Raw genomic sequence first — 57,230 nt, 5'->3', positions numbered from 1 at the left:
GCCGCCGATCCCGTGGCTCTCGTGCCCGCTGCTGCTGCTCGAGCGGCAGGACGAGGGCGGGACGGCGAAGGCGAGCCTCGCGCCGGGGCGGGCGCGGGACGAGGCGCCCGAGGCGCCGCCGCGTGTGCTCTTCCCGGCGCCGATCGCGGGGCCGGTGGGCGATGTCGTCGGCGCGCTCGGGGCGCTCTACGCGGGCACGCTGGCCTTACGCGCGGCCGTGCGCCGGACGAGCGAGGGCGGGCAGGAGGCGACCGAGCTCGTCGACGCGTTCCGGGGCGAGGACGGCGAGCCGGTGGTGCGGGTGTTCGCGGACGATCCGGCGGAGGAGGTCCTGATCGCGAACGGGAGCGAGGCCTCGCTGGTGCGGCGGGGGTACGTGATCACGCGGTCGACGATCGAGGAGACGCCGTACGTGGCGCTGACGGCGCTGCTCGGGGAGGGGCTCGGGCGGGCGTTCGACGTGGTGGTGTCGGGGGAGGAGGCGCGGCCGTGGATGGCGGTGATCGCGGCGGTGCCGCGCAAGCAACGGGCGGGGTGCGCGCGGGCGCGGATCGAGGTCGACCGGGTGCTGGTCGCGCGGGGGGATCTCGGGGCGATCCGGCGCGTGATGGTCTGGGACGCGCGCGGGGTCGAGCACCGGTTCACGGTGGAGGGAATCGCGCGGGTCGAGCTCGGGCCGCGGGATTGCCGTCCGCCGGCGCGCTCGCTCGACGAAGCGTTCGGCGGGCCAGCGACGAAGCGGTGACTAGGACGACGGCCACCGGTACGCTTTGAGTCGCCATTTCGTCTTGGCGAAGCTCGACTCCTTCACGGAGTTCGACTGGTTCCCGCCGAGCAGCACGTAATGGCTGCTCGTCTCGCGGACGAGGAAGCCGACGTGATTGCCGGAGGTGGAGAGGGACGAGTTCGCCGCTTTCGCGTTGTAGATGACGCAGATCGCGCCCTGCCGCGCGGTCGTGGGGGCGCCCCACTTGACCCAGCTCGCGGCGGCGGCGGAGTTCGTGCCCTTGTAACCAGCCTTCTTGAGGACCCAGTTCACGAAGGAGGCGCACCACGCGACCTCGTCCGACTTGGCGCGCAGCGTGGTCGTCGCGTGGTACTCGACGATGCGCGGATTGGCCGCCCGCCCCGAGGTCTCGCGGACGCCCTCTTCCTTGCGCGCGATGGTCATCCACGAGGCCCCGCCCGCGCCAGGGTTCGACGGGGCAGGATCAGGCGTGGTGCCCCCGGTCGGCGGCTTCGCGGGGGAGGGGGGCGTGGGATCGGAGGCGCCGGCCGGCTGGTACTGGAAGCCCGCCCCAATGGGCCGGGCGTCGGGGTCGAGGACGGCGTCCCAGGTCCGCGGACCAACGATGCCGTCGTCCTTCAGGCCACGCTTGCGCTGGAAATGGCGCACGGCGGCATCGGTGCGCGGGCCGAACTGGCCGTCGGGGCTCATGGAATACGCCCAACGCTTGAGCTCACGCTGCAGGAGGCGGACCTCGTCGCGCAGATGCGGCGCCGCGTCGGGATATCCGCACGGCATTCGCAAGGTGGGGCGGAGCATGCGCGCGAGTGTAAGCGAGCGGCTCGGAGGAGGGAAGACGTGCCGTCAAGGCACCCGAGCGAACCAGCCGACGATCGCCTCGAGCCGGCGCGTATCCTCGTCGTCGAAGGCCGCCGGGCGGTCGGCGTCGATGTCGAGCACGGCGAGGAGCGCGCCGGAGGCATCGAGGACAGGGACGACGATTTCGGAGCGAGAGCGCGCGTCGCAGGTGATGTGCCCAGGGAAGGCGTGGACGTCGGGGACGAGGACCGTACGTCGCTCCCGGGCCGCCGTACCGCAGACGCCCTTGCCGAAGGGGATTTCGAGGCAGCCGAGGGTGCCCTGATAAGGCCCGACGCGGAGGAGGTCGGGCGCGACTTTGCGGTAGAAGCCAGTCCAGAGGTGGCCGAAGCCGTGGTGCAGGAGCGCGCTCATCGTGGCCATGGCCGCGATGGGATCCGCGAGGCCCGCGAGGACGGCCTCGAGCGCGTGGTCCAATTCATCGTAGGCGCGCGCCTTGGGCAGGCCGCGAAGGTCGAGGGTGGATTCGGCCATGAGGCGGCGACGATACTACGAAGCGGAAGGCACGCCACGGCAGAGCGTGAAAGTGTGGATCTTCCGTGCGACGTCGTTTATACGCGAAATGGTAGCCGCCGACCGTTCCTCTGGCCGGATCATCACACCCGCACGGAGCGGAGGGGGCCGGCGGGCTCGCCAGGAGGCGCTCGTCATCATGTCGAAGAAGGTCCCCGCCATTCTCTCCGCAGCCACGCGTTTCGTCGCGCTCGGCCTCGTGGCCGCCGCGTCCACAGGCTGCATCGTCGTGAAGGTCCCGCCGCCGAAGAAGGGTGATCCCTTCCAGCCCCCGACCTCCGCAGCGCTGCCCATCAAGCGCGGAGAAACACATCGCTTCCGCATGAGCTGCGGCGCCAAGGCGACCTTCCGCTCGGACATCGTCAACGCCGAGCGGCTGATCATCGAGTTCAAGGGCGAGAACCTGAGCCCCAAAGACCGGCAGGAGACCGCAGGCCTGCGCCTGACCTGGCGCGGCGGCGGCGCCACCATGGACCTGCCGATCAACGTGGGCAGCAAAGCCGAGCGCACCACGAGCGGCACCCTCACCGTCACAGGCGACCCCGGCCGGCACGAGGCGACGCTCTCGATGGACAACGCGCCGAACTGCGGACCCACCAACTTCCGTATCAGCTTCAAGTGAAGGGAGCGCGGGGCGTCGCCCCGCACCCCTCGAGGCGGCAGAGCCAAGGGACAAAAACCGAAAAGGTCCGGAGGACGTTCATCCTCCGGACCTTGTCGGGGCGAGTGGATTTGAACCACCGACCCCTTGACCCCCAGTCAAGTGCGCTAACCAGGCTGCGCTACGCCCCGAATCACTCCGCGTGGTGTTTACCGCGCGAGGCGAGGCGGCAACCTAGTAGAACTGTCGAGGATTGCAAGACCCACGTTCGTCAGTTTTGTAAGTCTTGTCCAGGTCATGGGGGGCAAACTACGAACACACGGCCGCGGCAGCCAAAAGAGCCGCGGAAAGAGCCCGGACGTCAGGCGCAACGACGACGATGCCAGGGTCACGCCGAGCCCAAGCAGCGACGTCCCCCGCCGCACAAGCCACGACAGGCACGCCCAGGGCGCGCGCCTCACGCACGACCGTCGGCGCAGCCTCCTCCTTCGACGCATGCACGAGCACGTCGGCCGCCGCGATCCAGGCGAGCGCCTCGTCCCGCGGCAAGAGGCCGACGAACGTCGCACGAGCGCCACGCGCACGCGCGAGCGCCGCGAGCTCGCCACGCAGAGGGCCGTCGCCCACGACGACGATCGACATCGACGCCGCCGCCGCCGCCTCGATCACGAGGTCGACCCGCTTGCCCGCGACGAGCCGGCCCGCAGCGACGACGAGTTTGTCCTCGCGCGAGCGCGGCGCGAGCGAGGCGCGTAACACGCGCGCGCGCGTGGAGACATCGGGCAGATCGAGGACAACAGGCTCGACGCGAGAGGCGCGTTCGAGGCGCGACGCGAGCGGCGCAGGCAAGGCGCAGGCGAGGGCGTCGAGGGAGGCGCGCGCGGCGAAGCGGAAAGAGGCGCCACGATCGAGGAGGACACGCACGGCGAAGCAGCGCAGAGCAGCGGGCATCCCGCAGAGGAGGCGCACGTCGGCGCCATGGCCGACGACCTCGAGCGGCGCAGAGAAGCCGAGGAGGAGCGGCACGGCCGAGGGGACGATCCAGTGCGCGATGGCGCGATCGAACGGGCCGATCGTGGAGGTTTTTCCACGCGCGGCGACGGCGAAAGGCAGGGCGTTGAGCAGGCGCGTGGGATCACGGCGCGCGCGAGCGGCAGCGCCCGGCCACCCGAAGAGCGCGCCGCCGCCCGCGTGATGCACGTGGAGCGAGGGGACGAGCGGGTCGCGCGTGGCCACGTCGAACAGCGAGCCGCCGGGCGCGACGACGTGCACCTCGTGCCCTCGCCGCGCGAGCGCGCGAGCCTCGGCGCGCACGAAGTGTCCCGAAGGATCGGCGTCGCTCCGCGGATAGGAGGTGGTGAGGACGAGCAGCTTCAAGGGCAGACAAAACGACGAAACGCCGGACTCCGCAGAGCGGCCGGCGTCGTCATCGTGGGTGAGCGGTCAGGCTCGGGGGCGCGCGGACGCGCCGCCGGGCTATTGCATCACGTCCATCTTCGACCGCTTGCGGCGGCGGCGGGCGGCCTCGGAGGCCTTCTTGCGGCGCTTGACCGAGGGCTTCATGTAGTGCCGGCGCCTCTTGAGCTCACGAAGGATGCCCTCCGCGGCCATCTTCCGCTTGAGGTGCTTGATCGCGCGCTCGATTCCCTTGTCGCCCACGGCGACCTCGAGCGGTTTGCACTGAATGGCGTCGGTAGGCATCTCTGAACGCGTCCTCTCGTTTCCGTCGAGCGGGCCCTGTTCCCCCGGGCCGCGCGGGGCGTTGTGTCCTTGGTTTTCCAGTTTCCCCGCGGCGCGCAGGTACACGTGTACGTGGACCCGGTTCGCGAGGGGGCGACAGTATGTCAGTGGCTTTTTTGTCTGGCAAGGCCGTCGACGCGTGTTCGGCACGCCCGTGGATCGTGGGGAAAGAAAAACCGGTGAGGTTCTCCACGAACACGAGGGAGCCGCCCCAGGGGCGCGACCCGGATCGAGCGTAGGGATCTTCCTCAACTCAGGAGGACTTGCACCTGAGAAAGATTCTAAGTAACTAGCGGGCGTGCCAAACGGGTGTCCCGAGGTCGAAGCACGTTTCGCGGAGATGCTGACGCGTGTCCGCGCCTCCGGCCTCAAGCTGACGCCGCAACGGCTGGCGATCGCGCGCGAGCTCGCCGGGGATCCGACGCACCCGACGGCGCAGGAGCTCTTCGAACGGCTCCGCCCCGCGATGCCCACGATGAGCTTCGCGACCGTGTACAACACGCTCGACGCGCTCGCCGCGGCGGGGCTCTGCGTCTCGCTCAGCCTCGCGCCGGGCGCCGCGCGCTTCGACGCGAACATGACGCCGCACAACCACGCGGTCTGCGATCGCTGCGGCCTCGTGCGAGACGTGCCCACGGGCGCGGACGGCGAGCCAGCCCGGGATCTCGCGCCGAGCGTGAACGCGGCCGCGCCGGGGTTCTCCGTGCGCGCCGTCGAGCAGATTTACCGAGGGCTCTGCGAGGCCTGCGCGGCCGACGAGCCCACGTTCGCGTTTGCCCGCGCGCGCGCGGGCAAACCACGATAGTTTCAGCACGCAGTTCCTTCCCCCATCGCAACCAGCGCGAAGGAGACGATCATCCATGTCGAAGCTCGCAGGAACCAAGACCCATCAGAACCTGAAGGACGCGTTTGCCGGCGAGTCGCAGGCCAACCGCCGCTATCTCTACTTCGCCAAGGTCGCGGACGTGGAGGGCCGCCCCGAGATCGCGGGCCTCTTCAAGGACACCGCGGACGGCGAGACGGGCCACGCCCACGGCCACCTCGACTACCTGAAGATGGTCGGTGATCCCGCGACGGGGCTGCCGATCGGCAACACGGAGAAGAACCTCAAGGCCTCCGTCGCCGGCGAGACGCACGAGTACGAGACGATGTACCCGGGCATGGCCAAGACGGCGCGCGAAGAGGGCTTCGAGGACATCGCCGAGTGGTTCGAGACGCTCGCGAAGGCCGAGCGGTCGCACGCGGGCCGCTTCGCGAAGGCCCTCGACTCGCTCGACTTCTGATCAGCCACACGCAGCGTGGCGCGCGGGCGAGCCGCTCGATGCGGTCTTCCCGCGCGCCTCGCGCGTTTCCACGACGCGCACTCAAGACCCGGACGAACCGGAGACGAGACGAAACCGTGAGCGTGATCCCCCGCAAACCCAAGGCCCCGCCGGCGACGAGCCCGCACGATCCGCGCTACTACGACGCGCGGGATCTCGAGGCCGAGCTGCGCCGCGCGTTCCAGATCTGCCACGAGTGCCGCATGTGCGTGAACTACTGCGGCTCGTTCCCGGAGCTCTTCAACCGCGTCGACGAGGCGATCGAGTCGGGCCGCGCCGAGGGCGCGGAGACGATCGACGACGCGGACATCAAGGCCGTCAGCGACGCCTGCTGGCAGTGCAAGCTCTGTTATATCAAGTGCCCGTACACGCCCGACGAGGGCTCGTCCGAGATGCTCGACTTCCCGCGCCTCATGGCCCGCGAGCGAGCGAACCGCGCCGCCCGCGACGGCATCACGTTCGTCGACAAGATCCTCGGCGAGCCGCAGACGATCGGCGCGACGGGCGGGGGCGTGATGGCGCCGATCTCGAACTTCGTGCTGGCGTCGAGCCTCGTGCGCAAGGTGCAGGAGAAGGTGACGGGCATCTCGGCGGAGTTCCCGCTGCCGCCGATGGCGCGAGAGACGTTCAGCGACTGGCTCGCGCATCACAAGCCGGCCGAGAGCGCCGGGAAAAACGGCGAGGTCGTGCTCTTCGCGACCTGTTACGGCGAGTTCAACGTGCCGAACGTGGTTCGCGCGGCGGTGACCGTGCTCGAGCACAACGGCGTGCGCGTGCGGTACCCGGGCGTGGGCGAAGACGGGCGCGAGAGCCTGACGTGTTGCGGGATGCCGAACCTCGACGGCGGCGACGTGAAGGCCGCGACCGAGAAGATCCGCCACAACGTGGAGCTGCTTTTGCCGCATGTACGCGCGGGCCGATCGATCGTCGTGCCAGGGCCGACGTGTGGCTACACGATGAAGAAGGAGTGGGCGGAGTATCTGCCCACGCCCGAGGCGAAGGAGGTCGCGGCGGCGACGATCGACCTCATGGAGTACCTCGTGAAGCTCGGGCGCGAGAAGAAGCTCGTGCGCGAGTTCCCGGTCAAGCTCGGCACGGTCGCTTATCACGCGGCCTGCCACCTGCGCGCGCAGAAGATCGGCTTCCCGGGGGCGCGCGTGCTCGGCGTCGTGCCCGACACGGACGTGCGGGTGGTCGAGCAGTGTTCGGCCGTCGACGGGACGTGGGGCATGAAGGCAGCGAACTACGAGACCGGGCGTCGCTACGCGCAGAAGCTCGTGCGGGGCGTGTCGGAGATGGAGCCGGACATGGTCGTCAGCGACTGCACGCTGGCAGGGCTGCGCGTGGTGAAGGAGACGGGCAAGCACGTCCTGCACCCCATCGAGGCGCTCGCGCAAGCCTACGGGCTCTTGCCCGCGGAGAGCGCCGCGCCCACGACGTCGGCTGAACGAGCCTGATCCTGGAGGAAAAGAGAGACATGCGACCGATCGATCGGAGCGAGATCCTGCCCCTCGGCGACTACGAGCAGATCCGGGCGAGGTTCCGGGCGCGCGTCATCGAGGAGAAGCGGCCGCGCCGGGTGAAGCTCGGCGAGCAGATCTCGGCGGTGTTCGAGAACCGCGACTCGGTGCTCCTGCAGATCCAGGAGATGCTGCGCACGGAGCGCATCACGACCGAGAGCGGGATCAAGCACGAGATGGACACGTACAACGAGCTCGTCCCAGGCCCGAACGAGCTCAGCCTGACGCTCTTCGTGGAGATCCCGGACGCGGTGGTGCGTGACCGCATGTTGATCGAGCTGAAGGGCCTCGAAGGCTCGGTGAGCGTGGAGATCGACGGCGCGCGCGCGCCGGCGACGAGTGATCCGAAGGGCGTGATGGCCGATCGGACGACGGCCGTGCACTACTTCAAGGTGAAGCTGACGGACGAGCAGAGCGCGGCGATCCGCGGGAAGACGGCGAAGGTCGCGGTGCGCGTGGATCACCCGCGGTACTACGCGCGGGCCGAGCTCGGGCCCGCGTCGATCTCGAAGCTCGCCGAGGACCTTTCGTGAGGCCATGATCCCCCTCCTGCGGCCGATCAAGTTCGAGGAGGTCGACGCCGCGGGCATCGTCTTCTTCGGGCATTACCTCGGCTTCGCCCACCAGGCGATGGAGCACTTCTTCGCCGGGCTCGAAGGGGGATACCCGCACCTCATCATGCAGCGCCGCGTGGGTTTGCCCGCGGTGAAGGTGAACATGTCGTTCAGCGCGCCGGCGCGTTACGGCGACGTGCTCCGGATCGAGACGAGCACGGCGCACCTCGGCAACCGGAGCGCGACGCTGCGGTATCGCATGGTTCGCGAGGCGGGGGACGTGCTGGTGGCGACGGTGGAGCACACGATCGTCACGACGAACCTCGACGTGATGGCGTCGTGCCCGATGCCGGACGACGTGCGGTCGATCCTCGCCGCGCACCTCTCGATCGAGGCCACGTCGCCTTGAGCCTGGGCGGTCGGCGCGTCGAGCTCCGCCTGCTCCGGGATCGCGCGCACTACGACGTGCTCGTGCAGCGCGTGCTCGCAGGGGCGCGCGTGAGCGTGTGGATCGCGACGGCGAACGTGAAGGAGCTGCGCGTGGAGGCGCCCGTGGGATCGCGGGCGCGCGCGAAGGGCCGGTACGTGTCGCTGCTCGAGGTGCTGCAGGGTTTGTCGCAGCGCGGGGTGGAGCTGCGGCTGCTGCACGCAGGCGTGCCGTCGCGCGCGTTCCGCGAGGAGCTCGCGCGCTGCGAGGAGCTCCGCGGAGGCGGGCTCGCGATGCGCCAGTGTCCGCGCGTGCACCTGAAGATGATCGCGGTCGACGGCGCGGCGCTTTACCTCGGCTCGGCGAACCTGACGGGCGCGGGGCTCGGCGCGAAGGGCGAGGGGCGTCGCAACTTCGAGGCGGGCATCCTGACGGACGACGACGTGCTGCTCGACGAGATGCAGGAGGCGTTTGATCGGATCTGGTCCGGGAGAGAATGCAAAGGCTGCAGGGTGCGCGACGTCTGCCCGGCGCCGCTCGACGGGATCGGGAAGCCGAGCGCCAAGGCTGCGGCGAAGAAGCCCGCGGGGAACGTTCGTTCGCGGTTGCCGCGCGGGCCGCGATCGAGCAAGGGCGGGGCATGACGATGTCTCAGGGTCCGGATCCGGCCGCGCTCGATCGCGTGGCTCTCGCGGCGCTCACGCACGTGGCCGATGGCATGACGCTCGGCCTCGGCACGGGCCGCGCCGCGGAGGCGTTCATCGACAGGCTCGGCGAGAAGGTGCGCCGAGGGCTCCGCGTGCAGGGCGTGGCGACCTCGAAGCGCTCGGAGGAGCTCGCGAAGAGGCTTCAGATCGAGTGCGTCGAGCTCGACCAGATCCACAGGATCGACGTGGCCTTCGACGGCGCGGACGAGGTGACGCCGGAGCTCGCGCTCACGAAGGGGCTCGGCGGCGCGCTCCTGCGCGAGCGCGTGGTCGCGCACGAGGCCGATCGGCTCGTGATCCTGGTGACGCCGGAGAAGCTCGTGAAGAAGCTCGGGACGAGGACGGCGATCCCGATCGAGGTCGTGCCGTTCGCCGCGGCCACGGCGTCGAAGAACCTGCGCAACCTCGGCGGTGATCCCGTCGTGCGCAGGAAGGCGGACGGTTTTCCCTTCGTCACCGACAACATGAACTGGATCCTCGACACGCGCTTCGAGCCGATCGACGACCCGGAGCGGACGCACGCCGAGGTGAGGCGCATCCCGGGCGTCGTGGACACGGGGCTCTTCGTCGGGCTGGCAGACGTGGTGCTGGTGGGCGGCGACGGCAGCGTCACCGAGATGCGCTGAGGCGCGCCTCGAGCAGATCGAGGCGCAGATCACCCGGCGCGCCCGGCGAGACGCGCGAGGCGAGGCTGGCCTGCGCGTCTCCCTGAGAGAGCTCTGCGATCTCGTCGGCGACGCGCCGATACGCCTCGCGGAAGGGGACGCCGGAGGTGGCGAGCTCGACGGCCCGGTCGGTGGCGAAGCACTCGGGCGTGATCGCGGCGAGCATTCGTTGGTGGTCAAAGCGAAGCCCCTCGACGAGGCGCGGCAGGAGGCGGACCGTGGCGAGCGTCTCGTCGAGGCCGCGGAGCACGGGCGACTTCGTGAGCTGCAGATCGCGGTGATACCCGGACGGGAGCGCGACCAAGGTCTGCACCTCGACGAGGGCGCCCTGCACGATCGAGCAGGCGGCGCGCATGAGCTCGACGACGTCGGGGTTTCGCTTCTGCGGCATGATCGACGAGCCCGTGGTGAAGGCGTCGGGGAGGCGCACGAAGCCGAACTCGATCGTCGTGAAGAGGGAGAGGTCCCAGGCGAGCCGGCGGACGATCGCCATCACCTGCCACGCAGCGGCGAGCAACGTCGCCTCGACGATGCCACGCGAGGTCTGCGAGGCGAGCGGGTTCCACGCGACGCCACCGAAGCCGAGCTCCCGCGCGACGCCCTCACGATCGAGCGGGAGGTTCACGCCATACCCGGCCGCCGCGCCGAGCGGGGAGCGATCGGTGAGCGCACGCGCGGCGCGGACGATGGTCGCCGCGTCGAGCAGGCCCTCCGCGAAGGAGCCGGCCCAGAGGCCGACCGAGCTCGGCACCGCGCGCTGCAGGTGCGTGTAGCCCGGCAGCGGCGTCTTCTCTTCACGACGCGCGAGCGCGACGAGCGCGGAGGCCGCAGAGGCGACGAGCGCTTCGAGCTCGTCCATCGCGTCCCGCTCGTAGAGGCGCATGGCCACGAGGACCTGATCGTTGCGGCTGCGGCCCGTGTGCACCTTCTTGCCGGTGTCGCCGAGCATGGAGACGAGCGCGGACTCGAGCGCGGAGTGGCCGTCCTCGTCGGCCTCGGTGAGCACGAGCTCGCCGGCCTCGTTCCTGCGGACGAGCTCCGCGAGCGCGCGCTCCATCGCGTCGAGCTCGTCCGCGGAGAGCACGCCGATACGGCCGAGCCCTCGCACGTGCGCGCGCGTGGCCACGAGGTCGTAGGCGAGCAGGCGTTGATCGAGCTTCCAGTCGTCGCGTGAGGTGTAACGGAGCATGGCGGCGTCGGTGGCGCCGCCCTTGTCCCAGAGGCGTCCGCTCATCGTTCTTCCAGGGTCTCGTCCACGAGCGCGCGGAGCTCGGCGAGTTTTTTCGCGCGCTCGGGGTCGACGGTCTTCTTCGGCGTCGTGGCGCGCATCGATCGTTCGAGCTCGGAGAGCGTCTCCTCCGCGGTGGGCGCGCGCTTGCTGCGGCCGAAGCTGAAGAGGCGCGACATCCAGCCCTCGGCTTGATCGAGGACGAACGCGTCGCTGCGGATGCCGTCGGGATCCTCGCGCAGCCTGCGCACGACGGCCGCGTTCGCGCGCGCCCAGGTCTCGGACTCGGCGAAGCGCTCGCGCGGGACGGGATCGAGCTGGCGCGCGGCGACCCGGCCGTCCGTGCCGAAGAGCTTGCAGAACATGGCGAGCGCGAGCGTGATCTCGTTCGTCGCGAGGCGCGTGGCGGAGTGGATCTTCGCGCCGCCGCAGCCCTTCACCACGACGTGTGATCCGTTCGCGAGCAGGACGCCGAAGCCGAGGAGCGCGCCCGCGAGGTCCGTGACGGGCTCGCGCTCGGCCGCGGGGATGCCGTCGTACGCGTCGGCCTCGGTCATGAACATGCAAGCCACGGAGCGGACGAGGGCCGTCGTGAGGACGACAGGATCACGCACCTCGCCCGTGCCCACGGCGACGACATAGGTGCCGTCGGGCCTCCGCCCGACGCGATCGAGGCGCGCCTCGATCTTGCCGCCGGGCCCGCATGCGCCGCTGCCGCAGCCCGCGCTCATCGTCTCGCCTTCGGGCGTGACGAACGTGAGCTCGACCGAGAGATCCGAGAGGCCCGCGAGGGCTTGCACGCGCTCGAGCAGCTTCACCACCGCGTTCGGCGATCCGTCGAAGGGATCGGGGAAGTAGTCGGCGGTGGGGAGCACGAGGCCGCGCACGGGCTCGGCGCCTTGCTCGAGCAGGGCCGCGGCGCGATGGAGGATCCAGCGGACTCTCGGTTCTGCGGGGAGATCCATGCGAACAGTCTAGTGCGGGAGGGGCGCGGCGTCGAAAGTGTCAGGGATTCTTTCCCTTGATTCGTGAACCCGTAAGCCTCATGGAGGGGGCGGACGGATCGAATGACCGAACCCCAGACACTCCCGCCTCGAGGCTCGCCGATCGCCGCGCGCAAGGCCGACCACATCGACCTCTGCGCCACGGGCGACGTGGGCTTCAAGGCGAAGACGACGCTGTTCGAGGGCGTCGAGCTCGTTCATGACGCGCTGCCCGAGCTCGTGCTCGACGACGTCGACACGTCGGTCGAGCTGCTCGGCAAGAAGCTCCGCGCGCCGCTCGTGATCGCGGCGATGACGGGGGGCACCGAGCGCGCGCGTGGCATCAACCGCGAGCTCGCGCGGATCGCGGAGGAGCGCGGGTACGGCTTCGGTCTCGGCAGCCAGCGCGCGATCCTGAAGGGCGAGCCCCGCGAGACGTACGTGGTGCGTGACGTCGCGCCGACGACGCTCGTGCTCGGCAACATCGGCGGCGTGCAGGCCAAGAGCCTCGAGACGGCGGCGCTCGCGGAGCTCGTGGAGGCCGTGGGCGCCGACGCGCTCTGCGTGCACCTGAACCCGGCGCAGGAGATCGTGCAGCCGGGCGGGGATCGTGATTTCTCGGGCGTGCTCGGGGCGTTCGAGCGGCTCGTCGCGGAGCTGCCTGTGCCGGTCGTGGCGAAGGAGACGGGCTGCGGGATCGGGCCGCGCGCGGCGAAGAAGCTGGCGAAGGCGGGCGTGCGGCACGTCGACGTTTCGGGCGCGGGAGGCACGAGCTGGGTCGCGGTGGAGACGGCGCGCGCCGTGGGGCAGGAGCGATCGCTCGGCGTGCTGCTCCGGGACTGGGGCGTGCCGACGGCGGCCTCGGTGCTGATCACCCGCGAGGCGCGGCCGCGGTTCAAGACCATCATCGCGACGGGTGGTGTTTCGAGCGGCGTCGACGTGGCCAAGGCCATCACGCTCGGGGCGCACGCGGCGGGCATCGCCCGTCCCGTCCTGCAGGCGCTCGTCTCTGGGGGGCGGGATGGTGCGCTCGCCTTCCTCGACAAGGTGGAAGCCGAGCTCCGTGCGGTCATGTTGCTCGTGGGCGCGCGGGACGTACGGGCGCTCCGCCGCGTGACCGCCATGCTTTCCCCGGATCTCGAGCGCTGGGCGGCTCTCGCCTCGGGCAGCCGGAAGAAATGAGCTTGGCCGGGCCGATATGAAGGGGGTTCCTGCCGGCGAGCCGGGCGTGCTACCGTCCGGGTCGCTGGAGATCCCAGGGAGACGATGAGCGACAACGAAGGGCGATCCAAAGCGCCCAGCGAACAGCCTCCGGAAGATCTGAAAAGGGAGCGGGATGCGTTCATCCAGCAGTTCTTCCGCAAAGGCGCTCAGTTGACCGAAGAGGTCCTGAAGGAGAACGAGCGTCTCCGCGAGCGCCTCTCGGAGCTCGAGAGCGAGAACGGGAGGCTGCGCTCGCACATCGCCAGCGACACCGCGATGCGGGATCTGGTGCGGAAGATCGAGGCGCTCGAGGGCGAGAAGAACGCGCTGCTCCAGCGCTCGGTGGCGATGGAGGCGGTGAGCGATCGTTACACCTCGCGCCACCAGGAAGTGGAGTCCGAGCTCGCGAGCCTCGCGAACCTCTACGTCGCGACCTCGCAGCTCCACGCCTCGTCGAACGTTCGCCACGTGCTCCGCAACATCAAGGAGCTCCTGGCGCAGCTCCTCGGCGCGGCTCGGTTCGGTGTCTACATCGCCTCGGACGACAAGAAAGAGCTCGTGGCGGTGGCGGCCGAGGGCCAGAGCTTCGCCGACATCGCGACCCTACCGGTGGATGACGGCCCGATCGGGCGAGCTTTTTCCGCCGGCAAGCTTTATCACGACGCCGAGAACGACGTCTCGAAGGGCACCGTCGAGCGCCCCGCGGCGGTGGTACCGCTGCTCATCGATGGGCAACCCATCGGCGTCATCGCCATCTTCGGGACACTTTCCCAAAAGACGGCCTTCGACGACCAGGACGGTGAGCTGTTCCGGCTCCTGGGCACGCAGGCCGCCCTCGCGCTCGTCAGCGCGCGGCTGTTCACCGATGCAGGTCGCAGGGTGCCTGGTGTAAAGGCGTTCCTCGACCTGGAGGACTGATCGATGGCCGAGTACTCCTGCCTGATTGTCGAAGATTCGCCCATGATGCGGCAGCTCTTGGTCTTCGCGCTCGCGCGGCTCAAGAACCTGCGCGTCACGGAGGCGGACGACGGCGTCGACGGCCTGCGCAAGCTCGCCTCGACGAAGTACGACGTCATCATCACCGACATCAACATGCCGATCATGGACGGGCTGAAGCTCGTCAAGCGTGTCCGGTCGGATCCGGTACACAAGGACACGCCGATCATCATCATCACCACCGAGGGCTCGCAGGAAGACCGGCAACGCGCGCTGCAGCTCGGCGCAAACGCGTACATCACCAAGCCCATCCAGGCGCCTCAGGTGATCGCCAAGGTCAAAGAGCTCCTCGGCATCGAGTGAGCCGGACGCCCCCGCCCCTCCACATCAAGATTTGTGGCCTCACGCGGGCCTCCGACGTGGAGGTCGCCGTCGCCGCGGGCGCCGACATGATCGGCCTCAACTTCGTTCCGGGTTCGTCGCGTCGCATCGACGTGGCGCTCGCGCGTACGCTCGTGCGCGCGGCGCGGGGGCGCGTCGAGGTCGTCGGCGTCGTGGCCGATCTGGATTCGTTGGAGGTCCAAGCGCTTCTCACGGACGTCGGGCTGGATCGGGTTCAGCTTCACGGAGACGAGAGGCCCGAGGTGCTCGGCGCGCTCGGGCCGCGCGCGTTCAAGGCGCTGCGCGTCGGGAGCGCGGAGGACGTCGCGCTCGCGGCGCAGTACGGCGGTGATCTCCTGCTCGTCGACGCGCGCGTGCCGGGCAAGCAGGGCGGCACGGGCGTGCGCGTCGATCCTTCGCTCGTCGTCGAGCTCGCGCGCGTGAGGCGCCTCCTGCTCGCGGGTGGGCTCGATCCCGACAACGTCGCCGAGGCGGTGCGCGGCGTGCGTCCGTGGGGCGTCGACGTGGCGAGCGGCGTCGAGTCCGCGCCCGGGATCAAGGACGAGCGCAAGGTGCGCGTGTTCGTCGACGAAGCTCGGCGCGCCGCGCAGGAAGCCGCAGATGCGGCGGACGGCGCGAGCGGCGCGTAAGCAGGAGGTCTTGGTGATGACGCGGAAAGATTCGAGGGAGCTCTGGGCGGTCCTCGTCGCGGCGCCGTGCGCGCTCGCGGCGACCACGGCGTCGGCGGCGACGCTTTCGGTGGGGCCGGGCAAGATGCACGCGACGCCTTGCGCGGCGATCGCGGCGGCTGCGGATGGCGACACGATCGAGATCGACGCCGCCGGCAACTACGACGGCGACGTGTGTAGCTGGTCGAAGGACGGGCTCACGTTGCGCGGCGTCGGTGGTCTCGCGAAGATCGACGCGGCGGGCCAGAACGCGGGCGGCAAGGCGATCTGGGTCATCGCGGGCAACGACACCGTCGTCGAGAACATCGAGTTCACGGGCGCCACGGTGCCGGACGAGAACGGCGCGGGCATCCGGCAGGAGGGCGCGAACCTCACGGTCCGCGGCTGCTACTTCCACGACAACGAGAACGGCATCCTCGCGGGCAACAACGCGGCGAGCACGATCCTGATCGAGTTCACCGAGTTCGCGGACAACGGCTTCGGCGACGGCCAGACGCACAACCTGTACATCAACCACGTCGGCAAGCTCGTCTTCCAGCACAACCACTCGCACTCCGCGAAGGTCGGCCACCTCCTGAAGAGCCGCGCGACCGAGACGCACGTCCTCTACAACCGCCTCACGCAGGAGAGCGGCACGGGCAGCTACGAGATCGACGTACCGAACGGCGGGCGCACGTTCATCATCGGCAACCTGATCCAGCAGGGCGAAAGCACGCAGAACGGCTCGATCGTGGCCTATCGGCGCGAGGGCGCCGATCCGGCGAACCCGAGCGACGAGCTGTTCGTCGTCAACAACACGTTCGTCAACGAGCGGCCGAACGGCGGGACGTTCCTGAACATCGATCCCGGCGTGTCGACGCCCGTGGTCGTGCGGAACAACGTCTTCGTCGGGCCGGGGACCGTCATCAGCCAGGCCGGCGCGATCCAGGCGTCGAACTTCCAGGGCGATCCGATGTTCGTCGATCAAGCGACGTTCGACTACCGGTTGAAGGACGGGTCGCCCTGCGTGGACAAGGGCGAGGCGCCTGGCACGGGTGGTGGGATTGATTTGACCCCAAAGTATCATTACGTGCATCCCGCCGACGTGGTCGGGCGCATGACGATCGGCACCATCGACATCGGCGCTTACGAGCTTGGTGGTGACGGCGGAGCTGGCGGGAGCGGAGGCAGCGGCGGTAGCGGCGGCAGCGGCGGCGGAAGCGGCGGCAGCGGCGGCGACGGCGGAAGCGGAGCCGCTGGCGGAAGCGGAGGCGCCGGCGGCAGTGATGGCGTCGGCACGGACGGCGGCGAGGAGGGGAGCTGCGGGTGCCGCGTCGTCGACGCGAGCGGCGGCGCGTCCTTCGGCTGGATCGCGGGCCTCGTGATCGGCGCGGCCGCCTTCGCGCGCAGGGGCGAGCGACGACGCGAAAAAATCTCGCGTCGCTGATCGCGGTCTCGAACACGCCTCTCCACGTCCTCTCCGGTTCACGCGTTCTCGCGGGTTCACATGGCCTCGCGAGTGACGTCGATCGTTGCGGCGTCCGCGGTTCGTCCTAGGATGCCGCTCCCCCGACTGGAGACTCGTATGCGCACGCTTTCCCTCGCCTTCGCCTCCGTGGCGTTGTCCCTCCTCGCTGGGTGTGGCTCGACGAAGCCCGAGCCCATCACCCAGTCCGCGGGCCCCGTGCCCACCGTCGATCCGCCGGCCGACAAGGGCCCGCCGCCCGTGCAGGTCACGCTGGAGAGCGTCGGCCTCGACGGCGCCGCGCTCGACAAGTCCGTCAGCCCTTGCGACGACTTCTACCAGTTCGCGTGCGGCGGCTGGCTGAAGTCGACGGAGATCCCGGCCGACGAGGCGACGTGGGTGCGGAGCTTCAGCGAGATCGACAAGCGCAACGAGATCGCGCTGAAGACGATCCTGGAGGACGCAGGCAAGGCGAAGAACGCCGATCCGACGACGAAGAAGATCGGCGATTTCTACGCCGCGTGCATGGATGAGGCGGCCGTCGACGCCGCGGGCATCACGCCGATCAAGCCGCTCGTCGATCGGGCGCGCAAGGTCTCCTCCGCGAAGGACGTGGCCGCGCTCGTCACCGAGCTCCACGGCAAGGGCATGTTCCCGCTGTTCTGGATCTCGGGCGAGCAGGATCCCGGGGACGCGACGCGCGTCATCGCCACGCTCGATCAAGGCGGGCTCGGCCTGCCGGATCGCGACTACTACACGAAGGAAGACGACGACTCGAAGAAGCTCCGCGCGGACTACGTGGCCCACGTCGAGCGCATGCTGAAGCTCGCCGGGCTCTCCGAGGCCGACGCGAAGAAGGCCGCGGCGAACGTGCTCGCGCTCGAGACCGACATCGCCAAGGTCTCGAAGACGCGCGTGGAGCGCCGCGATCCGAAGGCCCTCTACAACATGGTGAGCCGCGCCGATCTCGCGAAGAAGGCGCCGACGTTCCCGTGGGACACGTACTTCAAGGCGCTCGGGATCGCGGACGTGAAGCAGGCGAACCTCACGTCGGTCGCGTTCTTCGAGGGCATCGACAAGCTGCTCTCGTCGGTGAAGCCCGCGGTCTGGCAGAGCTACATGACCTGGCACGTCGTGCGCGCGGCGGCCGACGATCTATCGAAGCCGTTCGTCGACGAGATGTTCTCCATGCGCGCCCGCCTCGTCGGCCTGAAGGAGCAGAAGCCGCGCTGGAAGCGGTGCGTCGATGCCACGGATCACGCGCTCGGCGAGCTCGTCGCGCAGCCCTTCGTGGCGCGCCACTTCGCGGGCGACTCGAAGCGCGCGGCCGAGCAGATGGTGCAGGAGATCGGCAAGGCCTTCGGGGTGCGCGTCCGCTCGCTCGACTGGATGGACGACAAGACGAAGGAGCGCGCGCTGCAGAAGCTCTCCGCCATGGCCTACCTCATCGGCTACCCGAACAAGTGGCGCAGCTACGACTTCGAGGTCGACCGGAAGAGCTACGGGAAGAACATGCTGGCCGCGGGCGCGTTCGAGCAGAAGCGCAGGCTCGCCAAGATCGGCAAGCCCGTCGATCGCGAGGAGTGGCAGATGAGCCCTCCGATGGTGAACGCGTACTACGACGCGCAGAAGAACCACATGGTCTTCCCGGCTGGGATCCTGCAGCCGCCCTTCTACGACGTGAAGTCGGCGATCCAGGTGAACCTCGGCGCGATGGGCATGGTCGTGGGCCACGAGCTCACGCACGGCTTCGACGACGAGGGCTCGCAGTTCGCGGGCAACGGCAACCTCGAGAACTGGTGGGAGCCCGCCGTCGGGGAGCTCTTCCAGAAGAAGACGACCTGCGTCGAGGAGCAGTACTCGAAGTACGAGCCGCTGCCCGGCGTGAAGCTCAACGGCAAGCTGACGCTCGGCGAGAACATCGCGGATCTCGGCGGCATCAAGCTCGCGTTTTTGGCCTACCGCGAGATGCGCAAGGGCGCGGCGAACATGACGGTGGCGAGTGGCTTCACCGAGGATCAGCAGTTCTTCCTCGCGCACGCGCAGGCGTGGTGCGCCAAGAGCCGCGACGAGTACACGCGCCTCCACGCGAAGACGAACACGCACTCGGCGCCCCGGTTCCGCGTGAACGGTCCGCTCGTGAACACGCCGGAGTTCGCGCAGGCGTTCTCCTGCGCCGAGGGCACACCGATGCGCCCGGCGAAGATGTGCGGCGTCTGGTGACCTCGGCGCCGCGGGGCTCGCTCGACGCCGGTTTCAGGAAGGACCTGCTCGCCCGGTAAGACGCGGGCGGGCAGGCTTCCCGGCGTGACCGCGGCAGGATATTTCGGACCTTTTGGAGGGCGGTTCGTCGCCGAGACGCTCGTGCCCGCGCTCGAGGAGCTCGATCACGCGCGGCAGGAGCTCCTGCCCTCGCCAGCGTTCCAGGCGGAGCTCCACGAGCTCCTGCGGAGCTACGTCGGGCGCCCGACGCCCCTGACGGAGGCGAAGCGGCTCGCGCGGCGCATCGATCCGGACGGAGGTGCCATCGCCGAGCTCTTGCTCAAGCGCGAGGACCTCTGTCACACGGGGGCGCACAAGATCAACAATGCGCTCGGTCAGCTCTTGCTCGCGAAGGCGATGGGCAAGACGCGGATCATCGCGGAGACGGGCGCGGGGCAACACGGCGTCGCGACGGCGACGGCGGCGGCGCTGCTCGGCCTGCCGTGCGAGGTCTACCAGGGCGCGCTCGACATGGAACGGCAAGCGCCGAACGTCGCGCGCATGCGGCTGCTCGGCGCGCGCGTGGTACCGGTGGAGTCCGGGTCGCGGACCTTGAAGGACGCGATGAACGAGGCGCTGCGCGACTGGGTGACGAACGTACGCACGACGTACTACTGCGTCGGCAGCGCGGCAGGGCCGCACCCGTACCCCACGCTCGTCGCGGAGCTGCAGCGGATCATCGGCGACGAGGCGCGCGCTGCATGCGCCACGCGCGGGGCGCTGCCGGACGCCGTGATCGCGTGCGTGGGCGGTGGATCAAACGCGATCGGAATCTTCAAGGCGTTCGAGGGTGACGCGGGCGTGTCGCTCTACGGCGTGGAGGCCGCGGGCCACGGGCTCGACACGGACAGGCACGCGGCGACGCTGTCGCGCGGGCGGGTCGGCGTGCTCCACGGCGCGAAGACGTACGTGCTCTGCGATGAAGCGGGGCAGGTGGAGGAGGCGCACTCGGTGAGCGCGGGGCTCGATTATCCAGGCGTGGGGCCGGAGCACGCGCGCCTCCGCGACACGGGGCGCGCCACGTACGTCTCCGCGACGGACGAGGAGGCGCTCGCTGCGGCGCGCGAGGTGGCGCGCTCCGAGGGCATCGTGGTCGCGCTGGAGACGGCGCACGCGTTCGCCGCGATCGGGGCGATCGCGCGGCGCGAGGCCGAGGCGAGGGGGCGGCCTTCGCGGATCCTCGTGTGCCTCTCGGGCCGCGGCGACAAGGACCTGGACACGATCACGGCGTACGTCGGAGGGAAATGATGCACCGGATCGATCAGCGCTTCGTCGAGCTCCGGCGCGAAGGCAGGAAGGCGCTCTGCGTCTACCTCTGCGTCGGCGATCCATCACTCGAAGCTTCGGGGTTCCTCGCGCTCGAGGCCATCGACGCGGGCGCCGACATCCTGGAGCTCGGCGTGCCGTTCAGTGATCCCACCGCCGACGGCCCGACGCTCGCGCGCGCGGCCCAGCGCGCCATCGCGGCGGGCGCGACGCTCGAGCGCGTGCTCGAGGTGGCGGCGCGCGTGCGAGCGCGCTCGGAGGCGCCGCTCGTGCTCTTCACGTACTACAACCCCGTCTTCGTCGCGGGGGAGGCGAAGGTCGCGCGGCTCGCGCGGGAGGCGGGCGTCGACGCGCTGCTCGTCGTGGATCTGCCTCCCGAGGAGGCAGGGCCGCTGCGGGCCTGTGCTGCCGCCGAGGGGCTCGGCGTCGTGCCGCTCGTCTCGCCGACGAGCCACGCGGCGCGCATCGAAGCGATCCGTCGCGCCTCGACGCCGCTCGACGGCGCGCCGCGCGCGTTCGTGTACTCGATCTCGATGACCGGCGTGACGGGGGCGAGCCCCTCGGATCTCGCCGCGGCCGCGCGCGACGCCGAGGGGATGCGTCGATCGTTCGACCGACCGGTGCTCGTGGGCTTCGGCATCGACGGCGGCGCGAGCGCGCGGCTCGCGGCGGGCCAGGCGTCGGGCGGCGCGGACGGCGTCGTCGTCGGCACGGCGCTCGCGCGGCGCATCGAGCAAGCCGCGAGTGGAGACGAGCAGCGGCGCGCCGTGTGTAGCTTCGTCGGCGAGCTCAGGCGAGCGCTCGACGAACCTGCCTGAAATGAAAGCGTTTCAGCCCGTCCCGTGCTTGAGCAGGACGCGGTTTCGGCCCGTCCTCTTCGCCTGGTAGAGCGCCTCGTCGGCGGCGGCGATGAGCTGCTCGGGCGTCTCGACCGGCAGGTCCGGGTACGCGGCGACGCCGACGCTGATCGTGATCTGCATGCGCGTCCCTTCGTGTTCGAAGCGCTCCGTCTCCACCGCGGATCGCAGCCGCTCGCCGAGGATGCCGGCGTTGCCGAGCGTCACGCCGCGGCAGATCACGCCGAACTCTTCGCCGCCGTAACGCGCGAAGACGTCCTCGGTGCGCACCGTGTTCATCGTCAGCTTCGAGATCTTCGTGAGCACGTAGTCGCCGGCGAGGTGGCCGTACGTGTCGTTCACGCGCTTGAAGTGGTCGACGTCGAACATCACCAGCGAGAGCGGCGCGCGGTGCCGCTTCGCGTAGGCGATCTCGGTCTCGAGTCGGCTCAGGAAGTAACGTTTGTTGAACGCCTTCGTCAGCCCGTCCCGCAGCGCCGCGTCGATCATCTGCTGCTGGAAGCTGACGTCGAGGTGGTCGTGGTAGGTGAACTTCAGGATCGTGGTTGATCCCAGGCGGATCTTGTCGCCGTCGCGCAGGATGCGCTGGCTGATGTTCTCGCCGTTCACCGAGGTGCCGTTCGAGCTGTTGAGGTCCTCGAGCACCACGTCGTTGCCGGCGCGGACGAGCCGCGCGTGCCGACGCGAGATGCCGTCGTCGTTCAGACGCACCGTGGCGTTCGCCCCGCGGCCCAGGACGGTCTCCGGAAACTCGACCTCGAACATCTCGCCGACGTTCGAGCCGACGAGCACGATGAGATAGGCGCGATCACGCTGCGATCGAGCCCTGAGCTCGTCCTGGAGCTCCTTCACGTGGGCGACCCGCGTGGCTTCGATATCGTCGTCAGGCGGCCCGCTGTTCATGCTGCCAAACTACATCATAGCCCCGCACGCCGTCGCTTGGGAACGGTTACCGTGCAGGGGCGCGTGGTTTCTCGGGGTCCGAAGGCCCTCGAAGCAAGCCAGCCGACGGGAGGGGCCCTTCGTTCTCAAGCTGCCTTGCCCAGAGGCACGGCGATCTGCTCGACCTCGACGCCGGCGATGCTCGTCTCGAGCAGCGTGACGTCGGCGTGCGAAAAGCCTTGCCCCGCGCCCTCGCCCCCCGGTGCCTCCCCGACGCTGCCGACGTTCACGATCCGTACACCCTGGACCATGCGGTCGAAGGGCACGTGCGAGCCGCCGCAGACGATCACGTCCGCAGGATCGTCGCCGAGCAGGGCGGCCATCTCCTCGTCCGTCATGTCGTGGCAGAACGGCTCGAACGGATCCACCGGCGATCCGTGCACGAGCAGCAGCTCGCTGCCGTCCTCGAGGTTCATGCGGTGGGTCGTGGGGAGCCGGCCGAGGCGCGCGAGGATGAGCTGGCCGAGCTCGGTGCGCACCTCCGAGAGGCGCTCGAGCCGCGAGCGCTCGTGGGGGCTCTTCGGCACGACCTTGCTGATGTCGAGCGTCGCGAGCGCACGATCTCCCGTGCCCTGGACCAGGATGGCCTGCATCTGCGTGAGCCTCCGCCACGTCTCGAGCGGTTCGGGGCCGGGAAAGCATAGATCCCCGGCGACGAGGATCTTGGAGTAGCCGCGGCGCTCGGCCACCGCGAGTACGGCGGAGAGCGCATCCACGCGTCCATGGATGTCGGACAGGCAGAGGAGACGCACGCGGCGGAGCATAAGAGGTGAGCGGAGCCTCGCCAAGGCGCATCGGGATCGGAGGCGCGTCCGCCCAGCCTGCTCGTCGGCGCGAGAGGAGGGAAAAGAGAGCAGTGCGCGGCGCGCCTCGCTGCTACGTTGCGGCTCTCCTCCGATGCTCCGGCGCTCCCGGCTCCAGGCCCTCGCGCAGCGGATCGATCGCCGCCGGGCCGAGATCTACGCCGCGCGTTTCGCCGAGCAGCTCGAGCCCGGCACGGTCGGCTTCCTGCTCGCGGTGCTGCTCGCGAGCGCCTACCCCGCGCTCGCCCCCGCGCTCGAAGCGTCGCCCGAGATCGTGGTGACGATCGCGGCCGAAGGGCACCAGGCCGCGCGGGATCACGCAGGGCTCAGGGCGCGCCTCAAGGCGCGGATCGGCGACGACGGCGACGCGGAGCGGGTCTCGCGCGAGCTCCGGCGCTTCGCCCGCGAGGAGCGGATCCGCGTCGCGCTGCGCGAGCTCTTGCCGCCTTCGCTCGGCGGCGCCGACGTCGACGTCACCTCGCAGGAGATCGCGGCGCTCGCGGAGGTGACGATCGACGCGGCCGTGAAGGACGCGATCACGCAGCTCTCCGCGCGGTTCGGCCCTCCGCGCCTCGACAGCGGCGCGCCCGCGCGGTTCGTCGTGCTCGGGATGGGCAAGCTCGGCGGCGGCGAGCTCAACGTGGGATCCGACGTCGATCTCGTGTTCTTTTACGACACGGACGAGGGTGGGTGTTCGCTCGGCGGGGGCGAGGCGCTGCCGCTGCACGACTTCTGGACGCGGGTCGCGCGGCGCGTGACGGCGACGCTCGAGGACGTGACCGCCGATGGCTTCGTGTGGCGCGTGGACCTGCGCCTCCGGCCCGAGGGGCGCAGCGGGCCGCTCGTCAACTCGCTCGCCGCGGCCGAGCGGTACTACGAGTCGTTCGGGCGGACGTGGGAGCGCGCGGCGCTCGTGCGCGCGCGGCCCATCGCGGGCGACCTCGACTTCGGCGACGAGGTGCTCGCCGCGCTCGAGCCCTTCGTGTGGCGAAGGCGCGTCGATCCGACGATCGCCGTCGAGATGACGAAGCTCGTGCAGCGGGCGCGGACCGAGCTCTCACGCGAGCCGGGGCGGGATCTGAAGCTCGGCCCGGGCGGCATCCGCGAGGCGGAGTTCTTCGTGCAGACGCTCCTGCTCGTCTGGGGAGGCCGCGAGGCGCGCCTGCGCGCGCGGGGCACGCTCGACGGCCTGCGACGGCTGCGCGCGGCCGGGTTCGTGACGGATCGCGAGGCGCGTGAGGTCGCCGAGGCGTACCTCGCGCTCCGCCGCGCCGAGCACGCCGTGCAGCTCGCCACGGGCCAGCAGACGCACGTGTGGCCGGCGGAGGCCGAGTCTGCAGGCAGGCTCGCGCGGGCGCTCGGGTTCGCGTCGGCCGAGGCGTTCGAGGCCGACCTCGCGAAGCACCTCGTCCGCGTGGAGTCGCGTTTCCACTCGCTCCTGCCCGACGGCGCGCCCGCGCCTTCCCGCTGGACCGAGGCCCTCGCCGCGCTCGACGACGCCGACGCCGCGGCGTTCGAGAGCGCCTTCCGCCGCGTCGCGGAGGTCTCCTTGCCGGCCGCGACGCCGGAGGCGCCGGACGCGCTCGAAGCGGTGGAGCGGTGGGGCGACGTCGCGCGGGATCTCTTCGAGCTCTCGCGGCGGGCCGACGCGGCGCTCGGCGCGCGCAGCCGCGAGGCGTATCCGCGCCTCGCCGAGGCGGTCCTCGACGCCGTGGCCGACGCGGCCGATCCCGAGCAGGCCGCGCGCACGCTTCGCAGGCTCTTCGCGCGGCTTCGTCATCCCGGCGTGTACCTGCGTTTCCTCGGCGACGAGCCGCGCCTCGTGCGCAGGCTCGTCGAGGCGATCGGAGGCAGCGCCTTCCTCGCCGAGGCGCTCGTGCAGCACCCCGAGCACGGCGATCGCATCCTGTTCGCGCGTGGCGTCCCCACGCCCGCGTCCGTGCGCGTGGAGCTCGATCAGGCTCTGCGCGAGGCCGCCGCGGTGGACGAGGAGCCCGACGAGCAGCTCGTGCGCGCGCTGCGTCAGGCGAAGGCTCGTGTCGTCATCGACGTGGGGCTCGCGGACCTCGCCAGCGAGCTCGGCCCGCGCGAGGTCGGCTACGTGCTCTCGGAGCTCGCGGATGTTTCGCTCGAGCTCTCGACGCGGCACGCGCTCGGCACGCCCCCGGGCGAGCCCGTGCGAGGCCTCTCCGTGCTCGCCGTCGGCACGCTCGGGGGATGCGAGATCGGCTACGGCTCGGACCTCGACGTCCTCTTCCTCTTCGATCCGGAGAAGGCCCCTGCCGGCGCGGATCCCGACGCCTTCTTCGCCCGCTCGGCGCGCCGCGTGATCCGCCTCATCTCGATCCTGCACCCCGCCGGGCCCGGCTACGAGCTCGACACGCGCCTGCGGCCTTCGGGCAACCAGGGCTTGCTCGTCACGTCGATCGACGCCTTCGCGCGGTACCACGCGAAGGGGCCGGACACGCCACACGTCGAGGCCGCGGCCTGGGAGCGCCTCGCGCTCCTGCGGGCGCGCGCCGTGGCGGGTGACGTCGAGCTCGGGGCGCGGGCGATCGAGATCGCGCACGCGGCGGCTTATGCGAGGCCGGGGGATCCGGCGCGGGTCGCCGAGGAGCTCTGCCGGCTGCGGCGCCGCATGGAGCAGGAGCTCTCGCAGGAGCGGCGCGGTCGGTACGACTTGAAGCTCGGGCACGGCGGGCTCTTCGAGCTCGAGCTCTGCGTGCAGTTCCTCCAGATGTGCTCCGGCGCGGATCCGGGCGTACGCACGACGGAGACGTCGCTCGCGATCGAGGCGCTCGCGGCGTCGGGCAAGCTCTCGCCGGAGCAGGCTGAGGCGCTGCGGGACGGGTATTCGTTCCTGCGCAAGCTCGGCGGTCGTATCCGGATCGTGCACGCCAATGCCTCGCACCTGCTCGAAGAGAGCGCGCCGGGCCTCCGGCCGCTGGCGCGGCGGATGGGCATTCGTGACCGTCCGGGCGAGCAGGCCGCGGGGGAGCTGCTCGCGCGTTATCGCGAGGTTACGGCGCGCGTGCGGGCGGTGTACGAGGACGTGCTCGGCGGGAGTTGATCGTTCGGGCCTCGGCTCGCGGTATCCTCCTGTCGATGGGCCTCGTCTACCTCTTCTCCCTGGTCGTCGGTCTCGGCATCCTCGTCGTGCAGATCGCCTCGGGGGGCAAGGGCGACGCCGACGGCGATGCGGGCGACGCAGGCGAAGGTGGGGGCAAGGAGCTCGCGAAGGACGTCTCCACGAAGTCGCTCGCGACGACGGGCGCGAGCGCGGGGGCCGGCGATGTCCTCGCGTTTTTTCTCTCGCTCCGGTTCTGGGTCTTCACGCTGCTCGGCTTCGGCTTGTCGGGCTCGCTCCTGCACTTCTTCGCGCTGGCGGGGCCGATCCTGGTCTTCGCGCTCGCGGCGGGCTCCGGGCTCTCGTCGGGCCTCTTCGCGCAGCTCGTCTTCCGCTTCGTCACGCAATCCTCCGTGTCGACCTCGGCGGACGTCGACCACGCGGAGGGCAGCATCGGTCGCGTGCTCGTGCCCGTCGGCAAGGACAAGGTCGGCAAGATCCGCATCGTGCTGAAGGGCCAGAGCGTCGACATCCTCGCCCGGACCGATGGCGACGAGATCGCGCGTGGTGACCACGTCCTCGTCGAGGACGTCGAGGGCGACGTGGCGCGCGTGTCGCGCAGGCCCTCCGAGCTCGCTTGAGCTCGCGCTGAAATTGCGCGATCGCGTGGTCGATCACGCCCCGGGTGGCCCGCGTTGCCTGATACGCTCTTCGTATGGGGTATCATCTTCTCGGCAGTGCCTTGCTCGCGTCGATCGACGCGCAGCGGCGCACGCGCCCTTCGTATCCAGCGACGTCGGGCTCGGGGACGCCCGACCTCGATCAAGCCGTCTTCGTCCTGCTCGCGGCGGGCGGCGTCATCGTCCTGTTCGGGATCTTCGTGGCGATCCTGCGGCAGTTCCTGTTCATTTGCCGGCCGAACGAGATCCTCGTCTTCAGCGGCCGCAAGCACGTCCTGCCCGACGGCACCGTGAGCGGCTACAAGATCCTGCACGGCGGACGTGGCTTCCGCATGCCCTTCCTCGAGAGCGTGAGCCGCATGGACATGCGGCTCTTCCCGGTCGAGGTCCAGGTGCACAACGCCTACTCGAAGGGCGGCATCCCGCTCAGCGTGCACGCGATCGCCAACGTGAAGATCGCGAGCAACGACACGGGCGTGCGCAACGCCGTCGAGCGCTTCCTCGGCGTCTCGCCCGTGCAGATCGCGATCGCGGCGCAGCAGACGCTCGAAGGCGTGCTGCGTGAGGTCATCTCGCAGCTCACGCCCGAGGAGGTGAACGAGGATCGGCTCAAGTTCGCCGAGACGCTCGTGGAGAACGCGCGCGACGACTTCGACAAGCTCGGGCTCGAGCTCGACGTGCTCAAGGTCCAGCACGTCTCCGACGATCAGCACTACCTCGCGAACCTCGGTCGCGGCCGGATCGCGACCATGCTGCGCGACGCGGCGAACGCCGAGAACGCGGCGAACCAGGCCGTGGCCGAGGCGCAGGCGGCGGCCCGTCAGGCGGCCGAGACGGCGACGAAGCGCGCCGAGACGGTGATCGCGCAGAGCCGCAACGGCTACCGCGCCGAGAGCGCGAAGCTCGAAGCGGAGGCCAAGCAGATCGAGAACGAGGCCGAGATCGCGGCCGAGACCGAGCGCGCCATGGCCGAGCAGGAGCTGCAGTCCCTGCGCGGCGAGCTGGAGAAGCTCCGCCTCAACTGCGACGTCATCCTGCCCGCCGAGGCGAACCGCAAGGCGCAGGAGCTCAAGGCACGCGGCGAGGCGGCGCCCACCGTGGAGAACGGCAAGGCGACGGCCGAGGCGCTGCGGCTCGTGGCGCAGGAGTGGGCGGCCGCGGGGCAACTCGCGAAGGACGCGTACGTGCTCCAGCAGCTCCGGCAGCTCGTCACGGCCGCGGCGGCGCGCGTGGCGCAGACGCAGATCGGTGAGGTCAACGTCGTGGCGGGCAACGACGTCGAGGCGTTCAGCGCGCTCGTCGCGGCGTACCCGGCCGCGGTCACGCGCGTGCTCCAGGAGACGGGGCGCGCGATGGGCCTCGACATTCAACAGATCCTCGGATCCCACGGGAGGGCTTCGTGATCCCCATCATCATGGTCCTCGGCCTCACCGCGTTCGTCGTGGTGGGCTTCGTCGTCTACACGCTGAAGAACCTCCTGCTCGTGAGCTCGCCGAACGAGGTCTTGATCCTCTCCGGCGGCACGTTTCAGGTCGGCTCGCGCGAGGTCGGTTATCGCTCCGTGCGTGGCGGCCGCGCCGTGCGGATCCCGCTGCTCGAGCGCGTCGATCGGATGGACCTCAACAACATCCCGGTCGAGATCTCCGTGAAGGGCGCCTACTCGAAGGGCGGCATCCCGCTCAACGTGCAGGGCGTCGCGCACGTGAAGCTGCCGGGCGAGGAGCCGCGGCTCTCCAACGCGGTCGAGCGTTTCCTCGGCAAGGCGCAGGGCGAGATCGCGGCGATCGCGCGCGAGACGCTCGAGGGCAACGTGCGCGGCGTGCTCGCGCAGCTCACGCCCGAGCAGGTCAACCAGGACAAGACCGCGTTCGCCGACAAGCTGCTCGAGGAGGCCGAGCACGACATGCAGCGCATGGGCCTCGTGCTCGACACGCTGAAGATCCAGAACGTCACCGACGACGCGAACTACCTGAACTCGATCGGCCGCATCCGCGGCGCGAGCGTGCGCATGGACGCGAGCATCGTCGAGGCGAGGACGCAGGCGCAGTCGGCCGAGCAGAAGGCCGAGAACTGGGCGAAGAGCGAGGTCGCCAAGATCGACGCGGACCTCGCCATCGCCAAGCAGGAGACGGAGAAACGCGTCAAGGACGCGATGAGCCGCCGCGAGGCGATGATCCAGGAGGCGAAGGGCCAGGTCCTCGCGCAGATCGCGCAGGTCAAGGCGGAGATCAACCGCCAGAAGGCCCGCGCGCTCCAGGTCGAGCGGCAGCTCCAGGCCGACGTGATCCAGCCGCACGACGCCGAGCGGCGCAACCTCGAGGAGCAGGCGCGCGGCGAGGCGGCCAAGATCATCGAGATCGGCAAGGCCGAGGCCGAGGCGCTGCACCGCATCGTCGACGAGATCCGCAAGGCGGGGCCGGGCGCGCTGGAGATCCTCGCGCTCCAGCAGATGATGCCGCTCCTGCCGCACATCGCGGGCTCCCGCACGCCGATCAAGATCGGCTCGCTCTCGGTCCTGCCGGGCGGAGACGACGCCTCGCTCGCGCGCAAGGCGATCGCCGTGACCGAGCAGATCCGCGCGGCCACGGGGCTCGATCTGACCGACGTCGCGCGCCGCCTCGGCACGAGCGCACCGGCGCCCGCGCTCGCGGCGCCTCCGCCGCCGCAGCAGGTCGCCACGAAGACCGCGCCTCCGCCGGGCCGCACGCCGCGCGCCTGACGTCACCCGCACCGGCCCTCCCTCTCCACGTGGTGGAGAGGGAGGGAGCTTCCGCGTTGCTCTCCTTTCGAAAACATGCGACCTGCAAGGGCCATGCAGGCACATCCCGTCGTGGCGCCCGGTCGCGTGGTCTCGATGGTTCGTTCGCTCGACGAGCTCATCGGCGCACATCCCGAGTCGCTCCGCCGCTTCTATGCGACGGGCAACGTCGTGGATCCCTCCTCGATCGGCGAAGGCCGCGGCCGTGTGCTCGCGCTCGTCGCCGCGCCGGGCGCGTTCCTCGCCGTTCGCAGCCTGGTTCGCCTCCTCGCGACGGACCTCTTGCCCTGGCAGGGCAAGGCCATCGACGCCGAGATCGGCTGGAACCTCGTCAAAGGTGGCCGGCGCGTCGCGCCCTTCCGCGTCGAGCGAGCCGACTCGTCGCTCGACGGCGGCCCGACGCTCGTGTTCCGGTACGACGATCCCGCGCAGGGACACGCTTGGCCCGTGCGCGCGCTGCGCGACGAGCTCCGCGTGATCACGCCGGGCCTCGGCATCGGGCCCGTGATCTTCGATCAGGGCGGCGCGCCGCGCGTCATCGCCTGGTGGGGTCTGTCGTTCTCGCGTTGAAGGTTGGGGCTCAAAAGTCCCAGTCGAAGCCCACGCGCCCTCCGCCTTTGATCACCACGATCGTCCCGCGCACGTCGTTCTCCGGGTAATACTCGGCCGAGAGCTGCAGCCCTGCCCACGGCATGATGCGGCGGATGCGCAGCGTCGAGACGCCGATCGACACGCCCACGCGCCCGCCCACGCTCGGCCGCAGATCCGACTGCGTGAGGAACGCGACGGGGGCGAGCTCCAGGTCGTATTGCCACGTCTCTCGCACGTGACGAACGACGAACGGCAAGGCGCCGATGAACTCGAGCGGGAAGTTCGTCGCCGCTTCGTTCTGCTCGATGATCGCCCAGCCGCCGAACTCCAGCCCGAAGAGCAACGTGAAGTGATGCGAGAGCCCGCGCCCGAGCAAGAGCCGCCCGCTGCCTCCCGCGCCCGGGAGGAACGTCCCTTCGCTCCGCCGGAGCAAGAAGAGCCCGTCGGTCTCCAGGTTCAACGTGAAGCGGTACGCGTCCGTCTGCAGCCCGCGGAACGTGGGGCTCGGCGTGATCCAGAACGGGCACTCCGCGGGCGCGCGTCGCAGGGCCTCGGCGAGCAGATCGTGCACCCGCGTCGCGGCGTGTAGCTCCGAGAGCCCGCTGAGCTTCCCGCCGTTTTTCCGGTACGCCTCCGTGATCGGCCCGCCGAGTGACTCCACCGTCCGCGCCTGCCGCTCGAGGGCGTCGAGGCGTGTCCGCTCGGGCGCGTTGCAGAGGCTCTCGAGCGCGTCCGGCATCATCGCTTCGAGCTCGTAACGATCGATCTTCCAGCCCGCGTTGGCCTTCGATTCGACGATCTTCTCGAGGTCGTGGAGCAGCGCTGCTTCGGCGCGCGTGGGCGGCTCGGCCGCGGCGTCGTCCGGAGCGAGGAGGGCGAGGACGAGGGAACACGCCGCGGCGATGCGGGGGGAGCGCGACACGACTAGAAGCAGACGCCCTGGCCGCAGTTCGAGGCGAGGCAGAAGATGAGCTGGACCGCCTGCGCGTTGGCCCCGCACTGGAAGAAGCACGGGCCCGGGCTGCCGCCGCCGGCGATACACGTGAGGATACACTCCACGTTTTGCTGGCAGGTCGGGCTGCTCAGGCAGGTCTGGAGCTGGTTGCAGCAGCTCCCGGCCACGCAGTCGCCGCAGACCGAGCCGTCCGAGGGGCAGGCCGGCGGCGCGCCGCAGATCCCGTCCGTGCACTGCCCGTTGCAGCAATCGCCGGGGCCGCCGCACATCGCGCCGTCGGGCTGGCACTTGGGCGGACCGCAGACGCCGTCCGAGCAGAGGCCCGTGCAGCACTCGGCGGCGCTCCCGCACGAGAGGCCGTCGGGCTTGCAGGGCGGCTTGCCGCAGACGCCGTTCGTGCAGATCCCCGTGCAGCATTCGCCGGCCGTGTTGCAGCCGAGGCCGTCGGGCTTGCACATCGGAGGTGGACCGCAGACGCCGTTCGAGCACTCGCCCGAGCAGCACTCGGCGGGGCTCTGACAGAGCTTGCCGTCGGGCGCGCAGGCGAGCGGCCCGCATGTCCCGTTCGTATTGCAGAGCTGCGAGCAGCACTGGTCACTCGACGCGCAGGCCTCGCCGTCCTCCGTGCATTCTCCGCAGTTCAGCCCGCAGACCGAGTCCACGGCGTTCACGCAGAGCCCGTCCCAGTTCACGTCGCAGCAGAACGAGTCGAGCTGGCAGACCGCGGCGACGCACGGCCCGCAGCCGGGATCGAGCGCGGGGCCGGTCACGCAGACGTCGTGCGAGCAGGGCTTGCCGAGGCAAACGCCGTTCGTGCACTGGCCGGAGCAGCACTCCTCGGACGACGCGCACATCAGGCCGTTGCCCGTGCACTGCCCGATGCCGCAGGCCCCGTTGAAGCAGCCGCCGCTGCAACATTGCAGGCCCTCGATGCAGCTCGCGCCGTCGGGCAGACACTGGACGCCGCCGCAGACCCCGTTGAAGCAGCCGCCGCTGCAGCACTCGAGGCCCTCGAAGCAGCTCGCGCCGTCGGGGAAACACTCCCCGATGCCGCAGGACCCGTTCTGGCAGACGCCGCTGCAGCATTCGAAGTTCGCGCTGCACCCGAAGCCGTCGGGCACACATTGGTTGAACCCGCAGCGGTTGTTCTGACAGACCCCGGCGCAACACTCGCTCGCGTCCACGCAGGGCGCCTCGTCGGGCAAGCACGCGACCGGCCCACACGTCCCGGCCTCGCAGGTGCCGCTGCAGCAGGCGCTTTCGTCCTGGCAGGGCGCCCCGTCGCCGAGGCAGGGGGTCCCGCCTTGTCCGCCTTGTCCGCCTTGTCCGCCCTGGCCGCCCTGGCCGCCCTGGCCGCCCTGGCCGCCTTCGCCTTGTCCTGGCCCGAGCAGCTCTGCCCGACCCCCGCATCCGAGGGCCACGAAGGACAGCAAGAACCAAAGCATCCTCATGGAAGAAGTGCCAAGCGACATCGGCGAGAGCGTATCACAGGCCATGTCCGGGACGCCCAATTCACCGCGCGATCTCGCGGATCACTGAGCACATGCCCCGCGCGCTGAACGGCCGCGCCCCTCGCGTCGGAATCGTGTCGCGCGTGAGCGACCCGACGATCGAGAGCGCGGGCGGAAGAGGCGCGACGAGGGCGTGCTCGAACGGCTTGGACGGGCGTGGGCGCGCGTGGTGGCCGCGCAGTTCGTCGGGCGGAAAGGGCCTCCTCTGGATCGGATCTGCTACACTTCCGAGGTGTCGCTGAAGATCGACCAGGACCACGGCCGTTTTCGCCAGATCGTCCGCGGGAGGATCCGGCAGAACCTGCGCAAGTACATTTCGCAAGGCGAGCTCGTCGGGCGGAAGGGCAAGGATCTCGTATCGATCCCGATCCCCCATATCGACATCCCGCGGTTCCGTTACGGGGACAAACAGCGGGGCGGCGTGGGGCAGGGGGATGGCAACCCCGGCGACCCGATCGGCGGCTCGGACGAGAAGCAGCCCGGCCAAGGGCAGGCCGGCAGCGAGGCCGGGGATCACATCCTCGAGGTCGACGTCACGCTCGACGAGCTGGCGGCCATCCTGGGCGAGGAGCTCGAGCTGCCGGACATCCAGGACAAGGGCAAGAACAAGATCTCGAATGCGCACGACCGGTATTCGGGCATCCGGCGCGTCGGCCCCGAGTCCTTGCGTCATTTCAAGCGCACGTACCGCGAGGCGCTGAAGCGCATGATCGCGAGCGGTACATTCCAGCACGACAAACCCGTCGTGGTGCCCGTCCCCGACGACAAGCGATATCGCTCCTGGAAGACGGTGACCGAGCCCGTGGCGAACGCGGTCATCATTTACATGATGGACGTGTCGGGCTCGATGGGCGACGAGCAGAAGGAGATCGTGCGGATCGAGTCCTTCTGGATCGACGCCTGGCTGACCAAGCAATACAAGGGGCTCGAGTCTCGGTTCATCATCCACGACGCGGTGGCGCGCGAGGTCGATCGGGACACGTTTTTCCACACGCGCGAGTCGGGCGGCACGATGATCTCGAGCGCCTACAAGCTTTGCTCGCAGATCATCGACCAGGACTATCCGCCGGACGAGTGGAACATCTATCCGTTCCATTTCTCGGACGGCGACAACTGGTCGATGGACGACACGCTCGCCTGCGTGGACGTCGTGAAGAACAGGATCCTGCCGCGGGTGAACATGTTCGCGTATGGCCAGGTCGAGAGCCCGTACGGCTCGGGCCAGTTCATCAAGGACCTGCGCGAGCATTTCGGCCGGGACGAGCGCGTGGTCACGAGCGAGATCCGGGACAAGGACGGGATCGTCGGGAGCATCAAGGACTTCCTGGGCAAGGGGAAGTGAGAGAGGGGGCGTAGAGCGAGATGAGCAAGTTTGCCCTGAACACCGCGCTCCCCCGCTACCTGCGGGTCGAGCAGGAGCGCGTCGAGGCCGCGGCGCGTGAGTATGGCCTCGATTTCTTTCCGACGATCTTCGAGATCCTGACGTACGACCAGATGAACGAGATCGCGGCGTACGGCGGTTTCCCGAGCCGGTATCCGCACTGGCGGTACGGCATGGAGTACGAGCAGCTCTCGAAGAGCTACGAGTATGGCCTCTCGAAGATTTACGAGATGGTCATCAACAACAACCCCTCGTACGCCTATTTGCTCGAGGGCAACTCGCTCACCGATCAGAAGCTCGTGATGGCCCACGTGTACGGGCACGTGGACTTCTTCAAGAACAATTTCTGCTTCCGCTCGACGGACCTCGACCAGAAGGGCACCGTCATCGATCCGGTGCGGAAGACGAGCTCGTACGACCCCGATCGCCGCTGGATCGACAAGATGGCGAACCACGGCGCGCGCGTGGCGCGGCACATCGAGCGGCACGGCATCAACAAGGTCGAGGATTTCATCGATCGGTGCTTGTCGCTGGAGAACCTCATCGATCCCTGGCAGCCCTTCTCGGGCCGCGCGGCGACGAGGAAGCCGGACGAGGAGGAGGACGAGACGCCGGTCGAGGTCCCGCGGCTCCGGGCGAAGGAGTACATGGAGTCCTTCATCAACCCGGAGGAGTACATCGAGGCCAAGAAGAGGCAGCTCGCGAGGGACAAACCCGAGCGCAAGGTCCCCGAGCGGCCGGAGCGTGACGTGCTCGGCTTCTTGCTCGATCACGCGCCGCTCGAGCGCTGGGAGCGCGACGTGCTCGAGGTCATCCGCGACGAGGCGCTTTATTTCGTGCCGCAGCGCCAGACCAAGATCATGAACGAGGGCTGGGCGGCGTACTGGCATTCGAAGATCCTCACGGAGAAGATCCTCGACGCCTCGGAGATCATCGATTACGCCGACAACAACGCGGGCGTCATGGCCACGGCGCCGGGCCGGCTGAACCCGTACAAGCTCGGGGTCGAGCTCTTCCGTTACATCGAGGATCGCTGGAACAAGGGCCGCTTCGGCCGCGAGTGGGAGGAGTGCAACGACCTCGACGCGAAGCGGAGCTGGGACATGCGCCTCGGCCTCGGCCGGCAGAAGATCTTCCAGGTCCGCGCGCTCTACAACGACGTCACGTTCATCGACGAGTTCTTGACCCCCGAATTCGTGCTCGAGCAGAAGCTCTACACGTTCGGTTTTTCCGGGCGCAACGACCGGTTCGAGATCGAGAGCCGCGCCTTCCGCGACGTGAAGGAGAAGCTGCTCTTCTCGCTCACGAACTTCGGCGACCCGTACATCCGCGTGATCGACGCGAACCACCAGAACCGCGGCGAATTGCTCCTCGAGCACCAGCACGGCGGCGTGGACCTGCGGGCCGATTACGCGCGCGAGACGCTCGTCTCCCTGGTCCGCTGCTGGAAGCGGCCCGTCGCCGTGGCGACGCGGCTCGACAACAAGCCCGTGCTCCTGCGTTACGACGGCAAAGAGCATTCGATGACCCCGTACAAGTTGTGATGAAAAACGTCCCCCGCTGGGGCAGCGCGCTCACGCTCGTGATGCTCGCCGCCTGCGGCCCCGCCACGTCGCCTCCTCCGCCACCTCCCCCGCCGCTGCCTCCTGCCACTTATGGAAGTGCTTCCGGAGCTGCTTCCGTAACCACTTCCGTAGCCGCGCCCGCGCCCGCGCCCGCGGCGCCACCTGCGGGATCCGGTGTCCCGCTCGACGCGCCCGTCTCCACGGAGGAGGCCGCGCAGCCGCCGCCGCCCAAGCTCTCGCGTGGGACGGCCACGCCCGCGGACAAGGCGCTCGCCGAGGGCGACCTCGCCCTCGCGCAGGGCGATTTCGTGGCCGCGGAGAAGGCGTACCAGAAGGCGAAGACGCTCGCGCCGAAGGATCCCGCGCCGGTCGTCGGCCTCGTCCGCGCCCGCCTCTCGGCCGAGGACGCGCCCGTCGATTACGGCGCCGCGCCCTCGCACCCCGGCCTCCTGCGAGCCACGAAGGACCTCGAAGCGGCCCTGCAAAAAGAGCCCTCCTACGCGCCGGCCCACCTCGAGCTCGGCCGCGCGTTGCTCGTCCTCGGCCGCGCCGAGCCCGCGCTCGCCGCCTTGCGCAAGGCCAAGGACCTCGCGCCGAACGACGCCGAGGCCCACTCCGCGCTCGGCGTCGGCCTCGTCGCCACGGGAAAACTCGACGACGCCGTCCGGGAGCTCGAGCGCGCCGCCGAGCTCGAGCCCGGCGTGGCCGAGCGGCAAACGAACCTCGGCACGGCCCTGCTCGCGCTCGGTCGGCGGGAGCAAGCCGTCCGCGCCTACGAGCGCGCCGCGCGTATCGCCCCGAACGACGCCCGCGTGCAGAACGACCTCGGCACCGCGCTGCTCACCCTGAACGACACCGATCGGGCCATTCGATGCCTGGAGACGGCCGTCCTGCGGGATCCGCGCCGCGCCACGTACCGTTCGAACCTCGGTTATGCGATCGCGCAGAAGGGCGACCTCGAGCGCGCGAAGGTGATCTACCGCGAGGCGCTCGCGCTCGATCCGAAGCTCGTGAGCGCGTGGGTGAACCTCGGCAACGCCCTCGCCAAGCAGCGAAAACTCGCCGAGGCGCGCGAGGCGTACGAGAAGGCCGAGGCCCTCGATCCCGAGGATCCACGCGTCAAGGCCGTGCTGCTCGAGCTCTCGGCGATCGAGAAGGCGAACGCGCCGGCCGCTTCGCCGGACAAACGCTGAGTCACCCCTCCTCGCACGCCTTTTTCGTCACCGCGTGGCGGAACGTGAACATCTTCTCGAGCTTCCGCCGCGCGAACGCCCCGCCGAACAGGGCGCCGAGCGGGCCGAGCGGGAGCGCATAATCGATGTGGTCGACGAGGAAGGTCCCGCCTTCGCCGTCCGGCTCCATCGTGTGCGTGTGCACCCAGCGGGCGAAGGGGCCCTCGACGACCGTATCCTGGAACATCCGACCTTTTTCGTAGGCCGTGTGCACGGCCACGAGGCGCTGCTTGATCGGCCCGATGTACGTCTCGATCACCGTGCGCGCGCCCTCCTCCAGCCCGCCGCTCCGTTCGAGGATGCGGGCATGCTCCCACGGCGGCATGAGCATGCGCAGCGCGTCCGGGCGCTCGTGGAAGGCGAAGACCACCTCGGGCGGGGCCTGGATCCGGGTTCGTCTCTCGAAGATGGGCACGATCCTGGTGATATAAGACGGGATTCGTTCGCCGGCAAAGGCTTGACCCGGGCGGGCTTTGGCGCTTGGATGGCCCCGTTCTGGACGACGACCGAGCATGACCATCGACGCAGACGACATCGTGGCCGTGGGCGGCAGCCTGGAGCCGCGCGTGCTCGTCGAGGCGTACCGGCGCGGGGTTTTTCCCTGGCCGATCGACGGGCTCGATGTGCTCCCCTGGTTTTGCCCGAAAGAGCGGGCGATCCTCGATTTCTCGCAGATCCACCTCTCGCGCAGCCTCCGCCGCGAGATCCGGAAGACGCCCCTGCGTTGCACGGTGGACCGGGCCTTCGACGCGGTGATCGAGCGCTGCGCCGAGGTCCCGCGGCCCGGGCAGGACGGCACGTGGATCACGCCGGAGCTCCTGGACGCCTACAAGGCGATGCACCGGCTCGGCTTCGCGCACAGCGTCGAGGTATGGGACGAGGCGGGCGCGCTCGTGGGCGGCATTTATGGCGTCTGCGTCGAGGGGTATTTCTCGGCCGAGAGCATGTTCCACCTCGCGCCGAATGCCTCGAAGATCGCGCTCTTGCACCTCGTCGAGCACCTGGCGAAGGCGGGCTGTGATTGGATCGACATCCAGGTGATGACGCCGCACATGCAGGCGCTCGGCGCCGTCGTCCTCTCCCGCCGGCAGTTCCTCGAGCGGCTCGCCCGGACGCGGGTGATGGGGCTGCGCCCGTTTGGGTGAGGGCGCCTCCAGATCGCCCGAAACCCCCTTGACACCCGGCCGCTCCGCAGATACTTCGCACACGAAACATCCGTGGCGGCCTCCCTCCCTCCCGATACCAAGCCCGAGGTGGATGCGATCGTCGAGACGATCATCTACCTCTACACCGAGTCGCGGCGCCTGACGAAGGGCATGGCCGCGCAGTTCGGGCTCACGGGCCCGCAGCTCACCGTCATCAAGCTGCTGGAGGAGCTCGGCGATCTGTCGCTCTCGTCCTTGTCGGAGCGCATCCGGGCCCAGAACAGCACGGTGACCGGGATCATCGACCGCATGGAGCGCGAGGGCCTCGTCAAGCGGGAGCGCTCGACCACGGATCGGCGCGTCGTTTACATCCGGCTGAGCGAAAAAGGCGAGAAGCTCGCCCGCGAGATCCAGGTCGAGCCCATGGAGATCTTCCGGAGCGCGCTCACGGTGCTGTCCGAGGACGACCTCGGGCATTTGCTCCGGATCCTGACCAAGCTGCAAAAACGCGTCGTCTCGCACGTCGAGGGCCGCGTATCCGAGGCCGAGGGCACGCCCCGAGCGGGGGAGGAGAAGGATCGATGAAGGAGAAGCCGTCGTACACGGGCGAAGCGAAGAAGCCTGGCGCGCGTGATCCCGATATCTGCGTGGTCACCTGCGCCGTGACGGGCGTGCTCGCCAATCGCAGGCAAAACCCGGGCATCCCGTACACCCCGGCCGAAATCGCCGACGAATGCAGACGCGCCTACGACGCCGGCGCCTCGGTCGTGCACATCCACGCCCGCAACGACGACGGCTCGCCGACCTTCTCCCCGGCCGTCTTCGCCCGCATCAAGGAGGAGGTCCGCGCGCGTTGCCCGATCATCCTCAATTTCTCGACGGGCACGATCCTCGAGGACGTCTCGGATCAATGCGCGTACATCCGGGAGAGCAAGCCCGAGATCGCCGCCCTCAACATGGGCACGATGAACTACGCGAAGTACTCGCCCAAGCGAAAGCAATTCGATTTCGACATGGTGTTTCCCAACACCTATTCGAAGATCATCAAGCTGCTCGAGGCGATGAACGAGGCGGGCGTGAAGCCCGAGCTCGAGTGCTTCGACACGGGGCACACGAATGGGATCGCGCCCTTGCTCGACATGGGCGTGCTCCGGCCGCCGCTCCAGTTCTCGTTCATCGTGAACGTGCTCGGGGGCATCCCGGCGCACGTCGAGTCGCTCCAGCTCCAGACGAGGATCATGCCGGCCGGCTCGGAGTGGGAGGTCATCGGGATCAGCCACGGCGCGTGGCGCATGATCGCCGCGGCGCTCGTGCTCGGCGGCAACATCCGCTGCGGGCTCGAGGACCACCTTTATCTGCCGAACGGCGAGATGGCGACATCGAACGGCGCGCTCGTGGAGACCGCGGTCCGGCTCGTGCGTGACGTGGGCCGGCGGCCGGCGACGGTCGAGGAGGCGCGGGAGATCCTCTCGCTCGGAGCGCCCCGATGACGGCCCGCGCGTATGGAATGATCGAGGTCGCCACGAAGGAGAGCGGCGCCCTCTGGATCACCCTGAAAAACCCGGCCCGAAAAAACGCGATCGGGCCGGCCATGGTGAATGAGTTGCTCTGGGCGCTCGAAGACGCGGCGAGCGACGATTCCGTGCGTTCGATCGTCCTGACGGGCGCGGGCGACGCGTTCTGCGCCGGCGGTGATTTCGCGCAGATGACGTCCGGCGCCTCGGGCAACGAATTGCCGCCGAAGGGTGATTACGCGGATCTCCTGCTCGCCATCACCCGCTCGCCGAAGCCGCTCGTCGCGCGGGTGAACGGGCACGCGATGGGCGGCGGGCTCGGGCTCGTGGCGGCTTGCCATTTTGCCGTCGCCGCGCGGGGGGCGAAGCTCGGCACGCCCGAGATCAACGTCGGCCTGTTCCCGATGATGATCATGGCCGTGCTCGCGCGTGTCGTGCCGCAGCGGCGCCTGCTCGAAATGATGCTCTTCGGCGAGCGGCTCGACGCCGACGCCGCGGCGGCGATCGGCCTCGTCGGCAAGGTCGTGGACGCGGACGGGCTCGACGCCGAGGTCGCGCGGATCACGCAGCAAGTCGCGAGCAAGAGCCCGATCACGGTGAAGCTCGGGCTCGAGGCGTTCGCGGCGCAGGCCGATCTCGCGCTCGCGGACGCATTGCCGATGCTGCGCGAGCGGCTCGGCGCCGTGCTCTCGACGGACGACGCGCGGGAAGGCCTGATGGCGTTCCTCGAGAAACGTTCTCCCAGGTGGACGGGGAAATGACCCATGGACATGCGTGAGCTCTTGAAGGACCTCGAAGCCCGGCGCGCCGAGGTGCGCAAGATGGGCGGCGAGGACAAGGTCGCGAAGCAACACGCCCGCGGCAAGCTGACGGCCCGCGAGCGGCTCGCCGCGTTCTTCGACGACGGCGTCCATTTCGAGGTCGGCATGCACGGCACGCAGATGGGCCTCGCCGCCGGCGACGGGAAGGATCGCCCGCCCGCCGACGCCGTGGTTTGCGCATTCGGCAAGGTCGACGGCCGCATGGTCTGCGCCGCCGCCTATGATTTCACGGTCAAGGGCGGCAGCATCGGCCATACCGGCGAGGAGAAGGTCACCCGATTGCGCCAGATGGCCCTGCGCGGGCGCTGGCCCATGGTGTGGTTCATCGACTCGGCCGGCGCGCGGATCGACCCTGGATCGAGCCACCCGGACGCCATTTCGCTCTTCGCCGGCAGCGGCCACCTCTTCCGCGAGCAGGTCGTCATGAGCGGCGTCGTGCCTCAGGTCGCGGCCATGGTCGGCCCCGGCGCCGCGGGCACGGCCTACATCCCGGGCCTCGCCGATTTCGTGCCCATGGTGAAGGACATCGGCTCCATGGCCCTCGGCGGCCCGCCGCTCGTCAAGGCCATGACCGGCGAGGACATCTCCGAGCAGGAGCTCGGCGGCTCGAAGGTGCACTCCACGAAGAGCGGCGTCGGCGACGGCGAATACAAGAGCGACGCCGATTGCATCGCCGCGATCAAGAAATACCTCTCGTATTTCCCCTCCCATTGCGAGGAGGAAGCGCCGCGCCTGCCCGCGACGGATCCGATCGAGCGCCGCGAGGAGTCGCTGCTCGATTTGCTCCCCGAGAACCCGCGCAAGGCGTACGACATGTACAAGCTCATCGCGGCGATCGTGGACCACGGCGAGTATTTCGACATCAAGCCGCGCTTCGCGCGCCAGATCATCACCTGCCTCGCGCGGATCGGCGGACAGAGCGTCGGCATCGTCGCGAACCAGCCCAATCACATGGGCGGCGTGCTCGACGTCGACTCCTCCGACAAGGCCGCGCGGTTCATGCAGATCTGCGACGCCTTCAACATCCCGCTCGTGTTCCTCCAGGACGTGCCCGGCTTCATGATCGGCTCGAAGGTCGAGCACGAGGGCATCATCCGGCACGGCGCGAAGATGCTGCACGTGATGAGCGCCGCCACGGTCCCCAAGGTCACGGTCGTCGTGCGCAAGGCTTACGGCGCCGGGTATTACGTCATGTGCGGACGCGCCTACGAGCCGGACCTCATCGTCGGATGGCCGACCGGCGAGATCAGCGTGATGGGCCCCGAGGGCATGCTAGGTATCGCCGCGCGTAAGCTCTTCGGCGACGCCCCGCCGCCGCCGGAGCTCAAGCAGCAGATGATCGACATGATCCAGAAGAACATCGACATCATGAAGGTCGCAGGCTGGGGCCTCATCGACGACGTCATCGACCCGCGCGACACCCGGCGCGCCGTCGCCTGGGGCCTCGAGCTCGCGCGGCACAAGCGCATCGAGCGCCCCTTCAAGAAGCGCGGCATCATCCCCGTTTGAGGTCGATGCTCCCTCGGACCGACAGCCGCGTCGTTCGGATGCAAACGTCGCGGGCTCCGCGTCGGGGAGCCGCCGATGCTGCCGCCGTCACGCGCTTGGCGTCCCCGCAACAAATACTGTCGGTGTCTACCCGACCCATGCTAGGGTGAAACGTCGGCGCAGATCTTGGATAGAGGTCTACGCTGCCCTTGGTCGCCGAAGCATCTCTCCGCCCGGACAACAGGGCTGACCGTGAGGAACCGATGAACAACGAGCAGAAGCTTCTGGTCCAGAAGACCTTCGAAATGGTCGCGCCGATCGCGGACACGGCCGCCGCGCTGTTTTATGGCCGGCTCTTCGAGGTCGATCCGTCCCTCAAGCCCCTCTTCCGGGGCGATCTGAAGGACCAGGGCAAGAAGCTCATGTCCACGCTGAAGGTGGCGGTCCACGCGCTCGATCGCCTCGACGCGCTCATCCCGACCGTCCAGGCGCTCGGTCGCCGCCACCTCGCTTACGGTGTGCGCGACGATCACTACGACACCGTCGGCGCCGCGCTCCTGTGGACGCTGGAGAAGGGGCTCGGCGAGGCGTGGACGCCCGAGACCAAAGAAGCCTGGACCACGGTGTACAACGTGCTCGCGAAGGTCATGAAGGACGCGGCGAACGAGGTCGCGCCCCTCTCGCTGCGCACGCCGCTCTCGCGCCGCGGCAGCGCGCACCGTTTGCCCGCGGTCAAGCGCCCCTCGTACCGCCCGCCGATGGGTCGCCCGTCCATGCCGCCCGGCTCGCGTATGCCGGCCTCGATCCAGGCCCTCTACGGCGGCGCGAGCTCGCAGGCGGCCCCGTCCTCGAAGAGCGGCTCGGCGAGCACGCGCCTGCCCCGCATCTCGAACCCGCCCACGATCACCTGAGCACGTTCGCCTCTCGTCTCCGCCCCGCCGCGCGCTTCGTGTTGCGCGGCGTGGGCCTCGCCATCGGCCTCTTCGCCCTGCTGAACCTCGCGGGCGAGGCCCTGCGTCCTCCGTTCGACACCACGCACACCTGGCTCGGCGACGCGGACCTGCCGCGGCCCATTTTCCGCGCCCTCGAGCTCGCGGCGGCCGTGACGCTCGTCTGGCATGCGGCGCGGCCGATCCGCCCGGCGTGGGCCCGCGTCGGCGGGGCGATCGTGCTCGGGATCGGGGCCACGCTCGCGGCGCTCGACGTCGCCACGTTTTACGGCGTCCTCGCGCGGGGCGTGATCCGCGGCCCGGCGTTCGTCCCGGCGTCCCTCGTCGTCCTGGTTTGTCTCGCCGCGCTCGCCGTGAGCGTGTCGAGGGAGCGCGCCGACCGGCCTCCGTGGACGCGCTTTCGTGCCGTCGCGTGTGCGGCCGTGGCGGCCTCGACCTTCGTGGCCATGCCGCTGCTCCTCATGGTCACCCTGGGGCCCACCCGGTACGAGCGGCGCGCGGACTGCGCGATCGTGCTCGGGGCGCGCGTCTTCGACGACGGCACGCCTTCGCTCGCGCTCTCGGACCGCGTCGACGAGGGGATCCGCCTCTACCAGCAGGGGCTCGTCCGGGCGCTCGTGATGAGCGGCGCGGTCGACGAGCACAATGGTTTCTCCGAGCCCGAGGTGATGCGCGCGCGCGCCGTCGCGGCGGGTGTGCCGGAGGCGGCGGTGATCCTCGACGAGGAGGGCGTGACGTCCTCGTGGACGGCGCGGAACGGGGCGCTCTTGATGCGCCGCCACGGGTTCGTCCGGGCGATCGCGGTGACGCACTATTACCACGAGCCGCGGGTGAAGATGCTCTTCGAGCGCGCGGGCGTCTTCGTGTACACGGTGCCCGCGCGCATGAGCCGGCGGCTCCTCAAGGAGCCGTGGTTCATCATGCGCGAGGTCCTCGCGTACTGGCACTCGTTCCTGCTTCAGTGAGCCACGCGCGCCGCGCGCTCGCGGGCGTGACGCGGCGCGGCTCCCCATGGTACGAGGAACGACGGCCCAGGGGATCGGGCGCGCGAGGGCGTCATCGACACGGCAAGGCTCACGCCCGGCACGGTGCTCGGGCAGAAGTACCAGATCATCAAGCGCCTCGGCGCGGGTGGGATGGGCGAGGTCTTGCTCGCGAGTGACCTCGCCCTCGATCGATTCGTCGCGATCAAGATCCTCCGCCCCGAGCTCTCCTCGCTCCTCGAGACCGACGCGCGTTTCCGCCGCGAGGCGCGCCTGCTCGCGCGCTTGAGCCACCCGAACGTGGTCGTGGTCCACGCCTTCGGCAGCGCGTCGGCCGAGCTGCACTACATCGTGATGGAGTACGTGCGCGGCGAGTCCCTCGACGAACGCCTGCGCCGCGTCGGCTGCCTCGAACCTTCGCTCGTCGGCCACGTGATGGCCCAGGTCGGCAGCGCCGTCGCCGAGGCCCACCGGAGCGGGATCGTCCATCGTGATCTGAAGCCCGGCAACGTGCTCCTCACGTCCCTCGCGGGGGACGCGTGTTTCGTGAAGGTCGTCGACTTCGGCGTGGCCAAGGCCTTCGGGCTCGACGGCGGCCCCGAGCTCGCCGTCGACGGCCAGGTGAGCGGCACACCCGCGTACATGGCGCCGGAGCAGATCGAGGCGAAGGACGTGGACGGGCGCGCCGACATCTACGCGCTCGGCATCATGGCTTGCGAGCTGCTCACCGGCGCGCGCCCGTTCGATGAGACCGGCGGCCTCGCCGGCCTCTTCGCCGCGCGCCTCGAAGGCGCGCTCACCCTGCCTTCGCGCCTCCGCCCCGATCTCGGCATCCCCGCGGGGATCGACGCCGTCATCGGCCGCGCGCTCCGGAAAAACCCCGGCGAGCGTCACCAGACCGTCGAGCACTTCATGCACGATCTCTTGCGCGAGCTCCGCTCCCTCGGCGCAGGCCCGGCTTCCGTCGCCGAGTGGTCCGCGGGTTCGTCGCCGTCCGGGCCGATCGAGCTCTCCGAGACCATCGTCGTTGGCGCCGATGCGACCCTCGCGCCCTTGCCCGGCGCGACCACGCTCCTCGACGGCGCGTCGCGGCCTTTCCCCACGGCCGTCGGCTCGGGCGCGTGGGCGCGGCGCGAGGCCAAGGACGCGCGGCTCGTCCGCAGCGCGACGGTCCTCTACGTCGATCTCTCGCTCGGCGCGCTCGACGCCTCGGTGGATCTCGAGGAGCACCTCGACTGCCTCGCGGTCGTCGGCGCGCGCCTCGAGCAGGTCCTCGCGCGTCACGGGGGCGAGCCCATCGGGCCCTTCACCGAGCGCGCGCTTTGCCTCTTCGGGCCCGAGGGCGCCGCCGAGAACGACGCCGAGCGCGCCCTCGACGCGGCCCTCTCGCTGCGCGCCGCCCTCGGCGCGCTCTCCTCGGATCCCACGTTCCCGCCCTCGTTCCGGCTCGGCGTGCGCTTCGGCATCGACGCTGGCCGCGTCGTCTCCACCCAGCCGCGTGCCGGCGGCGTCCCCTTCCTCTCGGGCGCGCCCGTCTTCGAGGCCCGCAACCTCGCGCGCGCGGCCGCGCCCGGCGAGGTCGTCGCGACGCACGCCGTCCTCCGCCGTGTACGTGGCCTCTACGAGACCCCGAGCGCGGGCGCCGACGTGCCCGGCCGCCGCGTCGCCTCCAAGAAATCGACCGCGTACCTCGGGACGAACGAGATCCACGGCGTCCGGATCTCGCTCATCGGCCGTGACGAGGAGCTCTCCGTCCTGCGCGCCGTCCTCGCGCAGGCGCGGATGGAGCGGCGGCCCGAGGTCCTCGTGGTCACGGGGCCCGCGGGCGTGGGCAAGAGCCGGCTCTGCATGGCGCTCGTCGAGGAGCTCGAGGAGCGCGAGGGCGAGGCCTACTTCTTCGAGATGGGCCGCTCGACCCCGGCGGGGCAGGGCCTGCCGTACGAGCCCTTCCTCCAGGCCATCCGCCACCGCGCGCGTGTCGTCGACGACGACGGCCCCGAGCAGGTGCGCGCCAAGCTCGACCACTACATCCGCCGCTACTGCGCCGTCGATCCCACGACGCTCGGCGAGGCCGAGATCGAGCTCGGCCGTCGGCTCGGCGCGTTGCTCGGCGTCGGCGGCGGCGAGGACGTGACCGCGGATCGCGACACCGTGGCCGGCGACGAGGCGCAAAAGAAGGTCCTCTTCGACGCCGTCGCCGAGGCCTACCGCAGGCTCGCGACCCGCACGCCGCTGCTCTTTTTGCTCGAGGATTTCGAGTGGGCGACGGCCACGACGAAGGCGCTGCTCGGCCACGTGATCGAGCGGCTCGCGGGTTGCCCCGCGCTGTTCGTCCTGGTCCACCGCGCCGAGGGCGCCGCCGCGCCGGATGCCTCGTTCCTCCGAGATCCTTCGCCCGTCGTCACGCTCCCGGTCGAGCCGCTCGACGACGAGGCCTGCGAGGCGCTCATCCGGCACGTCCTCCGCGCGCTCATCGACGTGCCCGCGGGGCTCGTGCGGCAGATCGCGGCGCTCGCGGGCGGCGTGCCGCTCATCGTCGAGGAGACCGTGCACCAGCTCGTCGACGAGGGCGTGCTCGTCGTCGGCGAGGCCGCGTGGCGGCTCTCCTCGTCGCGGGCGGCGAGCGTGCGCCTGCCGGAGACGCTCGAGCAGCTCCTCCTCGGCCGCCTCGATCGCCTCGAACCCAGGCTCAGCGAGGCCGTGGAGGCCGCCGCCGTCGCGGGCCGCAGGTTCTGGCCGTCGCTGCTCGGCGAGCTCCTCGAAAACCGCTTCGAGCCGCGCCTGCTCGCCGAGCTCGTCCGTCGCGGCATCTTCGCCCCGCGACGCGACGCCATGCTCGCCGGCGAGGTCGATTATGCCTTCACGCAGGCGGCCTTGCAGGAGGTGGCGCAGCGGCGCGTGCCCAAGGCCCGGCGGCGCGCGCTCCACCGGGCCGCGGCGCTCTGGCTCGAGCGCGCGACGGGTGGCTCGCCGGGCCCGCACGACGACCTCATCGGCCACCATTTCCGCGAGGCCGGCGAGCTCGCCCTCGCCCTGCCGTACAAGCGGCGCGCGGCCGAGCTCGCGATCCGCACCCACGCGATCGAGGAGGCCGTCCGGATGCTCGAAGGCGCCCGCGAGATCCTGCTCGACATGCCCGCCTCATCGATGGACGAGAGCACGCGGACCTCCGAGCTCCTCTCCCTCACGGGTTCCCTCGTGCACGAGCTCGTGCTCGCCGGCAGCCTCGCGCGTGCCCTCGAGGTCGCCGACGACGCCCTCGCCCGCGCCGGCGACGGGGCCACGTTCGCCGACGCGAAGGCCCGCGTCGCCATCGAAAAAGGCTGGGCGCTCGAGCACTCGGGCAGGTACGCGGACGCGCGGGAATCGTTTGTCCAGGCAGAACAATGGCTCGGCGAGGACGAGAGCCTGCTCGCGCTCCGGGCGCTCACGGGCGCGATGGGGGCGAGCGTGCACCTCGGGGATCATCGCGCCTCTGCCGAGCGCCTCCGCCGCGTGCTCGAATCCCACGAGAGGGCCGAGGCGGCCACGCGCACGCAGGAATGGGAGCGGGCCCTCTCCTCGGCCTACCGCGTCCTCGGCAACGGGTCTCTGCACACGGGCCGATACGACGAGGGCGAACCCACCTATCAGCGGGCCATCGAACGCGCGATGGCGGCGAACGCGCCCGTCGAGGCCGTCGACGCCTACAACGGGCTCGCCGCGCTCCATTACTTCCGCGGCCGCCTCGACCTGGCCGAGTCCACCTGGCGCGCGGCGCTCGAACAAACCGAGCGCTGGGACCTCGTCCAGCACCGCTCGGTCATCCTGAGCAACGTCGGCGAGCTCGAGCTCGCCCGCGGCGACGCGCGCGCGGCCGCCCGCACCCTCTCCCGCGCGAAGGTCCTGCACGAGCGCCTCGGCTCCTTGCGTGGCCTCGCCGAGGCGCACCGCGCCCTCGCCGAATGCCACCTCCTGCTCGACGAGCTCCCCCTGGCGAGGGAGCACGCCGAGCGCTGCATAGAGCTCGCCGACCGCGTGAGCTCGCCCTACATGCGCGGCACGGCCCGCCGCACGATGGCGCGTGTGCTCCACGCGAGCGCGAAGGGCGACGGCGCGGCGCTCGCCGAGGCTCACCGCTTCCTCGACGAGAGCATCACCCTCTTCGAGGCGGCGAACATGGGCAAGCTGGCCGAGGAAACGCGGGCGCTCGCGGCGTCGTTATCGGGCTGAGGGAGGGAGGCGGGCGCGCGTCGTGTCAGGCGCGCCCGCTCGGGGTGGGATCACAGATTCGACGGGTCGCTGAGGACGGGGGCGACAGGCATCGGGTTGAGGTCGTCTTTGTTGTCGCCGAGACTGATTGGACCGGCCGAGTTCTGCACGATGATCGCGTGCTCCGCGGTCTTCTCGAATGTGTTCTTCGTGAAGCTGCTCGCCGCGGCGCCATCGAAGAGCGCGGCCGCGCGGGCGTTCCCGGAGAACGTGTTGAACTCGACCTGCGCGCTCGCGCCGGCGTACACGCCGAGCCCGTCGCCGATCTTGGCGGCCTGCCCGTCCACCGTCACCTCCTCCGCGATCGTCCCGCTGATGCTCGGGTTCTCCCAGAGGAGCGCCCGCGCATTGGAGGTCACGCCGATCCCGAGGAAATGGTTGTTCTCGATCCGGTTTTGCTGGATCACGATGCCCGGCGCCGCGTCCGGGACCGCCTCGACCGAGCCCGCGCCCGATTGCAACCAGATCCCCGCCCCGCGTTTCGTCGCGTCCGCGTTGCCGATCACCTGGTTATGCAGGATGAGCCCGCGCGCAAGCTCGCCCGAGACGAAGATCCCGACCCGATCGTTGCCCTCGATCACGTTCGCGGACTCCGGATTCGAGTCGCCGATCGTGAAGTACGCCTCGCCCAGCTCGGCATCGCTGACGATCCGGATACCGTCCGCTTGCCCGCCTGCGCTCCGGGCCCTCGTGTGTTTCACCTCGTTCTGCACGATGATCGCCCGCGAGCCGAGGATCGTGATGCCCGCATCCGTGTTCTCGGAGATCTCGTTGTCGACGAGCGACACCTGGTCCATCGCGCGCTGGACCCAGATCCCGGCGAAGGCTCCGTTCTGCACGATGATGCTCCGCTCGACCTTCGCCCCGGCGGCGTCGACGTGCACCCCGGCGCCCTCCGATTGCACGATGATCGTCCGCTGGACGATGATGCTCCCCTCGTCCGTGGCCATCACGCCGTGGCCGTCCGTCTTCGCCGCGATCGCGCCCTCGATCCGCGAGGCCAGGATCGTGGCGCCGCCCTTCTTCTGCACCCAGATGCCCGCGCCTTGCGGCTTTTGCACGATGATCCCGCGCAGGACCACGCCCGCCGCGCCCTCCACGTTGATCGCGTAGGGCGACGGCGCCTGCACGATGATGCTCGCCCGGTTCGGATCCTCGGTCTCGTCCACGCCGAGCACCTGCACGGCCTTCGTGATGCTCAGGTTCTCCTCGTACGTCCCGGCGTCGACGAGCACCGCGCCCCCCTCGGCCGAGGCGTCGATGCCTTGCTGGATCGTCGCGAAGGGCCGCTCCTTCGACCCGTCCCCGTCCTGCGCTCCGCAGGCCGCGGACACGTACACCGCGCCGCTCGTGCCCTCGGGCTGCGAGGCGTACTCTCCGCTGCAGGCCGGCGACGCGTCCGGAGCCGCGACGCCGCAGCCCACGAGCGGCAGGGCCGCGAGCAATGCAGCCACGTTCGCGAAGTGCAATCGATTCGTCATGATCGTCCTCCCTTTCACGGGGGTCTCTGAAGATCTCGCGGGGCACGGGGGGACCCACGCGCCACGTAGGAGCTGTGACCTCCGCCAAGAATGATAAGAAGGTCCGATTATAGGTGCGGACGCCCCGCCTCACAAGGCGGCTGCAGGCCCGCGATCGACGCGCCCACCTTCGCCGCCTCTTTCGCCGGACATCCGAGCCAGCCCGCGAGCTTCCCGGCCGGCGGCAGGCCCCCCTCCGCCTCGATCGCCGCGAACACCTTCTCCACCACGTCCGCGCGCACCGCCCGCGGCCCGAAGACCGGATATCCCACCGCGGCGTGCAGCTCGGGCGCCCCGAGGCGCGTGATCGGCATCGACACCACGCTCGGCAGAGGCGCCCGCGGCCCCTTTTCGCCCGCGAACGCAGCCACGAGCGCGCTTCGCTTCGTGAGCGCCGGCCCCTTCAGCATCGCCGGCACGTACACGACCCGCGCGCCCACCACGATCCCCGCCGCCGCGAGTTTGTCCCTGTCCTCCGGCGCGAGCTCCGCGATCTGCGCCGCGGCGTCCTCGGCCTTCGCCGTCCCGAGCCCCTGCTCGAGCTGATACAAAAGTCCCCGCGCCGCCGCCCCGATCCCGCGCGGCGCCTGCGCCCTGAGCGGCGCGCATAACTCCTCCACGAGGTCACGCGCGAACGCCACGAGCCGCCGCGTGATCCGCGCCCGCGCCCCCGCGCCGAGCTCCTCGAGCGGCGCGAGCTTCACGTCCGGCAAGAGCAAGCTCGAACCCCGCACGAGCCGCCCGAGCTCACGCCCGTCCTCGAACGTGATCCGCCCCGAAGCGTCGACCACGATCGACCCGTGCCGCGCCGAGACGACCGCCTCCACCCAGCGCGCCTCGTCCGAAGACGCCTCGCCCGCCTCCCGCGCCACGGGCGCCCGCAGCGCCGCGAGCTTGCCGAAGGGGTTTGCCTTGTCCAAAACGCGCTTCTCGGCCGTGGTGAGCGCCTTTTTCGGCGCCCCGCCCGGCGCCCGCGCCTTCGTCTTGCCGCCGCTCTTTTCGACGAACCGCTGCACCAGCCGCTCGTGCAGCGCGTCGCTCAGCCGGTCCTCGATCGCCGCCGTCCGCTCCTGCCACGCCGCGGGATCCTTCACCCAGCGGCCCTGGTGCGACACGTACGTCCACGTCCGGATCGCCGAGATACGCGCGATGAGCGTGTCGATGTCCCCGGCCGGATCGTCGATCTCCTCGACCCGCTCGCCCATCCAGGCCTCGTCCAGGAAGGCGCGTGTCCCGGTCAGGTGCGTGAAGATCTCGGCGAGCAGCGCGCAATGCGATTCGAAGAGCAGCTTGCGATAATCGGGGATTCGACAGACCTCCCAGAGCAGCTCCACCGCCTCGCGGCCCTGCGCCCGCGCCCGGATCGCCGGATCCTGGCCGAGCCGCGCGAGCGCCGCCGCGTCCTCCGCGCTCTCCTGCAGCACGAGCGAGCGCCGCCCCGGCGAGCGCTTGAGCGACGAAAGGAGCGCCTCGACCGAGCTCGTGTCGAGATCCGCGTTTCGCCAGACGAGCCGCCGCACCGCGGGGAACCGGTGCGCCTCCACGGCGCTCGCCAGCCCCTGCGGCAACGTGACCGGCAGCAGCGTGCCGAACGAACCATCACTCGTGTATCGCCCGGCCCGCCCGGCGATTTGCCCGATCTCCGCGGCCTCGAGGTCCCGGACATCGCGGCCGTCGAACTTGCGCAGGGCCGCGAACGCCACGTGTTTCACGTCGAGGTTCAGCCCCATCCCGATGGCGTCGGTCGCGACGATGTACTCGACCTCGCCCGACTGGAACATCGCGACCTGCGCGTTCCGCGTGCGCGGCGACAGCGCCCCGAGCACCACGGCCGCGCCCCCGCGGCTCGCCCGGAGCCGCTCGGCGACCTCGTAGACCTCCTGCATGGAAAACGCGACGATCGCGCTGCGCTGGGGCAACCTCGCGAGTTTGTCGGCCCCCGCGAAGGCGAGCCGGCTGAGGCGCGGGAACGTCTGGATCCGCGCCGCGGGCAGGAGCTCGGTGATCATCGGCTGCATGGACGCGGCGCCCATGAACCAGGTCTCCTTCGTGCCGCGGGCGTGCTGCAGGCGCTCGGTGAACACGTGGCCGCGTTGCGGATGCGCGGCGAGCTGGATCTCGTCGACGGCGACGAACTCGACGTCGAGGCCCTTCGGCATGGCCTCGACCGTGCAGACCCAGTAATCGGGGCGGCGCGGGATCCGCTTCTCCTCACCCGTGACGAGCGCGACGCGCGCCTCGCCGAGCCGCGAGGTGATACGATCGTAGACCTCGCGGGCGAGCAGGCGCAGGGGCAGCCCGATCATGCCGGAGGCGTGCTCCAGCATGTGCTCGACGGCCCGGTGTGTCTTGCCGGTGTTCGTCGGGCCGAGCACGGCTGTCACCGCGGAGCCTATCATCGCGGGGCGAGCGTAGCGCGGGGCGGGGCAGACGCACGCGAGGGAGCGGGAGCATCGGCGCGTGGTCGATGTGGCTCCCGCGTCCCTCGTCCGAGGTCACTTCGGCGCGTTCACGCAGGGGAACGGGATGCCGGATCCATTGCCGCCCCAGCGGATCGAGCCGCCGGCCGCGTCGCGCGTGACTCCGATGGGGAAGACGCGGCACGCATTCTCGTCGGTCTCCTTCTTCAGCCGCACCACGACCGCGGCTTCGATGACGTGGTGCGTGAGCACGCCCGTGATCTTGTTCCGGACCGGCTCCCATTGGTCCGAGATCACGCGCGCGCCGAGCACGACCTCGTTGTCCCAGTCGGGTTTGTCGTCGACGAGCTTGACGATCTGCGGCGCGAGCTTGGTGTTCTCCGGGTGCTGCGACGGGGCGAGCTGCGCGCCGTATTTCGTCAGATACTCCTTCTTGGCGCCGGGCTCGACCTTCACCTCGAGCGTCCCTTCGGCCACGAGCGGGTCGGTGTCGCGGGAGGCGCCGCAATCCAGGCTGACGATCACGCGGACGGTGTTGTCGCCCTCCTTCAGCTTGGGCACGACGAGGGCGTTGAAGTCACGAATGGCGCGCGTGTCCCCGTCCGCCTTGGTGAAGGTCACGGTGGAGGCGGTCGTGAACGGCACCTCGAGCTCGCCCGTGAGGCTCGCCATGGTGCGCGTCTTGTTGGCCGAGAACTTGGCGAGGTCGAACGAGGGGACCTGCGAAGGCGGCTTGCCGGCGTGCTCGCCGTTCACGTCGACCCGCATGATGTGGCGCGGATCGCTGCACTTGGGCATCAGGTTGTGCGGCGACTCCTTCGACCAGAAGCGGCCATAGAGCGGGCCGCCGAGCGTGTACGCCGTGTAGACGCTGCTGTCGTCGGCGCCGTCCTTGGGGATGGGCTTCGACGAGAACACGACCTTGCCCGCGTATTTCTGGTGGAGCGGGCCCTCCCAGGCGCCGGGATCGGCATAATCGCCGTCCCCCGGCGCGGCGGGGGCGTCCTTCGGCTTGTCGCTCGCCCCACCGCTGTCGCTGGAGCCCCCTCCGATCTGCGCCAGCAGAGACACGCACCCCGTGAGGCTGAGCGCGCTCACCAGCAAGAAAAACCTGACCATGTTCATGAGGATCTCCCGACACCGCGCCGCGGCTTCCCGGAATTGCAGGGCGTTCGATTACGCAGGCTGATCCTGGAAGTCAAGCCTCGATGGGGTCAGGGAGCCGCGAGCAAGTGGTCGATCGCGGCGTCGAGCTCGGGGTCGACGCCGTCGCGGAAGGCCGCGGCGGAGAGCGTGACCTCGATGTCGGGGATGATGCCCACGCCGTGGAAGACGCTCTTTTGTGCGTCCGCGTGCCGGATCTCCAGCCCGGTGAACGAGAGCGCGAACTGGCCGGGGAGCTGCACCCCGGTGATGTTTCCGTCGGTCCCGGCCGTCCCCCGGCCGACGACGGTGGCGCGGTTCGCGTCGACGAGGGCGAGCGAAAAATGCTCGGCGGCCGAGAGCGTCCCATTGCCGACGAGCAGCACGAGCGGGCCCCCGTACGAGGGGGATTCGAGCGGGCCGAACGTATCGGCGAACTCGTCGATCGTGACGTCGTCCGGCCCCGTGCGCATGGCGACGCGGAAGATCGCGCCCGACCACGGCCCCGGGATCACGCGTTGCGCCACCTCGGCGAGGTTGACGCCCGGGAAACCACGCATGTCCAGGATCAGACCGTCGGCGGCCCCGGCTTCCGTGAGGGCCGCGTTGAAATCGGCCATGTCGTAAAGGATCTCGCCCGTCAGGTTGATGTAATAAAGCTTCGGCGCCCCGAGATCGGCGAGCCAGCCGGCGGGGCGCAGCGTGGGCGTGAATCCGACGGCGCCGAAGTCCGCGAGCGGCTGGGGCTGGAACTGGAGGGTCTTCATGCCGCCGTCGGGGTCACGCAGGCCGAGCTCGATGGGCTTCTGGAGCTGCTGGACCTCGTACGAGGCCACGACGAAGCGATACGCGTCGGTGGCCCCCGACGAGCGCGCGAGCTCCGTCGTATACCAGTCGGCCGCGGGCACGCCGTCGATCGACACGAGGGTATCCCCTGGCTCGACGCCCACGGCGAGCGTCTGGCGCACGACGGCCTCGCCGTCGATCCACTCGAGGTACGAGGGAAATGAGCCCGCCGGCTTGGTCACGTAATCGCGGACCAGCGTATGGCTGTCGTCGAGCGCATTGCCGAAGCGGCGCAGGAGGTTCCGGACGACGGGGCGCTCGGGCGGGGTCTGTCCGAGCGTGCCGAGCGTCTCCACGAGGCGCTCGTCGATGACGTCGGGCACCACGTCGAAGTAGGGGAAAAAGGTCCGCGCCGCGCCGTGCGCGACGACGAGCGCCGCGCGCGCCGTGCCGAGGTCGACCTCGGGCGGTTGCCTCTTGTTGAAGGGCGACACGCTCTTCTGCTCGGGCCGCTCCGCGGGCAGCGGCGTGATCGGCGCGGGCGCCGCGAGGCCCTCGATCTCGTGCACGATACACGCGGGCTCGGCCATCCGGCGGTCGGCGGGGATCGTGTCGGGGACACGTCGCCCGTCGGGCAGGATCAGGTCGGCGATTCGATAGGTGATCCCCGTCGGCCCGATCCCTTGCCACCGCGCCTCCGCGACGTCGGCGCGCAGGCCCTCGCCGACGATCGTCGCGCGCCCGGCGAGGCGGAGCGAGAGGGCGAGCGAGGCGGCCTCCGGCGCGAGCCTCTCGCTCGTCAGGAGGGCGAGCTTTCGTTCGGCGCTGCTCGCGGCGGGGATCGGGTCGTCGTCGACCTCGGCGATCGTGTTCTTGTACAGATTGGTGGGGGTGAACTGCTCGTCGGTCATCCCGTAATGGCGCCGCACGCGGCGCGCGAGGCGCGGCACGGGCGCGGCGAGGGCCTCGGCGACCGCGACGTCGAGCGCCTCGCGGAGGCCGGGCGCGGGCGGCAATCCACGCAGATCGACGACGATCGCCGTGACCTCGGGCGGCACCTCGACCGGGCCTGCGCCGGGCCGGACGAGGGCGACGTCGCCGTCCACGATATCGACACGCGCGACGTCGAGGGAGGACGCGGCGACGTTCGCGGGCAGGGCGCAGGTGATCCCGGGCAACGCGCCCGCATAAGGCGCGAGGTCCAGCGCCTCGAGCCCGTCCGCGGGGAGGAGCGCCGCCGCGAGCGCCTGGTCCGCGTCGGCGTATTCATCGACCGGCCCAAAAAAGCGCACGCCGGCGTGCGCCGCGGAGAGGTCGACCGGCAGGGGGCGCGCGCCGGGAGCGCCGGGGGCGACACGCGCGCAAAAGGCCTCCGGCGGGAGCTCCGGCGCGGGTTTCGGGGAGCAATCCAGCGAAAACCCTCCGCCGCTCCCGCCGTTCCCGCCGCCGCCGCTCCCGCCGTCGCCGCCCGCGCCGCCGCTCCCGGTCGAGGAGCTCGTGCTGCTGGAAGGAGGCGTCGAGGAAACGAGCTCGCAAGCCGTGAGGAAGAGGGAACCGAGCAGGAACAGGGAAGTTCGCATGCGGAACGGTAGGCGCACTTGCATCGTGATGGCAAGCCTTCCTACCGGAGCGGGCATCAACGGACCACAAAAGGATCCCGATCCGCCTCGCTCACCACAATCGAGAGCCCCGGCAGCGCGGCGGAGATCCGCTCCCCGATCCGCGGGAGCACCACTCGTTCGCTATTCGAATGCAGCGCGCACACCACGGTCATGCCGAGCTTCGCCGCCCGCAGCGCGTCGTGGTGCCGCATCTCGCCCGTCAGGTAGAGCTCCGCGCCCTGCGCGAGCGCGTCCTCGACCATGTTGCCCGCGGCGCCCGCGCTCACCGCCACCTTCCGCGCCATCCCCGCCTGGGGCCCCGACACGAGCAGCGCCTCGATCCCGAGCCCTCGCTTGATCCGCTCGAACAGCTCCTCCCGCGGCGCCGGCGCGTCGAGCTCGCCGATGCGCCCGAGCCCGAGCGCCTCCCCCTCCGGCGCGGGGCCACATTTCGCGCCCGGCGCGCGCATGGGCCGGCGCGCGGGCAGGCCGCGGCCGAGGCCGAGCACGTCCGCCAGGAAATCGTTCGTCCCGCCCTCGGCCACGTCGAGCGCCGTGTGCGGCGAATAAATGGCGATCCCGTCCCGGATCGCCTCGAAGATCGGCCCCGGCGCGACGACCCGCTTCATCGCCTCGAAGATCGGCGGGTGGTACGAATAAACGAGCTCCGCCCCCTTCTCGCGCGCCTCCGCGGCCACGGCGGGCGTGTAATCGATGCAGAGCAGCGCCGCGCGGACCTGCGCGCCCGGATCCCCCACGAGCAGCCCCACGTTGTCCCAGCCCTCGGCGAGCCTGAGCGGGGCGATCGATTCCAGCACGGCGAGCACGTCGGAGAGGCGCATCCCCCGCTCTTATCACGTCCTCCGGCCTGGCCGAAAGGGGGTTCTCAGGCGCGCCGTTCGCGTGTAAACTCCCGACCATTCTTCGTAGCGGGAGGACGCTTCCATGGGATACGAGATCGCGCAGGTGGCCCGGAACTACGAGCGGATGCAAGGCCGGGAGATCTCCTACAACGAGATGAAGTGCAACCAGTTCGTCGTCGCCGTGTTACGCGCCGCGGTGAACCCCAGGTTCCCGTACATCCTGGCGAACGATTTTCCGAGCTCGCCCTATTTCCAGAAGGTGAACGACCCGCAGGCCGGTGACCTCGTCCACTGGTCCGGCCACATCGGTATCGTGCTCGACCCGGATCATGGCACGTTCATCGGCTCGCAGACCTCGACGGGCGTGGCGGAGGCGAACTACAAGAAGGGCTACTGGAACGGCGACTACGGCGGCAAGAAGCCCGACGCATTCCTCCGGTACACCGGTTATTGATCCCCGCATGACGCGCCGCGCGATCGACGCCGATCTGAAGAGCATGATCGACGACGTCCGCGCGGGGCGCCCCGTCTCCGATCGCGCCTTCGACCGGCTCTTCCCCGAGCCCATCCGGCGCGTCTCGTCGCGCTTCTGGACCCCGCTCGTCGTCGCCCGCAAGGTGAGCCGCCTGCTCGCCGAAGAAGGAGGCCCCGTGCTCGACGTCGGCGCCGGCGTCGGCAAGCTCTGCATCACAGGCGCGCTCACGACCGGAGCGGTATTCCACGGCATCGAGCACCGCGCCTCCCTCGTGCAGACGGCGACGGAGGTCATCGACGCGCTCGGGCTCACGGGCAGAGCCGAGGTGCGGCAAGGGACGCTGGACGATGTCGACTGGGAGGCATACCGGGCCTTTTACTTCTGCAATCCATTCGAGGAGAACATCTTCCCGGAGGCGAGGCGCCTCGACGACGCCATTCCGCTGACCGAGGACCGCTTCCGAGACGACACGGCGCGCGTGACGGCGGCGCTCGACGCGGCGCCCGTCGGGACGCGGATCGTGACGTTCCACGGGCTCGGCGCGCGCGTGCCGGCGACGTATCACAAATACCCCGAGCGGACGGCGGGCACGACGTTCCTGAATCTGTGGATCAAGGTCGAGGCCGGCAGCGCGGGCGGGGAAGGGACGTTCGACGGGTGGATCGCGGGGCGGTGAGAGGGTGTTCCGCAGGCGTCGTTGGCCCAGCCTCACCCCCCAACCCCCTCTCCGCACAGCGGCTGAGCATGGGTCTTGTCTGGCAGGCGCAGAGCCGGGGCGCTGCCCCGGACCCCGCGGGGGCTACGCGCCCCTCGACCCGCGCCAGGGCAAGCCCTGGACCGGGGGTTGAAAAACTGCGCTCCGCGCAGTTTTTCAAACAGGC

At 70.1% G+C, this 57,230-nt stretch carries 51 protein-coding genes and 1 tRNA gene (1 of these 52 running past the window's edge); 35 read left to right on the top strand and 17 right to left on the bottom strand.

The features are described from left to right. Positions 1–745 carry the final stretch of a nucleotide-binding protein gene (locus GF068_RS06395; RefSeq protein ID WP_153818450.1) on the top strand. It extends 2,810 nt beyond the left edge of the window, so the window shows 745 of its 3,555 coding nt (coding positions 2,811–3,555); its start codon lies off the left edge, out of view; its stop codon occupies positions 743–745. Here GF068_RS06395 and GF068_RS43375 read toward each other — a convergent pair whose 3' ends face one another. Both GF068_RS43375 and GF068_RS06385 read right to left on the bottom strand, forming a co-directional pair. Beyond that, positions 746–1,546, bottom strand: coding sequence for an NlpC/P60 family protein (locus tag GF068_RS43375; protein ID WP_170319330.1), 801 nt, complete (start codon positions 1,544–1,546; stop codon positions 746–748). Between the two features lie 45 nt (positions 1,547–1,591). Then, the gene (locus tag GF068_RS06385) at positions 1,592–2,080 is read right to left on the bottom strand and encodes a GAF domain-containing protein (protein ID WP_153818449.1); all 489 of its coding nucleotides are present in this window, start codon (positions 2,078–2,080) and stop codon (positions 1,592–1,594) included. Between the two features lie 178 nt (positions 2,081–2,258). Here GF068_RS06385 and GF068_RS06380 point away from each other — a divergent pair, with 178 nt between their 5' ends. Further along, a complete protein-coding gene (locus GF068_RS06380; RefSeq protein WP_153818448.1) occupies positions 2,259–2,741 on the top strand; it encodes a hypothetical protein in 483 nt (160 codons plus the stop codon). A gap of 95 nt (positions 2,742–2,836) precedes the next feature. Here GF068_RS06380 and GF068_RS06375 read toward each other — a convergent pair. The 3 genes from GF068_RS06375 to rpsU form a co-directional block, all read right to left on the bottom strand. Continuing rightward, positions 2,837–2,911, bottom strand: a tRNA-Pro gene (locus GF068_RS06375). A 118-nt stretch (positions 2,912–3,029) separates the two neighbouring features. Then, complete coding sequence (locus GF068_RS06370; protein ID WP_153818447.1) at positions 3,030–4,097, bottom strand: glycosyltransferase family 4 protein; 1,068 nt, start codon at positions 4,095–4,097, stop codon at positions 3,030–3,032. 99 nt (positions 4,098–4,196) lie between these two features. Beyond that, complete coding sequence (rpsU, locus tag GF068_RS06365; RefSeq protein ID WP_136928365.1) at positions 4,197–4,421, bottom strand: 30S ribosomal protein S21; 225 nt, start codon at positions 4,419–4,421, stop codon at positions 4,197–4,199. 337 nt (positions 4,422–4,758) lie between these two features. Here rpsU and GF068_RS06360 point away from each other — a divergent pair, with 337 nt between their 5' ends. The 7 genes from GF068_RS06360 (at position 4,759) to rpiA (ending at position 9,616) form a co-directional block, all read left to right on the top strand. After that, complete coding sequence (locus tag GF068_RS06360; RefSeq protein ID WP_338046253.1) at positions 4,759–5,265, top strand: Fur family transcriptional regulator; 507 nt, start codon at positions 4,759–4,761, stop codon at positions 5,263–5,265. 55 nt (positions 5,266–5,320) lie between these two features. Beyond that, entirely contained in the window at positions 5,321–5,743 is a 423-nt protein-coding gene (locus tag GF068_RS06355; RefSeq protein ID WP_153818446.1) for a rubrerythrin family protein, read from the top strand. Between the two features lie 116 nt (positions 5,744–5,859). Continuing rightward, on the top strand, positions 5,860–7,239 hold the full coding sequence (locus GF068_RS06350) for a heterodisulfide reductase-related iron-sulfur binding cluster (RefSeq protein WP_338046252.1): 1,380 nt from the start codon (positions 5,860–5,862) through the stop codon (positions 7,237–7,239). 20 nt (positions 7,240–7,259) lie between these two features. Next, a complete protein-coding gene (locus GF068_RS06345) occupies positions 7,260–7,835 on the top strand; it encodes a DUF3501 family protein (RefSeq protein WP_153818444.1) in 576 nt (191 codons plus the stop codon). 4 nt (positions 7,836–7,839) lie between these two features. Beyond that, positions 7,840–8,265, top strand: coding sequence for an acyl-CoA thioesterase (locus tag GF068_RS06340; protein WP_153818443.1), 426 nt, complete (start codon positions 7,840–7,842; stop codon positions 8,263–8,265). Beyond that, positions 8,262–8,927 carry a phospholipase D family protein gene (locus tag GF068_RS06335; protein WP_153818442.1) on the top strand — a complete coding sequence of 222 codons (666 nt, stop codon included), beginning with the start codon at positions 8,262–8,264 and terminating at the stop codon, positions 8,925–8,927. The genes GF068_RS06340 and GF068_RS06335 overlap by 4 nt, the downstream gene beginning before the upstream one ends. Then, positions 8,924–9,616: a ribose-5-phosphate isomerase RpiA gene (gene rpiA / locus GF068_RS06330; RefSeq protein WP_240806711.1), complete on the top strand. Its 693-nt coding sequence runs from the start codon at positions 8,924–8,926 to the stop codon at positions 9,614–9,616. Before GF068_RS06335 ends, rpiA begins: the two co-directional genes overlap by 4 nt. On the opposite strand, the gene argH is transcribed toward rpiA, so the two are convergent. Together argH and GF068_RS06320 are read right to left on the bottom strand one after the other, a co-directional pair. Beyond that, complete coding sequence (gene argH / locus GF068_RS06325; RefSeq protein ID WP_153818441.1) at positions 9,600–10,889, bottom strand: argininosuccinate lyase; 1,290 nt, start codon at positions 10,887–10,889, stop codon at positions 9,600–9,602. The genes rpiA and argH overlap by 17 nt on opposite strands. Then, positions 10,886–11,848 (bottom strand): hypothetical protein, encoded by a 963-nt coding sequence (locus GF068_RS06320; protein WP_153818440.1) that lies wholly within the window; start codon positions 11,846–11,848, stop codon positions 10,886–10,888. Before GF068_RS06320 ends, argH begins: the two co-directional genes overlap by 4 nt. Before the next feature lie 102 nt (positions 11,849–11,950). Here GF068_RS06320 and fni point away from each other — a divergent pair, with 102 nt between their 5' ends. The 8 genes from fni (at position 11,951) to trpA (ending at position 20,865) form a co-directional block, all read left to right on the top strand. Continuing rightward, positions 11,951–13,048, top strand: coding sequence for a type 2 isopentenyl-diphosphate Delta-isomerase (gene fni / locus GF068_RS06315; protein WP_153818439.1), 1,098 nt, complete (start codon positions 11,951–11,953; stop codon positions 13,046–13,048). 84 nt (positions 13,049–13,132) lie between these two features. Continuing rightward, on the top strand, positions 13,133–13,987 hold the full coding sequence (locus GF068_RS06310) for a GAF domain-containing protein (protein ID WP_153818438.1): 855 nt from the start codon (positions 13,133–13,135) through the stop codon (positions 13,985–13,987). A gap of 3 nt (positions 13,988–13,990) precedes the next feature. Beyond that, a complete protein-coding gene (locus GF068_RS06305; RefSeq protein WP_136928355.1) occupies positions 13,991–14,368 on the top strand; it encodes a response regulator in 378 nt (125 codons plus the stop codon). Beyond that, on the top strand, positions 14,365–15,036 hold the full coding sequence (locus GF068_RS06300; protein WP_338046251.1) for a phosphoribosylanthranilate isomerase: 672 nt from the start codon (positions 14,365–14,367) through the stop codon (positions 15,034–15,036). The genes GF068_RS06305 and GF068_RS06300 overlap by 4 nt, the downstream gene beginning before the upstream one ends. Positions 15,037–15,052: 16 nt before the next feature. Next, complete coding sequence (locus tag GF068_RS06295) at positions 15,053–16,501, top strand: right-handed parallel beta-helix repeat-containing protein (protein WP_240806759.1); 1,449 nt, start codon at positions 15,053–15,055, stop codon at positions 16,499–16,501. A 138-nt stretch (positions 16,502–16,639) separates the two neighbouring features. Further along, positions 16,640–18,742, top strand: coding sequence for a M13 family metallopeptidase (locus GF068_RS06290; protein ID WP_153818436.1), 2,103 nt, complete (start codon positions 16,640–16,642; stop codon positions 18,740–18,742). A gap of 84 nt (positions 18,743–18,826) precedes the next feature. After that, complete coding sequence (gene trpB, locus GF068_RS06285) at positions 18,827–20,029, top strand: tryptophan synthase subunit beta (RefSeq protein WP_338046250.1); 1,203 nt, start codon at positions 18,827–18,829, stop codon at positions 20,027–20,029. Then, a complete protein-coding gene (gene trpA, locus GF068_RS06280; RefSeq protein WP_153818435.1) occupies positions 20,026–20,865 on the top strand; it encodes a tryptophan synthase subunit alpha in 840 nt (279 codons plus the stop codon). Before trpB ends, trpA begins: the two co-directional genes overlap by 4 nt. Positions 20,866–20,877: 12 nt before the next feature. On the opposite strand, the gene GF068_RS06275 is transcribed toward trpA, so the two are convergent. After that, positions 20,878–21,807 carry a GGDEF domain-containing protein gene (locus GF068_RS06275; protein ID WP_153818434.1) on the bottom strand — a complete coding sequence of 310 codons (930 nt, stop codon included), beginning with the start codon at positions 21,805–21,807 and terminating at the stop codon, positions 20,878–20,880. 125 nt (positions 21,808–21,932) lie between these two features. After that, positions 21,933–22,598 carry a metallophosphoesterase family protein gene (locus GF068_RS06270; RefSeq protein ID WP_338046249.1) on the bottom strand — a complete coding sequence of 222 codons (666 nt, stop codon included), beginning with the start codon at positions 22,596–22,598 and terminating at the stop codon, positions 21,933–21,935. Between the two features lie 145 nt (positions 22,599–22,743). On the opposite strand from GF068_RS06270, the gene glnE reads away from it, so the two are divergent. The 5 genes from glnE to GF068_RS06245 all read left to right on the top strand — a co-directional run bounded on the left by glnE (position 22,744) and on the right by GF068_RS06245 (position 29,724). Then, on the top strand, positions 22,744–25,719 hold the full coding sequence (gene glnE / locus GF068_RS06265) for a bifunctional [glutamate--ammonia ligase]-adenylyl-L-tyrosine phosphorylase/[glutamate--ammonia-ligase] adenylyltransferase (protein ID WP_153818432.1): 2,976 nt from the start codon (positions 22,744–22,746) through the stop codon (positions 25,717–25,719). A gap of 35 nt (positions 25,720–25,754) precedes the next feature. Beyond that, a complete protein-coding gene (locus tag GF068_RS06260) occupies positions 25,755–26,357 on the top strand; it encodes an NfeD family protein (protein ID WP_153818431.1) in 603 nt (200 codons plus the stop codon). A gap of 74 nt (positions 26,358–26,431) precedes the next feature. Continuing rightward, positions 26,432–27,799: a flotillin family protein gene (locus tag GF068_RS06255; protein WP_153818430.1), complete on the top strand. Its 1,368-nt coding sequence runs from the start codon at positions 26,432–26,434 to the stop codon at positions 27,797–27,799. Further along, positions 27,796–29,115 carry an SPFH domain-containing protein gene (locus GF068_RS06250; RefSeq protein WP_153818429.1) on the top strand — a complete coding sequence of 440 codons (1,320 nt, stop codon included), beginning with the start codon at positions 27,796–27,798 and terminating at the stop codon, positions 29,113–29,115. The genes GF068_RS06255 and GF068_RS06250 overlap by 4 nt, the downstream gene beginning before the upstream one ends. Positions 29,116–29,208: 93 nt before the next feature. Further along, positions 29,209–29,724 (top strand): hypothetical protein, encoded by a 516-nt coding sequence (locus GF068_RS06245; protein ID WP_153818428.1) that lies wholly within the window; start codon positions 29,209–29,211, stop codon positions 29,722–29,724. Between the two features lie 10 nt (positions 29,725–29,734). Here the strand turns inward: GF068_RS06245 and GF068_RS06240 are convergent, their stop codons facing one another. Then, positions 29,735–30,667 (bottom strand): hypothetical protein, encoded by a 933-nt coding sequence (locus GF068_RS06240; RefSeq protein WP_153818427.1) that lies wholly within the window; start codon positions 30,665–30,667, stop codon positions 29,735–29,737. A gap of 2 nt (positions 30,668–30,669) precedes the next feature. Then, complete coding sequence (locus tag GF068_RS06235) at positions 30,670–32,151, bottom strand: hypothetical protein (protein ID WP_153818426.1); 1,482 nt, start codon at positions 32,149–32,151, stop codon at positions 30,670–30,672. Positions 32,152–32,443: 292 nt separating this feature from the next. Between GF068_RS06235 and GF068_RS06230 the strand changes: the two genes are divergently transcribed. From GF068_RS06230 to GF068_RS06220, 3 genes are read left to right on the top strand one after another with little or no spacing between them, the layout of a single operon-like run. Then, positions 32,444–33,553 (top strand): DUF444 family protein, encoded by a 1,110-nt coding sequence (locus GF068_RS06230; RefSeq protein ID WP_420814112.1) that lies wholly within the window; start codon positions 32,444–32,446, stop codon positions 33,551–33,553. 20 nt (positions 33,554–33,573) lie between these two features. Continuing rightward, positions 33,574–35,136, top strand: a complete 1,563-nt coding sequence (locus GF068_RS06225; protein WP_153818425.1) for a SpoVR family protein — start codon at positions 33,574–33,576, stop codon at positions 35,134–35,136. After that, positions 35,136–36,350, top strand: a complete 1,215-nt coding sequence (locus GF068_RS06220) for a tetratricopeptide repeat protein (RefSeq protein ID WP_153818424.1) — start codon at positions 35,136–35,138, stop codon at positions 36,348–36,350. The genes GF068_RS06225 and GF068_RS06220 overlap by 1 nt, the downstream gene beginning before the upstream one ends. 1 nt (position 36,351) lies before the next feature. On the opposite strand, the gene GF068_RS06215 is transcribed toward GF068_RS06220, so the two are convergent. Continuing rightward, positions 36,352–36,804: an SRPBCC family protein gene (locus tag GF068_RS06215; protein WP_338046247.1), complete on the bottom strand. Its 453-nt coding sequence runs from the start codon at positions 36,802–36,804 to the stop codon at positions 36,352–36,354. Positions 36,805–36,901: 97 nt separating this feature from the next. Between GF068_RS06215 and aat the strand changes: the two genes are divergently transcribed. The 8 genes from aat (at position 36,902) to GF068_RS06175 (ending at position 47,502) form a co-directional block, all read left to right on the top strand. Further along, positions 36,902–37,534 (top strand): leucyl/phenylalanyl-tRNA--protein transferase, encoded by a 633-nt coding sequence (gene aat, locus GF068_RS06210; protein ID WP_153818423.1) that lies wholly within the window; start codon positions 36,902–36,904, stop codon positions 37,532–37,534. A gap of 72 nt (positions 37,535–37,606) precedes the next feature. Next, positions 37,607–38,119 (top strand): MarR family winged helix-turn-helix transcriptional regulator, encoded by a 513-nt coding sequence (locus GF068_RS06205; protein ID WP_338046246.1) that lies wholly within the window; start codon positions 37,607–37,609, stop codon positions 38,117–38,119. After that, on the top strand, positions 38,116–39,024 hold the full coding sequence (locus GF068_RS06200; protein ID WP_153818422.1) for a beta-keto acid cleavage family enzyme: 909 nt from the start codon (positions 38,116–38,118) through the stop codon (positions 39,022–39,024). The genes GF068_RS06205 and GF068_RS06200 overlap by 4 nt, the downstream gene beginning before the upstream one ends. Further along, the gene (locus GF068_RS06195; RefSeq protein ID WP_153818421.1) at positions 39,021–39,809 is read left to right on the top strand and encodes an enoyl-CoA hydratase/isomerase family protein; all 789 of its coding nucleotides are present in this window, start codon (positions 39,021–39,023) and stop codon (positions 39,807–39,809) included. The genes GF068_RS06200 and GF068_RS06195 overlap by 4 nt, the downstream gene beginning before the upstream one ends. 3 nt (positions 39,810–39,812) lie before the next feature. Further along, the gene (locus GF068_RS06190) at positions 39,813–41,378 is read left to right on the top strand and encodes an acyl-CoA carboxylase subunit beta (RefSeq protein ID WP_153818420.1); all 1,566 of its coding nucleotides are present in this window, start codon (positions 39,813–39,815) and stop codon (positions 41,376–41,378) included. A gap of 242 nt (positions 41,379–41,620) precedes the next feature. After that, complete coding sequence (locus GF068_RS06185; protein ID WP_153818419.1) at positions 41,621–42,268, top strand: globin family protein; 648 nt, start codon at positions 41,621–41,623, stop codon at positions 42,266–42,268. 38 nt (positions 42,269–42,306) lie between these two features. After that, on the top strand, positions 42,307–43,272 hold the full coding sequence (locus tag GF068_RS06180) for an ElyC/SanA/YdcF family protein (RefSeq protein ID WP_170319328.1): 966 nt from the start codon (positions 42,307–42,309) through the stop codon (positions 43,270–43,272). Positions 43,273–43,395: 123 nt separating this feature from the next. Next, a complete protein-coding gene (locus tag GF068_RS06175; RefSeq protein WP_153818417.1) occupies positions 43,396–47,502 on the top strand; it encodes a protein kinase domain-containing protein in 4,107 nt (1,368 codons plus the stop codon). Between the two features lie 50 nt (positions 47,503–47,552). Here the strand turns inward: GF068_RS06175 and GF068_RS06170 are convergent, their stop codons facing one another. The 5 genes from GF068_RS06170 to GF068_RS06150 all read right to left on the bottom strand — a co-directional run bounded on the left by GF068_RS06170 (position 47,553) and on the right by GF068_RS06150 (position 55,853). Then, positions 47,553–49,022: a right-handed parallel beta-helix repeat-containing protein gene (locus GF068_RS06170; RefSeq protein WP_153818416.1), complete on the bottom strand. Its 1,470-nt coding sequence runs from the start codon at positions 49,020–49,022 to the stop codon at positions 47,553–47,555. A 107-nt stretch (positions 49,023–49,129) separates the two neighbouring features. Next, on the bottom strand, positions 49,130–51,460 hold the full coding sequence (locus GF068_RS06165) for a helicase-related protein (protein WP_153818415.1): 2,331 nt from the start codon (positions 51,458–51,460) through the stop codon (positions 49,130–49,132). A 96-nt stretch (positions 51,461–51,556) separates the two neighbouring features. Then, positions 51,557–52,606: a hypothetical protein gene (locus tag GF068_RS06160; protein WP_153818414.1), complete on the bottom strand. Its 1,050-nt coding sequence runs from the start codon at positions 52,604–52,606 to the stop codon at positions 51,557–51,559. Between the two features lie 89 nt (positions 52,607–52,695). Beyond that, positions 52,696–54,990, bottom strand: a complete 2,295-nt coding sequence (locus GF068_RS06155; protein WP_153818413.1) for a S41 family peptidase — start codon at positions 54,988–54,990, stop codon at positions 52,696–52,698. 56 nt (positions 54,991–55,046) lie between these two features. After that, entirely contained in the window at positions 55,047–55,853 is an 807-nt protein-coding gene (locus GF068_RS06150) for a Nif3-like dinuclear metal center hexameric protein (RefSeq protein ID WP_153818412.1), read from the bottom strand. Between the two features lie 103 nt (positions 55,854–55,956). Here GF068_RS06150 and GF068_RS06145 point away from each other — a divergent pair, with 103 nt between their 5' ends. Next, positions 55,957–56,328: a hypothetical protein gene (locus GF068_RS06145; protein WP_153818411.1), complete on the top strand. Its 372-nt coding sequence runs from the start codon at positions 55,957–55,959 to the stop codon at positions 56,326–56,328. A gap of 7 nt (positions 56,329–56,335) precedes the next feature. Further along, a complete protein-coding gene (locus GF068_RS06140) occupies positions 56,336–57,025 on the top strand; it encodes a class I SAM-dependent methyltransferase (RefSeq protein WP_153818410.1) in 690 nt (229 codons plus the stop codon). Positions 57,026–57,230: the final 205 nt, after the last annotated feature.

This window comes from Polyangium spumosum, assembly GCF_009649845.1.
GTDB classification, from domain to species: Bacteria; Myxococcota_A; Polyangia; order Polyangiales; family Polyangiaceae; genus Polyangium; species Polyangium spumosum.
This window is presented reverse-complemented; position numbering and strand designations above follow the sequence as displayed.

Excerpts from the sequence above, each read along its gene's own strand:
- GF068_RS06235 (WP_153818426.1), bottom strand. The coding sequence starts at position 32,151 with ATGAGGATGCTTTGGTTCTTGCTGTCCTTCGTGGCCCTCGGATGCGGG.
- GF068_RS06355 (WP_153818446.1), top strand. The coding sequence starts at position 5,321 with ATGTCGAAGCTCGCAGGAACCAAGACCCATCAGAACCTGAAGGACGCG.
- GF068_RS06290 (WP_153818436.1), top strand. The coding sequence starts at position 16,640 with ATGCGCACGCTTTCCCTCGCCTTCGCCTCCGTGGCGTTGTCCCTCCTC.
- GF068_RS06185 (WP_153818419.1), top strand. The coding sequence starts at position 41,621 with ATGAACAACGAGCAGAAGCTTCTGGTCCAGAAGACCTTCGAAATGGTC.
- GF068_RS06245 (WP_153818428.1), top strand. The coding sequence starts at position 29,209 with ATGCAGGCACATCCCGTCGTGGCGCCCGGTCGCGTGGTCTCGATGGTT.
- GF068_RS06145 (WP_153818411.1), top strand. The coding sequence starts at position 55,957 with ATGGGATACGAGATCGCGCAGGTGGCCCGGAACTACGAGCGGATGCAA.
- GF068_RS06320 (WP_153818440.1), bottom strand. The coding sequence starts at position 11,848 with ATGGATCTCCCCGCAGAACCGAGAGTCCGCTGGATCCTCCATCGCGCC.
- GF068_RS06275 (WP_153818434.1), bottom strand. The coding sequence starts at position 21,807 with ATGAACAGCGGGCCGCCTGACGACGATATCGAAGCCACGCGGGTCGCC.
- GF068_RS06195 (WP_153818421.1), top strand. The coding sequence starts at position 39,021 with ATGACGGCCCGCGCGTATGGAATGATCGAGGTCGCCACGAAGGAGAGC.
- GF068_RS06225 (WP_153818425.1), top strand. The coding sequence starts at position 33,574 with ATGAGCAAGTTTGCCCTGAACACCGCGCTCCCCCGCTACCTGCGGGTC.
- GF068_RS06255 (WP_153818430.1), top strand. The coding sequence starts at position 26,432 with ATGGGGTATCATCTTCTCGGCAGTGCCTTGCTCGCGTCGATCGACGCG.
- GF068_RS06165 (WP_153818415.1), bottom strand. The coding sequence starts at position 51,460 with ATGATAGGCTCCGCGGTGACAGCCGTGCTCGGCCCGACGAACACCGGC.
- GF068_RS06295 (WP_240806759.1), top strand. The coding sequence starts at position 15,053 with ATGACGCGGAAAGATTCGAGGGAGCTCTGGGCGGTCCTCGTCGCGGCG.
- GF068_RS06310 (WP_153818438.1), top strand. The coding sequence starts at position 13,133 with ATGAGCGACAACGAAGGGCGATCCAAAGCGCCCAGCGAACAGCCTCCG.
- GF068_RS06380 (WP_153818448.1), top strand. The coding sequence starts at position 2,259 with ATGTCGAAGAAGGTCCCCGCCATTCTCTCCGCAGCCACGCGTTTCGTC.
- GF068_RS06260 (WP_153818431.1), top strand. The coding sequence starts at position 25,755 with ATGGGCCTCGTCTACCTCTTCTCCCTGGTCGTCGGTCTCGGCATCCTC.
- GF068_RS06200 (WP_153818422.1), top strand. The coding sequence starts at position 38,116 with ATGAAGGAGAAGCCGTCGTACACGGGCGAAGCGAAGAAGCCTGGCGCG.
- GF068_RS06340 (WP_153818443.1), top strand. The coding sequence starts at position 7,840 with ATGATCCCCCTCCTGCGGCCGATCAAGTTCGAGGAGGTCGACGCCGCG.
- GF068_RS06155 (WP_153818413.1), bottom strand. The coding sequence starts at position 54,990 with ATGCGAACTTCCCTGTTCCTGCTCGGTTCCCTCTTCCTCACGGCTTGC.
- GF068_RS43375 (WP_170319330.1), bottom strand. The coding sequence starts at position 1,546 with ATGCTCCGCCCCACCTTGCGAATGCCGTGCGGATATCCCGACGCGGCG.
- GF068_RS06190 (WP_153818420.1), top strand. The coding sequence starts at position 39,813 with ATGGACATGCGTGAGCTCTTGAAGGACCTCGAAGCCCGGCGCGCCGAG.
- GF068_RS06345 (WP_153818444.1), top strand. The coding sequence starts at position 7,260 with ATGCGACCGATCGATCGGAGCGAGATCCTGCCCCTCGGCGACTACGAG.
- argH (WP_153818441.1), bottom strand. The coding sequence starts at position 10,889 with ATGAGCGGACGCCTCTGGGACAAGGGCGGCGCCACCGACGCCGCCATG.
- rpiA (WP_240806711.1), top strand. The coding sequence starts at position 8,924 with ATGACGATGTCTCAGGGTCCGGATCCGGCCGCGCTCGATCGCGTGGCT.
- GF068_RS06140 (WP_153818410.1), top strand. The coding sequence starts at position 56,336 with ATGACGCGCCGCGCGATCGACGCCGATCTGAAGAGCATGATCGACGAC.
- glnE (WP_153818432.1), top strand. The coding sequence starts at position 22,744 with ATGCTCCGGCGCTCCCGGCTCCAGGCCCTCGCGCAGCGGATCGATCGC.
- GF068_RS06305 (WP_136928355.1), top strand. The coding sequence starts at position 13,991 with ATGGCCGAGTACTCCTGCCTGATTGTCGAAGATTCGCCCATGATGCGG.
- GF068_RS06220 (WP_153818424.1), top strand. The coding sequence starts at position 35,136 with ATGAAAAACGTCCCCCGCTGGGGCAGCGCGCTCACGCTCGTGATGCTC.
- rpsU (WP_136928365.1), bottom strand. The coding sequence starts at position 4,421 with ATGCCTACCGACGCCATTCAGTGCAAACCGCTCGAGGTCGCCGTGGGC.
- fni (WP_153818439.1), top strand. The coding sequence starts at position 11,951 with ATGACCGAACCCCAGACACTCCCGCCTCGAGGCTCGCCGATCGCCGCG.
- GF068_RS06170 (WP_153818416.1), bottom strand. The coding sequence starts at position 49,022 with ATGACGAATCGATTGCACTTCGCGAACGTGGCTGCATTGCTCGCGGCC.
- GF068_RS06150 (WP_153818412.1), bottom strand. The coding sequence starts at position 55,853 with ATGCGCCTCTCCGACGTGCTCGCCGTGCTGGAATCGATCGCCCCGCTC.
- trpA (WP_153818435.1), top strand. The coding sequence starts at position 20,026 with ATGATGCACCGGATCGATCAGCGCTTCGTCGAGCTCCGGCGCGAAGGC.
- GF068_RS06385 (WP_153818449.1), bottom strand. The coding sequence starts at position 2,080 with ATGGCCGAATCCACCCTCGACCTTCGCGGCCTGCCCAAGGCGCGCGCC.
- GF068_RS06160 (WP_153818414.1), bottom strand. The coding sequence starts at position 52,606 with ATGAACATGGTCAGGTTTTTCTTGCTGGTGAGCGCGCTCAGCCTCACG.
- aat (WP_153818423.1), top strand. The coding sequence starts at position 36,902 with ATGACCATCGACGCAGACGACATCGTGGCCGTGGGCGGCAGCCTGGAG.